Here is a 55658-nt window from a genome sequence, read left to right as displayed (position 1 = left end):
GATTGGCCTTGTTGAAGTCGCTCCACAGCGCCGAGGCACCGGTCGGATAGATCTCGAAGCCGTCGGATGAGAGGGCCTGCAGTTTCGGGCCGACGTCGGTGACCGCGGCAACCATCTCGTCGGTGTTCGCGTTCGCGCCGGCCAGCAGGATGCCGGTGTGGCCGTCGCGGCTGACCGACTGGCCCGGCACGGGTGCGACGATCGCGCCGAATCGGCTGTCGGCCTGCAGGATTCCGGTGAGATCCCCCACCAGGCGTTGCGCCTGCGGACTGTCCATGGTCGCGGTGTCCGAATGGATCACCACCTGCACCGCCGCGGCCGAGTTGCCGCCGAAGTGCTCTTGCGCGAGTTCGCGGACACGCACGGACTCTGATCCATTGGCCTGCCAGCCCGCCCCCGCGAGCGAGTCGAACACCGTGGGCGCGGCCGCGCCGAGGGCGACGGACAGGATCAACCAGAAGCCGAACACCCAGCGGGCGTGATCGGCCATGCGGGCCCCGAGGCGGCCCAGCAGACCGCCGGGGGCGGTCGTGATCGGAGAAGCGTCGGCGACGCCGACTGTGGTACTTCGCATCTGACTTCCTTCCATACCCCCTGGGGTATGTCACGACTATACCCCCAGGGGTATCAAAGGCAAGTGTGGGTGCCGATCGGCAACTCGCGAGCACACCGGGCGAACCCGCGCTACGGCCATGCGATCGGCGTCCGACCCGCGGCTCCGGACTAGGCTTCGCAGCTGTGGCGGTAGTGGAAGGCGCGCGGCGCAGAGTCATCGATATCGGACGCCGGGCCCTGGGCCTGGACGTTCCCGCCGCCGATCACACCGTCGCCGTCCTGCACGGAGTCGACGCCGACCGGCCCGGCCTGGACCGGCGCGAAACCCTGCAATTGATGCGGATCCGGCTGCTCGGCGCGACCGGGGCCGTGATCATGGCGGTGTCCGCGCTGGGTGTCGGAGCCCAACCGGTGCACCAGAATCCGATCTCCGGCATGCGGGTGCTCGGGTTCTTCGCACGGGCCGGCACCTCGACGCTGGCCATGTGCATGATCGGCACCATCCTGGTGATCATGGCGTGGCTGCTGCTGGGCCGCTTCGCCGTCGGCGGGTGGGGCGGGGATCCACGCCACCGGCTCAGCCGCTCGCAGATGGATCGGACGCTGCTGCTGTGGATCATTCCGCTCAGCGTCGCGCCGCCCATGTTCAGCAACGACGTCTATTCGTACCTGGCACAGAGCGAAATCGCGGCCCGGGGCATGGACCCTTATTCGGTCGGCCCGGTGGCCGGGCTCGGGCTCAACAATGTGCTCACCAACAATGTCCCCACCATCTGGCGGGACACCTCCGCGCCCTACGGGCCGCTGTTCCTGTGGATGGGACGCGGCATCGCGCAGATCACCGGCGACAACATCCTTCTCGGGGTGTGGCTGCATCGGTTGCTGGCCTTGGCGGGCGTGGCATTGATGGTATGGGCGCTGCCGCGGCTGTCGCGACGCTGCGGAATCGCGGGGGTGAGCGCGCTGTGGCTGGGCGCGGCCAACCCGCTGGTGCTGTTCCACCTGGTGGGCGGGGTGCACAATGACGCGCTCATGCTCGGGCTGATGCTGGCGGGAATGGAATTCTGCCTGCGCGCCATCGACGATTGCCCGCAGTTCAATCAAAGGGCTTGGGCGCTGCTGGTTTTCGGTGCCGTGCTGATCACGCTGTCCTCGTCGGTGAAGATCATCTCCCTGGTGAGCCTCGGATTCGTGGGCATGGCGCTGGCGCGGCGGTGGGGAGGCGGGCTCAAACCGGTACTCGTCGCCGGCGGTGTACTCGGTGTCATCGCCGTCGTCACGACACTGTCGGTGAGCTATGCCAGCGGACTCGGATTCGGCTGGGTCAATACGGTCGGCACCGCCACCTCCGTGCGCAGTTACCTGTCGCTGCCGACCGCCGTCGGGATCATCACCGGATTCGGCGGCGTGCTGCTCGGGCTCGGCGACCACACCACCGCCCTGCTCGACATCACCCGGCCCATCGCGGAGCTCGTGGCGGCCTTCGTGACCATCCGCATGCTCATCGCCGTCTGGACCGGGCGCTTGAATGCCATCGGCGCGCTGGGGGTTTCGCTCGGCGCGATCGTGCTGCTGTTCCCAGTGGTGCAACCCTGGTACCTGCTGTGGGCGATCGTGCCCCTCGCCGCGTGGGCCAACCGGCCCGCGTTCCGGGTGCCGGCGGTGGTGCTGTCGGTCGTGGTGTCGGTGATGGTCATGCCGCGCGGCGCGGACTTCTATGTCTTCCAGATCGTCGAATCCGCCATCGCCACCGTGATCGTGGGCCTGTCGCTGATCTTCCTCACCCGAAATGTGCTGCCGTGGCGCAATCAGCCGGGGGTGTCGGCTCGGTCACAGCAGCCCACGCCTTACGGTGTCTCATCGTGACCGCAGCTTCCGGACCGGCCGTACGCGTCGACGGCGTCGTGAAACGCTACGGCGAGACCACCGCGGTCGACGGCATCAGCTTCGATATCGAACGCGCACAGGTGCTGGCCCTGCTCGGACCCAATGGCGCCGGCAAGACCACCACCACCGAGATGTGCGAAGGCTTCGTGACTCCCGACGCCGGGACCGTGCGGGTGCTGGGCCTGGACCCGATCGCCGACTCCGATCAGCTCCGACCGCGCATCGGCGTGATGCTGCAGGGCGGTGGCGCGTATCCGGGGTCCAAGGCCGGGGAGATGCTCGACCTCGTCGCCTCCTATTCGGCGAATCCGCTGGACCCGACCTGGCTGCTGGACACGCTCGGACTGAAAGACGCTCGGCGGACGCCGTATCGGCGGCTCTCGGGCGGGCAGCAGCAGCGGCTCGCGCTGGCATGCGCGCTGGTCGGGCGGCCGGAGATCGTGTTCCTCGACGAGCCGACGGCCGGATTGGACGCACAGGCACGGCATCTGGTGTGGGAACTCATCGACGCGCTGCGCCGCGACGGGGTCAGCGTACTGCTGACGACGCACATGATGGACGAGGCCGAGCAGCTGGCCGATCAGCTGGTGATCATCGACCACGGGCAGGTCGTCGCGCAGGGCACGCCCGCCGAGGTCACCTCGCACGGGGCCGAAGGGCGGCTGGCGTTCACCGCACCACCCAAACTCGACCTGTCGCTACTGGAAGCCGCACTGCCGGAAGGGTTCACCCCGCGCGAGACCGCGCCGGGGTCGTACCTGCTGCAGGGCGACATCACCCCGCAGGTGCTGGCGACCATGACCGCGTGGTGCGCGCGAATCGACGTGCTGCCCACCGACATTCGCATCGACCAGCGCCGGCTGGAAGACGTGTTCCTCGAACTGACCGGGCGGGAGCTCCGCGGATGACCGAGACCGTGAACCGATTCGCGGCGGGCACCTTCTCCCCCGCGCCGCAGCCGACCACACGCGCCAAGATGCTGGCGGCGCAGACGCGCATGGAGCTGATCCTGTTGCTGCGCAACGGGGAACAGCTGCTGCTGACCATGTTCATTCCGATCACGCTGCTGATCGGGCTGACCCTGCTACCGATGAGCGGGCTCGGCGAGCACCGGGTCGACCGGGTGGTGCCCGCGGTGATGATGGTGGCGATCATGTCGACCGCGTTCACCGGGCAGGCCATCGCCGTCGGCTTCGATCGGCGGTACGGGGCATTGAAGCGGCTCGGGGCGACGCCGCTGCCGCGGTGGGGCATCGTCGCGGGCAAGTGCTCGGCGGTGCTGATCGTGGTGGTGCTGCAGTCGATCCTGCTGGGGGCCATCGGGTTCGCGCTCGGCTGGCGGCCGTCGCTGACCGGGCTGCTGCTCGGCGCGGTGGTGATCGCGCTCGGGACCGCGACCTTCGCGGCACTGGGGCTGCTGCTGGGCGGGACGCTCAAGGCCGAGGTGGTGCTGGCGCTCGCCAACATTCTGTGGTTCGTCATGCTCGGGACCGCGAGCCTGGTGTTCATGTCCGACGACCTGCCGCACGCGGTGAGCCTGATCGCGCGGATCATTCCGTCCGGGGCGCTGTCGGAGTGCCTGGAGCAGGCGATGCGCACCAGCATCGACTGGTACGGGCTCGCGGTGCTGGCCGGCTGGGGCGGGCTCGCGGGGTGGCTGGCCACCCGGTTCTTCAAGTTCGATTGAGGCCGTCCGGGCGGCGGTCACCTCGAAAGTTCGCGCCCGCCCGGGTGTTTAACGACACGTTGTAGTAGGGCCGGTGACGGGGCGAAATGCGGCCCCGCTACCATCGGTGCGTGCTGTCTCGCGCCTTCCAGCGACTTGCCGACCTGTTCCCGATGCCTTCCCTGCGGGTGCAGCGACTGCTCGCCTTCCTGGTCATCCTGTCCCAGGCCGGAATCTCGGTGACCGGCGCGGTCGTCCGCGTCACCGCCTCGGGCCTGGGCTGCCCCACCTGGCCGCAGTGCTTCCCCGGCAGCTTCGTGCCGACCGCGGTGGCCGAGGTGCCGGTGCTGCACCAGGTGGTCGAATTCAGCAACCGCATGCTCACTTTCGTGGTGTCGCTGGCCGCGGCGGCCATCGTGCTCGCGGTCACCCGGGCGCGGCGGCGGCGCGAAGTCCAGGTGTACGCCTGGCTGATGCCCGGCGGCACCGTACTACAGGCCGTGATCGGCGGTATCACCGTGCGCACCGGGCTGCTGTGGTGGACGGTCGCGGTGCACCTGCTGGCATCCATGCTGATGGTGTGGCTGGCGACGCTGCTGTGGGCCAAGGTCGGGGAACCCGACGACGGCATCGACACGGTTCAGGTTCCCAAGCCGCTGCGGCTGCTGACCGCCCTGTCCGGTCTGGCCCTCACCGGAACGCTGATCGCGGGCACCCTGGTCACCGGCGCGGGTCCGCACGCGGGTGACAAGAGCGTCGAGAAGCCGGTCGAACGCCTGCAGGTCGAGATCGTCACCCTGGTCCACCTGCACGCCGAACTCCTGGTCGCCTACCTGGCCCTGCTCGTCGGCCTCGCCTGCGGTCTGGCCGCGGTCGGCATGAACAAGACCATCCGCAACCGCCTCATCCTGGTGATCGCCCTGGTCTGCTCCCAGGCCCTGGTCGGCATCGTCCAGTACTTCACCCACGTGCCCGCCGCCCTGGTCGCCGTCCACGTCGGCGGGGCCGCCGCCTGCACCGCCGCCACCGCCGCCCTCTGGGCCGCCATGCGCACCCGCGAACCCCTCCCCACCTCGGCCCCGGCGCCCGTGGACAAGGCCGCCGCCTGAATCGGCCGGCGGCTCCGCACCGCCGTCGACCGCACCCGGCAGGATGTCCTGTGTGCCCGAGCTACTCGACGACGCCCACCTGGAACAGACTGCGGTAGTGGCGAACTCCACCATGAACCGCGACCGCCGACTGCCCGCCTACCGTCGCGAACTCGGCTTCGACCCCGTTGCCTGGCTGGCGGCCCGTCCGGCACCCCAGCGCTGGCTGGATGTCGGATGCGGCAGCGCCCACGCCCTGTTCGAGGCGGACGAAACGCTGTCCGGTCACGCCCGGATCATCGGGCTCGACCTGGTGGGCTATTTTTGTGGGCCGCCGCGAGCGGGCATCGACCTCGTCACCGGTTCGGTATTGGCCTGGCATCCCGACGAACCCGTGGATCTGATCACCAGCGTCCACGCCCTGCACTACGTGGGCGACAAACTCACTGCTCTCACCCGCATGTCCTCCTGGCTCACCCCCGACGGCCTGTTCGCCGCGAACTTCGACGCCACCTCGATCCGTGACACCGGCGGCGCTCCACTCGGTAGACGTGTGACAACCGCCTTGCGTCACAACGGATTCACCTACACGGCGCGAAGTCACCGCCTCACCCGCAGCGGCCGAGCCCTCCCCCGGTGGGAATTCACCTACGCCGGCGCCGATGCCCACGCCGGCCCGAACTACACCGGCCAAGACGCCGTCGCCTCTCATTATCGGCTCTGACGGTGATCTCGCTCCCGCAGGACGGGACAGCGGGTTTTCCCTGACCAGCGCTACGCCTCAGGAATGAGCTCGGGTGAGCGCTGCGGGTGATGCCCGGATCGCGGCTCGGAGCTACCATCCGGTTATTGACCTCCGCGAGTTGCGGAGCCGGCTGCGCAGCAGCGCATTCCGGCCGAGCGCTCGCGGCCACTACGCCAGAAGGGGAGCATATGAGGCTCGTTCGCCGGATCGCCGCTGCGGTCGCGGTCGCCGGAGTGGTCTGCGCAGTGGGGGCCTGCGGTAATGATGCGGCGCGACCGCCGGGAGGGCCGTTGTCGGCCGATGCGCGTGCGGAGGTCGGGCGCGCCCTGGACGCTGCCGTGGCGGCGGGAGTTCCCGGGGTGCAGGTGGTCGTGACCGAGCACGACCGGGAGTGGGGTGCGACCTCGGGTGTCGGTGACGTCGCTACCGGCGCGGCCTTTCCGCAGGGCGCGCATGTGCGAGTCGGCAGCAATACCAAGCCGTTCGTCGCGACCGTCATGATGCAGCTCGTCGCGGAGGGTGCGGTGGATGTGGGCGCGCCTGTCGAGCGTTACCTGCCCGGCGTCGTTCAGGGTGCGGGCATCGATGGCAACCGGATCACGGTCCGGAATCTCATGCAGCACACCAGCGGTCTGCCCGAGTATCTGGAACTACCCGAGCTGCAAGGTGATTCGCCCGATCTGCTGACGATGCACTTCGACACGGCGGACCTGGTCCGTCGCGCCATGACCCTGCCCGCGCACTTCGAGCCGGGCGCGAAAGCCGAATACAGCAATACCAATTACCTCATCGTCGGCATGATCGTGGAACGCGTGACCGGGCACCCGGTGGGCGAGGAAGTCACGCACCGCGTCATCGACCGGCTGGGGCTGCGCGACACCTACTACCCGGCCGCCGGCGACACCGACCTCCGCAGTCCCCATCCGCAGGGCTACGAGGCGGTCGACGGGAAGCCGACCGATGTCACCCGTTTCGATCCGTCGTGGGCGGGAAGTGCCGGCGCGCTGATCTCCACCGGCTCCGATGCGAATCGGTTCTTCAGTGCGCTCCTCACCGGGAACCTGCTGCCCCCGGCCCAGGTGGCCGCCATGCGGACCGATCCGAAACCGCTGACCAACCGCCCGGGTTACTCGTACGGCCTCGGATTGACCACCGCCACCGCACCGTGTGGCATCCAGGTGTGGGGGCACGGCGGTTCCATCCCTGGCTTCCGAACCTTCAACGCCGTCACCCCGGACGGCCGCGCGGTCACCCTCATCGCCAATCTCCGGCCCTCGGATCCCACCGTCACCGCTGCCCTCCAGAAGGCGTTCGACACCGCGCTCTGCGCAGCCGACTGAGCCCCGGGCCGATCGGCCGCGCGCCGCACAGCGTCAGACCTGCACCCAGGATTGCAGGGAATTTTCTAGCGCGGGGCGGACTACCGTGGCGAGGGCGAGACCGGGGCCGGGCCGGTCTCAGGCGGGGAGGAACTGCCATAGGGCGTTTCGCACCGAACCCTGCTCATGACCGGCCTGCAATTCCAGCAGGGCGGCTTCGGCGACCAAGCCGACCCACAACCGGGCGCCTGCCTCCGGGTCCGGCCAGCCCAGGACCTTGAAATCGGGTTCGATCAGCGCGGCGTTGTGGGTGTTGCGAGCCGTCACCTCGTCCACGATCAGAGGTTCGGCCCGGGCTTCGAGGAGCAGGGCCTTGACGCCGCGGTCGCGCAGACAGGCGTCGAGGTAGGCGGTGGATCCGGCCAGGAGACGGTCCCGGCCCGGGGCGAGGCCGGAGGTGGCGGAGTCGATCACGGCCTGCAGGCGCTCGTGGAATTCGCGATGCAGGGCCAGCAGGTAGTTGGCGCGGGTGCCGAAATGATGGAAGAACGTGCCTTTCGAGACGCCGAGCTCGGCCACCAGGACGTTCACGCTGACACCGCCGAGTCCCAGCCGCTCGGCCAGCAGCAGGCCGCTGCCGACGAGCGCGGCGCGAGTGCGCGCGGCGGAATCCTCCCGCAGATTCATCAGATTCAACCCTCACCGGGGGCGGCTCCGGCTCGCCCTGTGTTGCGCGACAGGCGATTCGGCGTCCCCCTTGCGTGTGTTTCGGACCGATTGTATGGTCACATCATACTTGACCGACCGACTGGTCAGTGAACGACCGGTCGGTCACCACAATCGAATGAAGGGTTGTTGCGTATGCACATCATGCGCACGTCGGCCGGACGACTGGCCTACGAAGACATCGGCACCGGGCCCACCGTGGTCCTGCTGCACGCCACCCTGCACGACCACCACGACTTCGATCCGATCCTCCCGGCATTGGCCGCGGAGCATCGGGTGATCGCCATCGATTGGCCGGGACACGGCGCGTCCGAACCGAATTCGACCATCGCCGCCGCCGGGATCGCCGACACGCTCGCCGAGGTGGTCACAACACTGGAGCTGGATCCGGCGGTGTTCATCGGCAGTTCGGTTGGCGGATTCGCGGCCGCTCGCCTGGCGTTGGAGCAGCCGGCGCGCGTCGCCGGGCTCGTCCTCGTCAACACCGGCGGCTTCGTCCGGCAGACGCCGCTGACCCGGGCCTACTGCAACCTCTACGGCTCCGCTCTGGTGGCCCGCCGCTGGCTCCCGCACAGCATCCGCAACTACATGAAACCCGCGACCCCGCACGACGAGGCCGTCGTAGAGCGCGCGATCCGCATGGCGGGCACCGAGATCGGCCGCGCCACCTACTCCGCCCTGTGGCACAGCTTCAACGATCCCCGCTACGACCTCACCGGCCGCGCAACCGAAATCGCGGCACCGACCCTGATCGTGTGGGGCCGCCGCGACCCGGTCCTCCCGCTCCGCTACGGCAGGAAGGTTCACGCCCTGATCCCCGGCTCCGAGCTCCAGGTCCTCCCCGCCGGCCACCTGCCCTTCTCCTCCGCCCCCGATCAGTTCCTGGACGTCGTCCGCCCATTCATCGAATCCGCATACGCGACACCGGGAGCCAGCCCGTCACCGAGATGAAGTGCGGCACCCATCAAGTTCAGGGAGCTCTCAGCGCGGAATTTTGTCCAGGTAGCCGCAATGAGAACTCCCTCGAGCCTGCTGGGGTCTGCTGGTGCGGCATCGATGATCCGATTGGTGGATTCGGTCGGCAGGGAGAGTTCGCCGCGAGCAGCGTGAATGCAGCGCTCGAGGGCTTCGCGGGCCAGAACTCCGGCCGTCGTCCAGTCGGACACCGTGAAACGCCAGCGCCATGAGCCATGAGCCATGAGCCATGAGCCATGACAGCCTGCGCCTGTTCGCCGAACTCGACCGCCACCTCCAGGCCACCATGGTCTGGCGCCGCGAAACCCTCGACGCCGTCATCGGCTCCTCCGCATTCCTCTCCGAATGCGGCGTCGGGGCCTCGGAGGCGAGCTCGGAGAGCTCATGGGTGAGCAGCGGAGTCGCACAGTCGAATTCGGGAATGGCAGTCGGCTGACCCAGCCGCGAGATCGGGCACGGACGGCGGAAGTGCTGAATACTTCGACGGATGGGTGCGCTCTCGCTGTTCAACACACCGGCACTGCATCGACTGCGGGATTGCGAGCGGGTCCTGGTCGCTGGAGCTGGGGGCGGGTTCGACGTGCTCAGTGGCCTACCGGTGGCGTTCGCGCTGCAGGAGCAGGGCAAGTCGGTAGTGCTGGCGAATCTCACGTTCACACCGGTCACGCGGACCACGGCCCGGCAGGTCGCGCCCGGGCTGTTCGAAATCGATGCGGAGACCGAGGGCGCGGACGCGTACTTTCCGGAGAAGCACCTCGCGGTGTGGTTGCGCAACCACGGCTTTCCGGATCGGGTGTTCCTGATTCGCAAAGGTGGGCCCGCCGATGTCCGGGCGGCCTACGCATGGTTGGCTCGCGAACTCCGGCTGGACGGGGTGGTGTTGGTCGATGGGGGTACGGATCTCCTGATGACCGGTGATGAAGCCGGATTGGGTACACCGGTCGAGGATGTGACCAGCCTGTTGGCAGCGCAGGCGCTCGGCCTGCCCGTCAAGCTGGCCGTCTGTGTCGGGTTCGGCGTCGATGCCCACCATGGCGTCTGCCACGCGCATTTCCTGGAAAACGTTGCCGCACTTGCTGGACTCGGCGCATATCACGGCGTCTTCGCTCTCACACCAGGCATCGCGGCCGTCGATGCCTGGCTGGCGGCCGTCGACTGGGTTCAGCAGCACACCCCGGGTAAGGAGAGCATCGTCTGCGCGTCGATCACCGACGCCGCCCGCGGCGAATTCGGTGATCACCACTCCCTGGCCCACACCCGCGCCAAGGGTGCCGAACTCTTCGTCAATCCCCTCATGTCGATGGTCTGGGGATTCGACCTGGACACCGTCGCCGAGCGGGTGCTCTACCGCGACGACATCGCCCACGCCACAACACCATTCGAAGTTGCCGCAGCAATCGAAGCATTCCGCGACCGCACACCCTTGCGGCCTCGCCGAACAATCCCCGTCTGACGATCGACATCCCGGTTCACCAGACAGCCGATCGGTCTATGACGGTCAGGCTATCGCCTCGTAGAGCCAATGGCGGGCGCTCGAATCGAGACGTGTGCCCACGATGGCCGACACTCGAGCGAGATCGTGCGATGCGATTCGAGTTGCCGAGGACGAAGAACTCCTTCTCCTGCGGGAAGTCGTCGGTCCACGGGAGGTCGTCGAGGTCGAATCCGCCGAAGCCGTGGGCGTACCGTTCGGCGTCACAGAAGCGCAGGATCAGGTTCTGCTGCCACGGTGTGCGGGCCGGCGCGGAGCCGGCCAGCGCCAGCACATCGCAGAACACATCGGTGCCGCCATTGGTCATGTAGACATCCGCGCCCGAGGCCCGCGCGCTGAAGGTGTTGCCCACGGTCCAGACCCTAACGCGTGGTGGAATATCGCTGGGCCACACCGTGGCACGGATGATCTGATGTCAGGATGGCTGGTTCGCGAATCACGGTATGCACTCCCCCGTGCGATGCCTCCGACGTGGAAGCGGCCCTCGCGGACGCGCTGGCGCCATTCGAACTCGGGTTCACGCCGGGCAAGGCTGATATCGCCGAGGGCTGTGACCTCAGTGCCGACTATCTGGCGGCACCGCCGGCTGACACGCTGCCGCTGAACCTGCCCTGCCATGCAGAACAGTGACGGTGTGCCGATCGTGGAAGCGGATTGGGCGGAACCTGATTCGCTGCTGGGGATGATCCAGCGTGGGCGGGGTGCAGCGTATGCGGCGGCGCTGGGTCAGCGAGAGTTGGCTGCGGAGTACGTGATCGGCTGCATCGTGGATGATCCGCGGTGGGACCATCAGGTCGAGCAGCGAGGGTGGCTCTACGCGACGCTGGTCGCCGAATTGGGGATGGATCTGCGACTTTTGCGTGCCGCGTACGCGCGGCCGGTCGATGCGAGCGGCGATTCGGATGCATGGCTCGCGGTCCGGGTGTTCGAGCTGCTCGCGCGCCGCGGGGTGCTGGGCACCGTGGCCGAGTTGCGGCGCTATCTGCGGACAGGTCGCGACTTCGATTTGGCATTCGGCACCCTCGTGCCGTTCTTCGAGCATCCGGAGGCCGAGGGGCTGCTCGAGGAGGCGCTCGGGGCGGCCGATGACGAGCAGCTTCGCCGGGCGATCGAGTGGGGTCAGGATTCCTCCGCAGGACCCTGGCCGGTGTGGCGGCGCGCCAGCGCACGGATCGACAGGGTGATTTCCGATGTGGAGCGGAAGCGGGCACGCCCGCCGACGGGGCCGTCCGGGCCGGCGACGCGAGATGCTGCCGAGCGCGAAAGGATCCTTCGGGTTGCCGCGGAATCCGGTCTTGTTCAAGAGATTTCACCGGCCGGGATCACGGATGAGCACTGGGAAGGGGTGCTCTGGGACGTTGCACCCGCGGTGGTCGCGGAGGGGGCTGCCACGCCGGCTGTGCGGGTCGCGGTGCGTCGGCAGTTGGGGCGGCTGCGGTCACCTCGGGCGTTGGTGTGGGCGCGGGCGCACGCAGACCTGGACAGCTCGATCGGTGGCGCAGCGCTGTCACTGCTCACAGATATCGGCGAAAAATCAGATGCGCCAAGGTTGTTCGACTATCTGGAGGCCGCCCATGGCGGCGGCAACGATTACATCTATGACCAGTGCAGTCTGGTCGATGTTCTGGCCCGGCTCGACTATGTGCCCGCTGTCCCTGTCGTCGAGGCAATCTTCGACTCCACTGTCTATTCCTATCTCAGGATCCGGTGTGCCGAGGCGCTGAGCCGCCTCTCGGCCGAATTCCCGCGTGGCCGGGCCGTCGAATGTCTCACGGATTGTGAAGAACGGACTCGCGAAATCGCGATTGGGCACGTGGATATCTCGGTGCGCGCGGTGCGGGAACGGCTGGGCCTGATCGCTGCCGATCCGATGGAGGCGGACGACAACCGCCGGGTCGCGGCGACAAGGATTTCATAAGAGACCCGCTGGGTGCGGTGGATAACTTCGTCTCATCCAATCAGCCATTCGGGCGGTGGAATTCAGACGGAGGTCAGGCATCATGTGGAACGTTCCCAACGGCGGGCGTGGTCTGGTGGCGAAGGCAGCGGCACCGGTGGCCGCTGCCGCGGTCGGGGTGGCGGCCATCGTGCTGGCCGCGGCACCGGCCCAGGCTCAGGCCAATTATCCGAATTCGTGCATCGTGGTGCAGAACCACGCCGGCCGCACCACCACGGTGACCATGAACTACCCCGCGGGCTACAACGGGTCCTGGACGATCTACCCGGACGACCTGAGCCTGCTGCTGTACAACGGTGAGCCGGCGCAGTCGCCGACGGGTGATTTCAACATTCAGAAGGACTCGGACCTGCAGGCGGTGTGGAACTACGACCCCAACCGCGACACCAACCGCGGCTGCAACGGCTCCTGGGTCGTCACGCTGAACTGACCAGGGTCAGCGCCGATCGGCGATGACAAGGTGACCGCCGGCGCGGACCGAAGTGCGTTTGCCCTCGATTCCCGCCTCGACCGCGACCGATTGCAGGTCGCGGTCGGCGGTGACGGAGAAGCCGCGCTCGGCGAGCACTGCGGCCATCGCCTCGGGGGTCCAGCTCGAACGCTGCGGTTCACCGGCCATGGGATTGGTGCGGCCGGAGACGGACAGCAACAGCTCCATGGCCTTGCGGCCGTAGTGGTGCGCCCGATTGGGGGTCGGGTAGGTGATGATCAGGCGGCTGCCGGGGGCACTGCGCTTCGCCACCTCGGTGACGGTCTCGGCGACCTCGGCGGGCGTCAGGTAGGGGACGACGCCCTCCCAGATCCAGGTGGTGGGCCCGGTCTCGTCGTGGCCGGCCGTGGTGAGGGCGGCCCCGAGGGAGTCCCTACCGAAATCGACCGGGACGAAATGGACGTCTGCCAGGGCTTCCCGCTCCCCCAGCCGTTCCCGCTTCTCGGTCTGGGACGCCGGATGATCCACCTCGAACACGGCGACTCCCGCCAGTTCGGGCATGCGCCAGGCGCGCGCGTCCAGCCCCGCGCCCAGAATCACCAGCTGCGGATGCGCACTCTCCCGCACCGCCTCGTCGATGGCGACCGTGCGGGCCGCCAGCACTTCCGAAGTGGCGGAGAGCAATTCGTACTCCATCCGCGCGCCGAACCCCTTCGGCACCACGCCCGCGCGCACGAGATCGACCAGTTCGTGTTCGCCGTCGACCAATAGTTCGACCGCGACCGGGTCGGAGAACCGCCCGACGCCCATTCGCCCGTCCGCCACGGCGCGGCCCTGGCAGACCAGGACCGCTGTCCGGCTCGCTGCACGCTCGGTCACCGGTTCATTATCGGCGCTGCTGCCATGGTTCGACCGCCGCCGGGTCGATCCGGGATTCGCGCCAGAGCGGGCTGTCGACGAAGTGATTGTCGAAACGCTCCTGGGTGCGCAGGATTTCGAGCGGATCGCCGTCGCCGCGGCGGAGCCGCTCACCCATCCGGAAGTATTCGAAGCGTTCGATGCCGGGCGTGAACACGATCAACACATCGGCCGCCGAATCGGCGGGGGCGGCCCAGGCGTGCACCATGGCGGGCGGAACCAGCAGGAAATCCCCCTCGCGCATGGTGAGGATCTCTTCCCCGGCCAGTACCCGCAGCGTGCCACCCAGCAGAAAGAACAGCTCTGCGGAGCTGGTGTGGAAGTGCGGCGGTGGGCCATCGGTTCCGCGGGGCAGGACCGCGCGGTTGGCGCTGAGCTTTCCGCCGGTCATATCGTGGTCGGCATACAGGTGCACGCCCAGGCCCGGCAGCTGTTCGGCCTCGCCGGCCCGGATGAACAGGGCACGGTCCGCGCCGGAGGGTGTGGTGGTCATGGTCGGTCTCCTCGGCCCCGGGGACCCTCCCCGGACGACAACACAGAGACACGGTGACCGCGAACAGTGACATGGGCGCGGGTTTCGGTGACGCGGAACACGATCCGGGCCGCCATGTCACAGTTTCCGGGCCGCCCGGCTCTTCGGTGGCGAGAGAAGGGAGATGAATCATGACGGCACAGCCACCGCACGCGGCCTCCGACGAGGTCACCGCGCGCTTTCTCGATTACCGCGAACTGCTGTTCGCGGTCGGATACAACATGCTCGGCAGCGTCGCCGATACCGAAGACGTGCTCCAGGAGGCCTGGCTGGCGTGGGCAGCGCGGCACCGTGACCCCGCCGCGGCACCGGTCGACAATGCCCGCGCCTACCTGATCCGGGTGGTCGCCAATCACGCCCTGGCGCGGCGCACCGAGATCGGCAAACGACGCGAAACCTACGTCGGCCCTTGGCTTCCCGAACCGCTGGTCACCACCGAGGACGAGGTGTCCGGCGTCGTGGAACGCAAGGAATCGCTGTCCATGGCGGTCCTCGTGGTCCTGGAAACCCTGTCTCCGCTGGAGCGCGCGGTCTTCGTCCTGCACGATGTGTTCGGCTTCGGCCACCCCGAGATCGCGGCCATGCTCGACCGCTCCCCCACCGCGGTCCGCCAGCTCGCCTCCCGCGCCCGCAAGCACATCCACGAGCGCCGGCCTCGCCGGCGAGATCAGCACTTCCAGGCCGGGCTGAGCGAGCGCCTGGCCGAGGCTACGCTGCGCGGTGACCTCGCCACCATGCTCGAGGTCCTCGCCCCCGATGTCACCCTGTGGACCGACAGCGGCGGCGCGGGCCGGGCCCAGAGCCTGGAACCCGTCCACGGCCGCGACCGGGTCGCCGCGGTCTTCATGGCCGTGGCCGCCGACCTCCCCGCCGGGCACCTAGCCATTCGCTACCGCTGGGTGGCCGAAGACCCCTGCGTCCTGGTGTTCTCCGACGAGAGCCCCCTGGCTGCCGTCGTCGTCGACCTGGACCCGGCCGGTACCCGAATCCAGACGATCTACTCGATCACCAACCCGCACAAGCTATCCCGCATCACCTGATGGCACGCCGGACAGCCGCCGCAACGGGGGCACGCAAACGGGCACGGTGAGCATGGACCCGGCAATGCGGGCGCTCCCGGACGCAGGCCGCAGGGGTCCCGGTGCACAGCCGAGCAAGGGACCGGACTGCGTCGAGCTGCTCGATCACGAACCCGCGCAGGCTTTTCCGGATCAGCTCGGTGCGGCCGGGGCGGATCGGCCGGGTCGCACTGCGGCTGTCACGACGACCGTGGCGTAGGAGGCGGTGAAAGCGCCGCCGAGGGCGTCGATGGCCGCGCCGATGCCGTCGAGGACGGCGGCGAGGGTGTCGGGTGGGGCCTGGGTGAGGGTGCCGTGAGTGGGGATCTGGTCGAGCCATTCATCGCGGGTGTAGGTGTGGCGCCAATCGAACTGCCACTGCTCGGGGTCGGTGAAGGCTCCGGATTCGCGGATTCCCTTGGCCACCGTGTCGAGTATCGGCTGGTAGATCTCGAGGGCGGGGCGGTCCGCGACCCGCGCGACGGGTGTGTCCGGCAGCAGGCGGCGATAGACCGCGGCGAAGGCCGCGGCCGCGTCGGGCGGCAGCTGGGCGAGGGGCCAGAAGGCGGCGAGCCGGCCGCCGGGGCGCAGGATCTGCGCCGCCCGGGCCGTGCCCTGCACCGGATCGACCCAGTGCCAAGCGGTTCCGGCTATCACCGCGTCGAAGGTGCGGCCTGCCGGATCCCACTCCTCGAAGGTGCCGACCTCCACGTCGACACCGGTTTCGCGAGCGAAGTCGGCCATGCGGGCATCGGGTTCGACGCCGAGCACCGTGCAGCCGGAATCGCGGAACTGCCTGGTCGCAATACCGGTTCCACAGCCGACGTCGAGGACGTCCTTGCCGGGGCTTGCCGCGAGGATGCGCTCGATCATGGCGGCGGGATACGCCGGGCGGGTGCGGTCATAGCGGGCGGCGTCGATACCGAACGACTCCGCGATGTGCCGGGCTCGATGGGGGCTCTGGTCTGCGGGTTCGGGGCCCGAGGGCGGTAGAGTGACCATGCGCCCACTCTAAGTGGGCACTTGCCCACTCCGCAAATGGATTGGGTCCGGCCGACATGAAGGAGTGCGGGGTGCCCACCGGGGTGGCCATTCGGGATGCACGGGAGCAGTTGTTCGACGCGGCCGAGCGGATTCTGTTGCGGGACGGGCCGAGCGGGCTGACGAGCCGGTCCGTCACCGCCGAGGCCGGGTGCGCGAAAGGCGTGCTGCACCGGCATTTCGCCGATTTCGACGGGTTCCTCGCCGAGCTGGTCGAGGACAGGATCGTCCGGGTGGAGCGGCTCGGCGCCGCACTGCGCGACCGGGCCGGGGAGGCCACGGTGCCGGGCAATCTCACGGAGGCGCTGACCGCCGTGTTCGAGACGGTGGCGGTGGCCATCGTCAGCCTGGTCACCTATCGGGACGAGCTGCGCGCCCGGCTGCGGCAGCGCCGGCCGGTCGGTGTCCCCGTCCTGACCGAGGCCACCGAGCTGATCGCCGGATACCTCGCCGCCGAGGTCGACACCGGCCGCCTCGCGGCCACCTGCGACACCGATCTACTCGCTCGCACGCTGATCGGATCGGGACACCTGCTCTTCGCCGACCGCACCGCGGCCCGGCCCGAGACCGAGGCCGTGCACGCCATGGTGACCGCGATCCTGGGTGGAGCGCTGACGTCCTGAAACACCGAGACGCGGACGAGTGAGAGTCTCACTGCGAGACCACCCTTGACACCGTCGGGGCCGCCGGGAAATTTGACCCCTGCAGTTCAGGTCACCCGTACGAAAGGTCTCCCACCGCAGTGAGCATCGACCACACGACCCTGTCCCCCGCCGAGGTCGTCACCGCCCTGTGCGCCGAATGGCGCACCGGCACACCGGAATCCATCGCCGAGTTCTTCACCGAGGACGCCGTCTACCACAACATTCCGATGCAGCCGTTCGTCGGCAAGGACGCGATCCTGGAGTTCCTGCGCGGCTTCATCGGCGCGTTCGGCGGCATCGACTTCACCATCCATCACCAGGCCGTCACCGGCACTGTCGTGCTCAACGAGCGCACCGACCGATTCACCCTCGGCGACAACCACATCGAACTGCCGGTGGCCGGGGTGTTCGAGGTCCGCGACGGCCGGATCGCCGCGTGGCGCGACTACTTCGACATGGCCCCGTTCACCGCCATGCAGCAGGGCGCATAGGGTTCAGAAGCTCTGCCAGGAGGGCTTGTTCGCCACCGCGAACCGGTAGTAGTCGGCGGCCTTCAGGCGCGCCGCCGCGTCCGGGTCCACGATGACCGTGACGTGCGGGTGCATCTGCAGGATCGACGCCGGGCAGAACGCGGAGAGCGGGCCCTCCACCGCGGCGGCGACCGCCTCGGCCTTGCCCGCGCCGGTGGCGATCATGAGCAGATGGCCGGCGTCGCCGATGGTTCCGAGGCCCTGGGTGAGGACGTGGGTGGGCACCTGCTCCAGGTCGTCGTCGAAGAAGCGGGCATTGTCCTCGCGGGTCGTCGGGGTCAGGGTCTTGACCCGGGTGCGCGAGCGCAGCGAGGAGCCCGGCTCGTTGAAGCCGATGTGCCCGTTCGCGCCGATGCCCAGGATCTGCACGGCGATGGGCCCGTTCTCGGCGATGGCGCGTTCGTAGGCGGCCGCGGCCGCCGGGATGTCGGCGGCATTGCCATCGGGGCTGTGGACGTCGGCATCGGCGAAGTCGACGTGCGAGGTGAACTCGTCACGGATGAACTGCCGGTAGGACTGCGGATGTCCCGGCGGCAGGCCGATGTACTCGTCGAGCAGGAACGCCTGCACGCCCGCGAAACTCAGTCCCTCCTCGCGATACTGCCGGATGAGCTCCCGGTAGGCGCCCAGCGGTGAGGAGCCCGTGGCCAGCCCGATGGCGCGGGCGCCGCGGCGCACGTGGTCGGCCATGATGCGGCCGGCCAGCACACCGGCCTCGGCCGCGTTGTCGGTGATCACAAGTTCCATTGCGCTCCATCCTTGTACACGGTCACGGGGTTGAGGTGGTGGTCGGCGACCAGGACGTCGGCGCGCATGCCCGGAGCCAGCGCGCCGATGTCGTCGGCCATGCCGAGCAGGCGGGCCGGGGTGGCGCACGCGGCGGTGGCCGCCGCGGTGAGCTCGACGCCCGCGTGGAAGACGGTGCGGCGCAGCACTTCCGCGGCGGTGGCGGTGCCGCCGGCGATGGCGCCCTCCCCGTCCGGGTCGTAGATGCGCGAGATGCCTTCCCGCACCACGACATCCAGGCTGCCGAGCTGGTAGCGCCCGTCGGGTTGCCCGGCGGCGGCCATGGCGTCGGTGATGAGGGCCAGATTGTCGGGACCGATGGTGTCGAAGACCATGCGCACGGTGCCGTCGGCCAGGTGCACGCCGTCGCCGATGACCTCGGCCACCACATCCCCGCGTCCCGCCGCGGCCATGGCGGCGGTGAGGAAGTTGGCGTCGCGGTGCGCCAGCTCGGGCATGGCATTGAACAGGTGGGTGATGGACACCCGCCCGCCGCGGCGCATGGCGTGCACGGACTGCGCGTAGTCGGCGACGGTGTGTCCCAGGGAGAGAATCACATTCGCGTCGGCGAGCACGTCCGCGAGGGCGTCGAAGTTCGCCGTTTCCGGGGCCACGGTCACCGACACGACGCGGCCGCCCGCGTAGTCGAGGAGCCGCTCCAGCAAGGCCGGATCACCGGCGATGATCCGATCGGGATCGTGGGCGCCGCGCCGCTGCTCGCTGATGAACGGGCCTTCGAGGTGGATGCCCGCCAGCAGGCCGTCGTCGATGGCCTTGCCGAGCACGTCGATACGGTCGCGCAGTTCTGCCTCGGTGGCGGAGACGAGGGAGGCGACCAGCGTGGTGGTGCCGCGGCGGCGATGGAAGTTCGCGGCAGCGGCCACGCCCTCGGGATCGGTTTCCGGGAAGCCGAATCCGCCGCCGCCGTGACAGTGCACGTCGATCAGCCCCGGCAGGATGGTCGGCGGCTCGTCCGGCAGGTCCGGCAGGTCACCGCCGAATCCCGTTGCCGGGCCCACATAGTCGAGGCGTGCCCCGTCGAACGACACCACCCCGTCGGCGAGCTCGCGCGCCTCGGTGAGGGTGACGACCCGGCCGCGCAGGGTGGTCGTCACGTATCTCGCCCCAATGCCCGGCGCGCGGCCTGGTGCGCGTCGTCGGCGGTGCGGGCCGACAGCACCGCTGCCGCCGCCGCTCTGCACTGCTCCAGGGTGACCTCGCCGAGCTGGGCCCGGACGCCCGCGATCGAGCGGGGCGCCATGGACAGTGTCTCGACGCCGAGACCCACCAGCACACAGGCGAATTCGGGATTCGACGCGGATTCGCCGCAGACGCCGACCTTCACGCCGCGCTTGCGCGCCCCGGTCACCGTCATGGCGACGGTCGCGGCCAGCGCGGGCTGCCACGGATTGTGCAGCGCCGCCAGCGACGATGCCATGCGGTCCGCGCCGAACAGGTACTGCGACAGGTCGTTGGTGCCGATGGAGAAGAAGTCCACCTCCGCGCCGAGCTGCTCCGAACACAGTGCGGCGGCGGGGATTTCGACCATGATGCCGCAGGTGCCGATCCCGGCGTCGCGGGCGCGGGCGGCGAAGTACCCCGCCTCCTCCGCGGTGGCGACCATCGGTGCCATCACCTGTACCGGCGTGCCGGTCTGCCTGGCCGCGGTGTCGATGGCCGTGAGCTGGTCGAGCAGTGTCCCCTCATCGACTCTGCTCAATCGCAGGCCGCGCACGCCCAGCGCCGGGTTCTCCTCATCGGGCAGGTCGAGGAACGGCAGCGGCTTGTCGGATCCGGCATCGAGGGTGCGGACCGTGACGGACCGGTCGCCCATGACTCGGAAGATCTCGGCGTACTGCTCGGTCTGCTCGGCCACCGTCGGGGCCGACTTGCGGTCCAGGAAAAGGAATTCGGTCCGGAACAGGCCGACACCCTCGGCGCCGAGTTCGACCGCCAGTCGCGCATCGGCCGCGGAGCCGACATTGGCCAGCAGCGGTACGGCGTGCCCGTCGGCGGTCCGGCCCGGACCGGTCGGCGCGGCCGCCTGCCGGGCGCGCAGCGCGAGCACTTCCTCGCGACGCGCCGCGGTCGGCTCGACCTCGACCACGCCGGCCGTGCCGTCCAGCACGACTTCGGTGTCCTCGGCGATCCCGGCCGCGTCCGGTGCGGCGACCACGGCCGGAATACCCAGCGCCTTGGCCAGAATGGCGGTGTGCGAGGTCGGCCCGCCCGCCACCGTGAGCAGCCCGATGACCCGCTCCGGGTCCAGCGTCGCGGTATCGGCGGGCGCCAGATCCTGTGCGGCGAGCACGAAAGGCCTTGCACTGTCCGGGATCCCGGGCGGATCCACCCCGAGCAACTCGGCCACCACCCGCTGGCCCACGTCCCGCAGATCCGAGGCCCGTTCGGCCATCATGCCGCCGAGCGCGGCCAGCTGCGCGCCGAAATGCGCCACCGCCTCGGTCACCGAGTGCGCGGTCGGCGTCCCGCCCCGGATCTCGGCACGCACCTGATCCAGCAGTGCCGGATCCGCGGCCAGCGCCGAGGTCATGAACAGGATGTCCGCCGCCGGGCCCTGCGCGTCGAGGGCCTGCGCGGAATACCGGCCGGCGACCGTCTCGAAAGCGGCCTCCGCGCGGGCGATTTCGGCCTCGACGTCGCTCCCGGGCGCGTCGTCCCGGCTGGTGACCGGCGCGGGCGCCAGCCACTTCACCGATCCGACGGCGATCCCGGGAGCGGCGGCGACACCGCGCACCTCACGCGTCAAGATCTGTCTCCAGCATCGCGACCAGCGTATCGAGGGCCGCGTCGGCGCCGTCCTCGGCGTGCAGGGTGACGGTGTCGCCCTGCTTGACGCCCAGGGTCATCACCTGCAGCAGGCTGTTGGCGGCGACGGGGTCCTTGTCGCCGACCGAGATCTGGACGGGGACACCGGCTTCCCCGGCGGCCTTGGCGAACAGGGCAGCAGGACGGGCGTGCAGTCCGGTCTCGGACGCGACTACGGCGGTGCGGGTGATCATGCTGCGATGTTCTCCTTCTCGAACTCGGACTCGTCCGGTTCCCGGCCGGGTGTCGGCAGGTTCCAGCGCTTGATGATGAAGCTGAAGGTGACGTAGTACAGGGCCGCGTAGCCGAGTCCGATCGGAATCAGCAGCAGCGGGTGGGTGGCCTTGCCGAAGTTCAGCAGATAGTCGATGGCACCGGCCGAGAAGGTGAACCCGTCGTGGATCCCGAGCGCATTGGTGAGCGCCAGCGAGGTGCCGGTGAAGAACGCGTGGATCACCAGCAGCGGCCAGGCCACGAAGATGAACGAGAACTCCAGCGGCTCGGTGATGCCGGTCAGGAACGCGGTCAGACCGGTGGACAGCATGATGCCGCCGATCATCTTGCGGTGCTCGGGGCGGGCGTGGCGCCAGATGGCGATGGCCGCGGCGGGCAGGCCGAACATCATGATCGGGAAGAAGCCGGTCATGAAGGTGCCGGCCGAGGGGTCGCCGGCCAGGAAGCGCGGGATGTCGCCGTGCGCGCCGTGGTAGTCGCCGATGACGAACCAGACCACCGAGTTGATGATGTGGTGCAGGCCCAGCGGCAGCAGCATGCGGTTGGCGAAGCCGAAGATGCCGCCGCCCGCGACCGAGTTGTCGGCGACGGTGGTGCCCAGCCAGGTCAGCGCGGAATTGAAGGCGGGGTAGATGAAGGACATGAGCACACCGATCACGACGGCCGCGCACGCGGTCAGGATCGGCACCAGCCGACGCCCGGAGAAGAAGCCCAGGTAGTCGGGCAGCTGGGTGCGGTGGAAGCGCTGCCACAGCGTGGCCGCGGTCAGGCCCATCACGATGCCGCCGAGGACGCCGAAGTTGACGAGCTGTGCGGCCGGGGCCTTTGCGACGTCGACGACCGGGCAGTTCCAGTGCGCCGCCCGAAACAGCCAGCCCAGGACCGGGCCGCAGCTGCCGTCCAGCACCACCGGCGACATGGCCTTGAGGACACCGGTGAAGGCGAGGTAGCCGACCACCGCCGCGAGCGCGGTGGAACCGTCGGCCTTCTTCGCCCAGCCGATGGCGATGCCGACCGCGAACAGCAGCGGCAGGTTGTCGATGAGGGTGCCGCCCGCACCGGCGAGTACGGCGGCGGCGGACCGCATCGGCGAGAACCGGCCGAGCATGTCGTCCTGTCCTAGCCGGAGCAACAGTCCGGCAGCGGGTAGCGTGGCGATCGGCAGCATCAAGCTGCGGCCGAGCTTCTGCAGTCCGGATAGATCGAGCTTCTTGCGGGAGCTCTCGACGGCATCGGCCATGGATGGTCCTCAGTCTGTGAATGGAGTCACGCGTACTGTTCACGATCAGCTAGCGTCACTGGTTATAACCAGACATATACTGGTTATAACCAGCTTTGTCTACTCGACACGCACGGAGGAAAAATGTCGAAAGTGGATCAGATCATCGCCGGACTCGGTGGCGCGGGCAACATTGTCGAGGTGGAGGGTTGCATCACCCGCCTGCGCTGCGAAGTGAAGGATGCGAACCTGGTCGACGAGAAGGCACTGAAGGCCGCCGGCGCGCACGGCGTCGTCAAGATGGGTGACGCGGTTCAGGTCGTGGTCGGGCCGAGCGCCGACGCCCTGGCCGAAGACATCAACGACTTGATCTGACCGCCATGAGCACCGAGATTCTCGCGCCGCTCGACGGCCGCGCCATGCCCCTGTCCGAGGTCCCCGATCCGGTCTTCTCGGCCGAGATGGTGGGCGCGGGCGTGGCCATCGAACCCCTCGACACCGATGCCGCCACCACCGTGGTCGCCCCCGTCACCGGATCGCTCGTGAAGCTGCACCCGCACGCCGCGGTCATCGTCACCGACGACGGCACCGGCGTACTGCTGCACGTCGGCATCGACACCGTCGGCAAGCCGGACCTCTTCGAGGTGAAGGCCGCCGAGGGCGATCGGGTCACCGCGGGTGATCCGCTGATCACCTTCTCCCCCAACGCCGTTCGCCGCCTCGGCCTGAGCGCGGCCGTGCCGGTGGTGGTCATGGACAGCAGCCCGGGATCGGCCCTGAACGCGCTCACCGGCCCGGTCACCACGGGCTCGGTGCTGTTCTCCATGTGAGACGGGAAAGACTCCGCACCAGACCGGAAAAGAATTGAGCCGCTGCCCGATCGGGCGGCGGCTCATTCATTGCCGGTAGGCCGGTCAGCTGTCCTCGGCCGAGACGGTCATGTAGACCTGGTACCGATCGGCCCGGTACCAGGACTGCGCGTGCTCCACGGCCCGGTCGCGCGAATACGAGATCCGATCGAAAGCCAGTAGCGGCGAACCGGTTTCGGTGCCCAGCCAGCCCGCGTGCCGCTCGTCGGCGGCCACCGCGCGCACGCTCTGCTCGGCGCGGTCGATCGGGCAGTCGTACTCGCGGGAGAACAGCGCGTAGAGCGACTGCGTCAGTTCGCGATCCAGCAGTTCCGGCAGCAGATCGGCGCGGTACCAGCCGTCGTCGATGGACATGGGCAGCCCGTCGGCCAGCCGCAGCCGAACCAGGTGGTACGCCTTGGTGTTCGCGGTCAGCCCGAGCGCCGTCGCCGAGGCCGGGGGCGGCACCGCATGATCGGTGTGCAGCACCACCGTGCTCGGGGTGCGGCCCAGCCGGCGCATGTCGTCGGTGAACGAGGCCATGTGCAGCCGGGAACGGGCCACCCGCTCGGCCACGAAGGTGCCCTTGCCGGGGACGCGCGTGATGACGCCCTCGGATTCGAGCTGACCCAGTACCTCGCGCACGGTCATGCGGCTGACCCGGTAGTCGTCGCACAACTGGCGTTCGCTGGGCAGCATCTCACCGGGACGCAGATTCGCGCACAGGGTGGTGAGCGCCGAACGCAGTTGCGCTTGCTTGGTCACGCGCCCTGACACGTCGATCCGGTCCTTTCCGCCCCCGCCGGCTGCGGGCGCGGTCACTTCTCGTTGCGCGCCTTGGGGAATCGCTTCTGGTGTGCGACCCAGCCTGCCATCTTGGCCCAGTGGCCCTTCGCCGGGGTGACCTTGGAAATGAGCTCGCGGTCCCACTCCTCGGTCTCGGACAGGCCGTTCACGGTCTCCACGAGGGACTTGGCGGCCGCCATGGACCCGACGACGCGGTCGCCCAGAACGCCGTCGGCGCCGACCAGGGTGATGCGGACGCCGACGCGGCCGATGGGCTGCAGTACCGCGGTCGCGGAACCGCCGTGCTCGGCGACGAATCCCTTCACGGAATCCACGACGGACGGCGACAGCTTCTCGGATGCCGGGGCGGTGGTAGCGCTCATGCGCTGCAGTTTACCCACCGGTAATTCAGCGTCCATGAACCGCCGCACATCTCACACTCCGCGAGCCGCCGCGCACCGCGTGGCCGCGGCGATGTAAGACTGATTCCATGCGCGCCATCCAGGTTTCCGAGCACGGGGGTCCCGAAGTCCTGCGGTACGTGGAGGTGCCGGACCCGCAGGCCGGGCCCGGGCAGTTGCTGGTGCGGACGCAGGCGAGCGGAATCAACTTCATCGACACCTACATTCGGACCGGGCGGTACCCGCAGGCGGTGCCCTACATTCCGGGATCCGAGGGCAGCGGTGTGGTCACCGCGGTCGGGCCCGACGTCACCGAGTTCCGGGCCGGGGATCGGGTGGCGTGGGCGGCCGCGCCGGCCAGTTACGCCGAGCAGGTGGTCGTGCCTGCGGCCGTGGCGATTCCGGTGCCGGACGGGGTGGATGCGGCGGTGGCGGCGTCGGCGCTGTTGCAGGGCATGACGGCGCACTATCTGATCGAGTCGATCTACAAGCCCGAGCCGGGCGAGAGCGTGCTGGTGCACGCCGGAGCCGGTGGTGTCGGGCTGATCCTGACGCAGTTGCTGGCGGCGCGCGGGGTCCGGGTGATCACCACGGTGTCGACCGACGACAAGGAGAAGCTGTCGCGGGACGCCGGGGCGGCCGAGGTGCTGCGCTATGAGGAGGACATCGCGGCGCGGGCGCGGGAGCTGACCGACGGGGCGGGCGTGGCCGCCACCTATGACGGCGTGGGCGCCTCCACCTTCGAGTCCAGCTTGGCCGCCACCCGGATTCGCGGCATGGTGGCGCTGTTCGGCGCGGCCAGCGGGCCGGTGCCGCCGTTCGATCTGCAGCGGCTCAATCCGCTGGGCTCGCTGTTCGTGACCCGTCCCACGCTGGCGCACTACACCCGGGATCGGGCCGAATTGCTGTGGCGCGCAGGCGACATCATGAACGCCATCGCCGACGGCACGCTGCACATCCGGATCGGCGGCAGCTATCCGCTGGCGCAGGCCGAGCAGGCGCACCGGGATCTGGAGGGACGCCGGACCACCGGTTCGATCGTGTTGGTGCCCTGAGGTTTTCGTCAGTCGAGATCGCGGCCGGTGAGGCCGCGGTAGACGAATCGGGTGAGGGCGTCCACGGCCTGCTCGTCGGTGAGCGCCAGGCCGCCCTCCTCCACCGCCTGCAACAGGCCGGTGGCCGAGACGAACATCATCGCCAGGCTGGCGTCGGCGGAGCCGGGTAGGCGCAGGCCGGCGGGGACGAAACCGTCGAGGTGGTCGGCCACCTCGTCGCGCTGCTCGGTGGCGAAACGCGCTGCGATGTGGGCGAAGTCGTCACTGACCAGGGCCGCCTGCTGGACGGCGCGCAGGACCGGCCAGTTCGTGCGGGCGAAGGACCAGTAGCTCGCGATGTGGTAGCGCACCGACTCCGGGTCGGTGAAGTCGGCGGTGTGCGCCGGGTCCTCGGCGGAGGTATCGCTCTCGTCGGCAAGGTCTTTCAGCAGCGACTGGAGCAGCTCCTCCTTGCTCGCGAAGTGGTTGTAGAACGAGCCCGCGGCCCGGCCGGCGGCCGCGGTGATGTCGGTGATCTTGGTATTGAGGTAGCCGCGGTCGGCGAACAACTGCCGGGCGGCGTGCTTGAGCGCCTGTTCGGTCTCGGCCGACTTCTCACTGCGGCGGGCTGCCACCATCCACCTCCTTGACAGCGGAAGGTACCACCCACAATACTGAATTCGAATTCAGTGAATTTTGATTCAGCATTGGAGTTGCCATGAATCCGCAGGTCCTCGTCGCGGGAGCCGGGCCGACCGGGCTCGCCCTCGCCATCGATCTGGCGCGTCGCGGCATCGGGGTCCGCATTGTCGACAGGGCCGGGGAGTTCTTCGCCGGGTCGCGCGGGGACGGGCTGCAGCCGCGCACCCTCGAGGTGTTCGACGATCTCGGGGTGCTCGACGCGGTGCTCGCACAGGGCGCGCCGCAGGCGCCGCTGCTGGTGCACCTGGACGGACAGTTCGTGATGGAGCGGCGAATGAGCGCCCGGCGGGAGCCCACATCCGCGGTGCCGCACCCGAATCCGTGGGTGCTGGCCCAGGCCGACACCGAGCGGGTGCTGCGCGAGCGGCTGGCCGAGTTCGGGGTACGCGTCGAAACCGCCACGGCCGTGGTCGATTTCAGTGCCGACGCGGACGGGGTGACCGTGCTCCTCGAGCACGCGGGTGCGACCGAGACCGTGCGCGCCGGCTATCTGGTCGGTGCGGACGGCGGGCGCAGCATCGTGCGCAAGACGCTGGGGATTCCGTTCGAGGGCACCACCGACGAGTCGATCCGCATGCTGCTCGGGGACGTGTGCGCGGATGCGCTCGATCACTCGGTCGGGTACTGGTTCGCCGACTCCTCCTCCCCCATGGACGGCATCGCGCTGATGCCGCTGCCGGGTGGGCGGAAGTTCCAGTTCGCGACCGGCCTGAACACCGAGTCCGGTACCGAGCTGGCGGACCTGCAGGACCATCTCACGCGGCGTTCCCGCCGTGACGACATCATCCTCAGCGACCTGACCTGGTCGACGGTGTGGCGGCCGAATGTCCGTCTCGCACAGCGGTATCGGGCCGGCCGGGTGTTCCTGGCCGGGGACGCCGCGCACGTGCATCCGCCGACCGGCGGGCAGGGACTCAACACCGGTGTGCAGGACGCCTACAACCTCGGCTGGAAACTCGAAGCCGCGCTACGTCATCCGGGGCCCGCGAGTGAGGCGCTGCTGGAGAGCTACGAGTCAGAGCGCCGCACCGTGGCCGCACGAATCCTCGGGTTGAGCAGTGAACTGCTCGACAAGACCGTGAAGGGCGATCCGGATGCCATGGATCGCGAAGGCACTCACCAGCTCGACATCAGCTATCGGGAAACCGGCGACGACGCGGCGGGGCTCCGGGCCGGTGATCGCGCCCCCGACGCACCCCTGGTCGATGCCAACGGAAAGACCGTGCGGCTGTTCGACCTGTTCCGCGGTCCCCACGCCACGCTGTTGCTGTTCGGCCCGGACACGACGGCCGATCAGGCCGGATCCCCAGCGATGGACGTGCGTACCGTGCGCGTGGTCCGGCCGGAATCCGCCTCCGGCAATGGTGAATTCACCGACGCCGCGGGGGACGCGCAGCGGGCCTACGACGCGGCCGGCGGCAGCTGGGTGCTCGTCCGTCCCGACGGCTATGTCGGATCCCGTAGCACGCCTACCGAACGGTAACTGCCGGAGTTCGCATTCCGGGCGTATCGGGGCGAAAGCCCCTGGGATCCCGAGTCCCGGGCCGACCGTGCAGAATGATCATGCTGCCGCGCAAGACGATTCGCTGAGACCGTACATTTTCGGCCACACGAGGGTGCCGCGACCCCGTAAGGTGGTCGCGGCGAGGGTTCGGGCGGCCGGCAGGTAGAGGCGCATCGGTCAGAGGTGGTTCTGGGATGTTGGTGAAGGTCCGTAACGACGACCCGTCGCGGCTGTCGAGCACCGAACGCACCGTGGTGAACTGGCTCAAATCCTGGAGCGGACCGCACGCCGTGCCCGGGATCGCGGTCGTGCAGTGCCAGGACGCCGATGTGGTGGTGTGGACGCCGCAGACCTGCGTGGTGGTCGGCGTGCACGGGTTCACCGAGCGGGTGACCGGGACCCTGGCGTGCGCGCAGGATCAGCCGTGGACCGTGGACGGCAAGCCCGCACCCATCGACGGGGACGCCGATCCGCTGGAGCGGGTGCGCCGCCAGACCGTGGACCTCGCCGGGCAATTGCGATCCGCACCCGGACGCGAGCATGTACCGGTCAGCGGGCTGGTGCTGCTGGTGCCGCAGCTGGGCAGTCGCGTGAAGCTGGAGAAGGGCGCGCTGCCCACCGGTATCGACGTGCTGATCGGCGACGGGCCGTCGTCGCTGCGCGCCTATTTCACCACGCTGGCCGAGGGCGCCCCGGCGTCGTGGGATGCGGGACAGGTCGGGCAGGCGCTGGGGGCGCTCGGGTTCGCCGCCGCAGCAACCTATTCCGATCTGGTGTCGGAGGGATTCCCGGTGCCGGACTCGGCACGGGACGCTCCCCTGCCGTTCGCGAACCGGCCGACCGAGGTGATGGTGCCGTCGGTCCCGTCGGTGCCCGTCCATTCCGGCGAGAGCGGTCCCGGCCCGACCGAGCCGGGACCCGCTGCCGAATCTGCGAGCGGTGGTGATCGTCCTGTCGTACCGCAGGATCCGGCGCGCCGCACCGGCGAAGGCAGTGCCGCCGCGGCCGCGATCGCGGGCGCTACCTCGGCGACAGCGGCCGAGCGGGCCTACCGCGCGCTGACGGGCAGGTCCGACCCGAAGGCGCCGAGCCGGGGCACGCCACCGCCTCCGACACCGATCCCGGGCGCGGCCCCGGCCGGGCGGCCGACGCAGCCCGCGCCGACCCAGCCCCTGCCCGCACCGCCCGGTGCGCCGCAGTTCGGGCAACCGCCGCAGCCGCGTCAACCCGCGCCGCCGGGTTTCGGGCCGGGCCCCCAATCCTGGCCGCAGCCCGGTCCTTCCGGTCCGTCGCAGGAGCGCGAGAGGTTCCCGCTGTGGAACGAGCGTCAGGCCACGAGCGGGACCGGGCAGAAGCGTCGCAAGGATCTGCCGATCATCGGCGGCCTGGTGCTGGCGGTGATCATCCTGGTGATCGCCATCGCCTGCACGGGCCGGTCCACGCCGACGCCCAGCAAACAGCAGCCGCCGCACTCCACGGTCGTCCAGGCGACCACCTCGACGCATTCGGTGGACCCGACGCTGCCGTCGACGACCATCGCGCCCGCCTGTTTCCCGTTGCAGCCCTGCAACTGACCGCTCCCCCCGCGCCGGAATCCGGTGCGGGGCTAGGGAAGCCGGAAGGTCTCCACCCCGGCCGTGGTGCCGAGGATGAGCACGCCGTTTCCAACAGCAGGGGTGGCGAAGTGCGGAACCGGCCCGGTTCCGTACTGGGCGAGCACATTTCCGGTGGCCGGGTCGAGGGCGTAGAGCGTGCCGGCGTGCCAATCGGTCGCCCAGACGCGCCCGGCGGCGACCACCGGCGGGCCGTTCGCAGGAGCGGTGGTGCGCCACAGCACCGTGGCAGCGCCCGGGGCGGTCACGCGAATCGCCATGGTGCCGTTGGCACACGGCAGGTAGGCCACCTCATCCGCGACCGCGGCCGGGCCGAAGGCGCGGCAACCGGTGAAAGCGGGTGCGGCCGAGGAGATTCCGCCCAGGTGCGCGGGATCGAGAACGTAGCCGTCGCCGGATTTCCCGGCCATGACCAGGCGGCCCTGGACCAGCACCGGGTTCATGCTGCCCAGATCGTGGTCGGCGGCGTTGTCCTGGGCCCAGCCCGCGGGGGCGAAGAAGTCGGTGCGGCGCAGGTCGGGGGTCAGGGCGATGACCGAATCGGTGTCGTCGTAGGCGTCTCCCGGTTCGGCGTCGCCATTGCCGACCGAGTAGTACAGGAGCCCATCGGCCTCGGCCGCCGCACCGGGTGCCCAGATGCCGCCCCGGCCGCTCGTCGAGGCCCGGTACCACCCGACCGCGCTGGTCGAAACATCCACGGCGGCAACCGCTCCCGTGTAGGTGCCGCAGTCGCCGTAGTTACCGCCGAAGGCAGCGTAGACGCGGCCGTCGCGCACCGTCAGGGCGGGACGTTGCAGCGTGGCGGGCGGATCGCTGAACGGCGGGTCGACGGGAACGCGGAGGGTGATCGCGCCGGTGCCGGAATCGAGGCCGTAGAGGGTCTTGTGCGCGCCCGCGGATTCGGCGACGACGTAAAGGCGGTGTGCCGCATCGTCGTACGCCGGCCGGCCGGTGATGCCGACCGGGTCGATGTCACCGCACGGGAGGTCCGAGCCCGCGACCGGGTCGGCGAGGTGGGTGCGCCACCGGACGTCGCCGTTGGCGATCGCGTAGACCGAATCGTTCTCGGTGGCGGCGAAGACCGTGTCTCCGGCCACGATCGGCTGACCGTAGACGGCGCCGTCGAGGGTCATGGTGGTGCCCGCCGGGGGTGCGGTGGTCGCCGGGGGCTTCGTGGCCGATCCGCCACACGCGGTCGCCGACAGGAGCACTCCGCAGAGCCCGAGCGCTGTCATGGTGTTCCGAATTCCGTGCGCCATCATTACCGCTCATTCGTCGGCCCGGCTGTACTCCGCCATCGTGACACACCACCGCGGAGCCACCGATGAATTCCGCCGCGCGGTACCGTCCCTACCGATATGACAGAACACATCCTCGAAACACCCGAAGCCGATCTCGCCTACGACCTACTGGGACCCGCGCCGTCCGCGAGCGCGCACCGTCCGCTCATGATGATCGGCCAGCCCATGACCGCCGACGGATTCGCCACGCTGGCTTCGTATTTTCCGGAGCGGACCGTGATCACCTACGATCCGCGCGGGCTCGGCCGCAGCGTCCGCAAGGACGGGCGCACCGACAATTCGCCGACCGTCCAGGCCGAGGATGTGCACGCGCTGATCACCGCGCTCGGTGTGGGCCCGGTGGACCTGTTCGCCAGCAGTGGCGGTGCGGTCACCGCGCTGGCCCTGGTCACCGCGCATCCGGACGATGTGGCCACACTGGTGGCGCACGAGCCGCCGATGATTCCGGTGCTGCCCGACGCGGCGGCCGCGGAGCGCGCCCGCGCCGCGGTCCGCGACGCGTACCAGGCCAAGGGATCCTTCGCGGGCATGGCGGCGTTCATCGCCTGGACCTCGTGGCAGGGCGAGCTCACCGACGCCTACTTCGCCCAGCCGCCGGCCGATCCGGCCATGTTCGGCATGCCCACCATCGACGACGGCACCCGCGACGACCCGCTGCTGTCGGAGGCATCCTGGGCGGTGACCGACTATGCCCCCGATGTCGCGGCGCTGCAGGCGGCGAGCACACGGGTGCTGATCGCCGTGGGCGAGGAGTCCAAGGGCGTCTTCACCGGCCGCACCGCCGAGGCCACCGCGGCCATCCTGGGCAGCAGCCCGGTCGTGTTCCCCAGTCACCACGGCGGATTCACCGGTACCGACGGCGGCTACCCGGGGCAGCCGGAGGCCTTCGCCGACCGACTGCGCGAGGTCCTCGACGAGAGCTGAGGGGCTCAGGCATAGTCCGGTAGCGGATATTCGCCCTGCTTGCCGATCAGGTGGGTGAGCAGGGCGCGCGCCGGGTGCAACGGTCGCGACACCAGCACCCGCATCAGGATCTGCATGATCGCGACGCCGCGGCGGGTTTCGGGATGGCGGAGCCGCACCGATTTCTCGGTGCCCTTCTGCACCTCGGTCACCAGTGGCCGCAGAATCTGCTCGTATCGATCGAAGGCCCGCTCGAAATCCGCAGGCGCGCTCAGGAGTTCACCCGCGAGCAGGTACGCGCCGATCAGCGCGAGCGCGGTGCCCATACCGGTCATCGGCGATCCGCAGTACGCCGCGTCGCCGAGCAGCACCACCCGACCCTGCGACCAGCGCGGCATCCGGACCCGGGTCACCTCGTCGAAGTAGAAGTCGGGCGCCGCGGGCATGGCGTCCAGAATCGCCGGAATCACCCAGCCGTAGCCGGTCAGCCGTTCGCGAATCAGGTGCTGCTGCACCGTGATATCTCCGCGCAGGGCAGGATCGGCGGGTACCCGGGTCGAGAAGATGGCCATCGAGGTCGCCGGATCCGGATCGGGTCGCAGTGCGACCATGCTGCCCGGCACGGGCAGCACCCCGACCCAACCGGTTTCCAGACCGGTGCCCGGCGGCGTCGGAATAGTGAAGAAGGCGATGTAGGCCCCGAGGTACTCGGAGTACCGCTCCTCCGGGCCGAACACCCGTTCCCGCAGGGCCGAATGCAGTCCGTCCGCGCCGATCACCACATCGAACTCGTCCGTCGCGCCGGAGGCGAACCGGACCTTCACCCCGTCGCCGTCCTGCTCCAGCTCCTCGACCCATTCCCCGTACCGATAGTCGAGTACCCCGGATTCCGCAGGCCGACCGGCGATCTCGTCGAGCAGCACCTGATTGAGCTCGCCGCGGGCGATCTCGATATCGGCGACGAGCCCCTCGCCGCCGAACATCTCCGCCGGCATCCGGGACCGCTGCTGGCCCGCCTCGTCGACGAACACCATCCCCCGCTCGTCGAGCTGCCGCTTGCGGATCCCGGGCATCAGCCCCATCCGCTCGGCCACCTTGCGGCTGGGCCCGCGCAGGTCGACGGCCTGCCCACCCGGCCGCGGGACCGGCGCCCGCTCCACGACGGTGACGGCCGTCCCGCCCCGTAACAACTGCAACGCGACCGCGTTCCCCGCGATCCCGCCGCCACACACCAGAATTCGAACCGGCCGAGACATGCCGAACCCTCCCTCGTAATTCGGTGAAGCCGACGTTCCAGGAGTCGAGCCATGTCAGTGTTCCAGCGAATTCCGAATCGGATCAATCGATTATCCGCCGCTCAACTCGCCACACCGGCACCGGCCACCCCCTCGGGCGTGCCTGTCTCCGCAGAGCTGCGACCGGTCTTCGGGCGACCCCCGATGTCCGGGACCGGGTGGGATGATCGACTCGAAAAGCGAAGGGCTGCTAACGGTTACATGCCCAGCGAGTTGCCTGGAAAGCCATCCGTGCGGTCGCCCGTCGCCCCGGTCGGCGGGCGACCTCGGGGGTCAGCGGCCGGGGCGCGGGCCGATGATGGAGGCGCGCTCCATGATCCGCACCTGCGGCCAGTAGTCGCTGGCGGCATAGTGCTGGACGGCACGGTTGTCCCAGAAGGCGACCGTGTGGGGCTCCCAGTGCAGGCGGACCTGGTGTTCGGGGGCGTCGGCGGTGCGGCACAGGCGATCGATGAGGGCGCGGCTCTCGTCGAGGTCGAGGCCGTGGATGTGGTCGGCGAAAACGCGGTTGACGTAGAGGTGTTTGCGACCGGTGACCGCGTGCGTGCAGACCACGGGGTGGCGGACCGCCGGATGCTCCGCACGCATCTTCTCCCGCTGTTCGTCGTTGAGCGTGTGGCCGAAGGCGCGAGTGAAATCATGGACGGCGTCGAGGGTTTCGATGCGTGCGCGGGTCTCGGCGTCGAGTGCGTCGTAGGCGGCGTACATGTCGGCGAACAGGGTGTCGCCGCCGATCGCGGGAACCGAGATCGCGTGCAGGACAGCGCCCATCGAGGGCTGCTCGCGCCAGGTGACGTCGTGATGCCAGGCATTCTCGAATCCGCTGACCTGAGCGCTCTTCTCGAACCGGACCAGCTCGGGGCAGTCGGTGTTGGAGGGGATGAAGGGGTGGACCTCGAGCTCGCCGAAGCGGCGCGCGAAGGCCACGTGCTGCTGCGGGGTGAGCGGCTGGTCGCGGAAGAACAGCACCTTGTACTCGTGCAGCGCCCGCCGCACCTCGGCGATCACCGCGTCCGGTTGCTCGCGGGTCAGATCGACGCCGGAGATCTCGGCGCCCAGCGTGGCGCCCACCGGGCGGGCGTCGAAACTCTGCCAGCGCAGCCCGGCCAGCCGGTCGCGTTCGGCGGCGAGGTGGGTGAACGGGCCCGACCACACCGGATATCCAGGGAGCTGAACGGTTCGGGGTGCGATATCGGCGGCGGGGTCTTTGTCGGCGATCACAGTCATGACGGTCTTCCTTCGCTGATCGAATGAACTGTAGTCAATTGACTACACCTGATGTGCGCTACTGTAGTCGCATGACTACACCTGCCGCAAGGACTTCGCCGGACGAAGGCGGTCCGCTCGGACGCGACGCCGTCGTCTCGGCCGTGCTCACCCACGCCGCCGACCTGTTCGCCGAGCGCGGCCCGGCCGCGACCTCCATCCGCGATATCGCCGACCGGGCCGGGGTCAACCACGGATTGGTCTTCCGCCACCTCGGGGCCAAGGACAAGGTGGTGACGGCCGTGCTCGATCACCTGGCCACCGAAACCGCGGCACTCGCCGCGGCGGGCGCGCTCTCAGCGGACGACCCGCGCCTGCGCCGGCACTGGAGTGTGCTGGCCCGTGCGATCCTCGACGGCTACCCGGTCGGGCAGATGCAGAGCCGGTTCCCGGTCATCGAATCCCTGATCGATCAGGCTCGGACGCAGCACGCCGACGACCGGGACGCCGCCATGGCCGTCGCGAATGTGGCCGCGTTCATGCTCGGCTGGCAGCTGTTCGAACCGTTCCTGCGCAATGCCGCCGGACTCGACGACATGCCGACCGAGCAACTGCGACGAGCCGTCGGCACCGAGGCGGCGGCGATCCTGCGCGGTCCACTCCCCCGCCCCGGCACCGGAAGTGAATGAGCCGGTGCGCGAACAGCTCCTGCGCGCCCGGGCCTATTGCCTGGTGAACCAGAGGTGGGTGACGGCCCTGGTGCTGATCAGGTCCGACAGGCGGTAGCCGGGCAGGGTGCCGAGATCCTGGAACAGCCGTTCGCCGGACCCGAGCAGGATCGGGACCTGCACCACGTGCAGCTCGTCGATCAGGCCCGCTGCCAGGAACTGGCGGATGGTGCCCGCGCCACCGCCCAGGCGGACATCCTGACCTCCGGCCGCCTCGCAAGCCTGCTTCAGGACGGCTTCGGGGGTGTCGGAGACGAAGTGGAAGGTGGTGCCGCCCTGCATCGGAAGCGCAGGGCGGGGGTGATGGGTCATGACGAAGGTGTCGTGGTGATACGGCGGGTTGTCGCCCCACCAGCCGGTCCAGGAGTGGTCGGGCCAGTCACCGCGGATCGGGCCGAACATATTGCGGCCCATGATGGTGGCCCCGATACCGTGGTCTCCCGCGGCGAGGAGATCGTTGTCCGCGCCGAGGTCGCCGCCGCTCTCGCCGATCATCTCGCGGCCGTATCGGGTCCGGAAGACCCAGTCGTGCAGGCGTGCTCCGTCGATCCCCAGCGGGGCGTCGGGGCCCTGCTCGGGTCCGGCGGCGAAACCGTCCAGGGAGACGGCGAAATTGTGGACGCGAAGTTTCGGCATGACGCGGTCCTCTCGGGTGAGTGGGCGGCGGTTCCGCCCCTACCCTGTCATCGAACGGCCGGGAGCCGAATCGACACGCGCGTCGGGATCAGCCGAAGAGGGTGTGGCCGATGGTGTGCCAGCCGAGCACCGAGTCGACGGCCAGGCCGCAGAACACAACCGCCAGATAGTTGTTGGACTGCAGGAACAGGCGCAGGGGCTTGACCGATTCGCCCTTGCGCACACCGGAGTACAGCTGGTGGGCCATGAGCAGGAACCAGGCGCCGGCCACCAGCGCGACGGCAGCGTAGATCACACCGGCGGCGGGGACCAGGGCGAAGGTGGCCAGGACGGTCAGCCAGGTGTAGATGACGATCTGCTTGGTGACCGTCTGCTCGGTGGCGACGACCGGGAGCATCGGCACGCCCGCGGCCTTGTAGTCCTCCTTGTACCGCATGGCGAGCGCCCAGGTGTGCGGCGGCGTCCAGAAGAAGATCACCAGGAACAGCACGATGGCGGGCCAGCCGATGTTTCCGGTCGCCGCGGACCAGCCGACCAGGGCGGGCATGCAGCCGGCGGCCCCGCCCCACACCACGTTCTGCGAGGTCCGGCGCTTGAGGCCGAGGGTGTAGACGAAGACGTAGAACAGGATGGTCGCCACGACCAGAGCGCCCGAGAGCAGATTGGCCTGCCACCACAGCCAGGCGAAGGAGGCCAGGCCGAGGGTGACGCCGAAGACGAAGGCATTGCGGGTGGGCACGGCCTCGCGGGCCAGCGGACGCTTGGAGGTCCGCTTCATCACCTTGTCGATGTCGGCGTCGGCGACGCAGTTGAGGGTGTTGGCGCTGGCGGCGCCCATCCAGCCGCCGAACAGGGTGACCAGGATGAGCCGGATGTCGACGTGGCCGCGGTCGGCCAGCAGCATGGTGGGAATCGTTGCGACGAGCAGCAATTCGATGACCCGGGGCTTGGTCAGCGCGATGTAGGCGAGCACCCGCCTGGCCGCCGCCGACAGCGGGCCGCTGCCCGTGACACGGTCGGCGAGCACCGCCCCGGAGGAGCCGTGAGCGCCACCCGGCTGTTGCCCAATCCCCACTGTTTCTCCTCGCACGCCGTGCATTATCCGATCCGGTCTGGAACTAGCAGCGCGCTCTGCCGATCTCCAGACACAGCCCAGTGCGGCGCGGCCACTACTACAGAGCATGGTAGACCCACGGCGACCATGCTCCCGACCAGGTCCACCCCGGCGCGGCCCGAGACCGGTTCGCGATGCGTACACCGGGTAGTCACGAACAGGTCCGGGAAACGCCACGAACCAGAGACGCGGCGGGCAGTGATTGCGGGTTCCCGTATGACCACGAAACGCCGCCCTTTAGGGTGGTTGTAGATCGGTGCGGCCGCGTCGCACCCGGATCGAACGCAGCGAATCCCCCGCCGCCCACAACCGCATCGTTGACGAGAAGGTCAGGAGAACCTCGGTCGTGTCAGTCACAGACGACATCCGCGCGCTCACTCAGCCGAACCACCCCACCGACTGGACCGATCTGGATACCAGAGCCGTCGATACGGCACGGGTCCTCGCCGCCGATGCGGTCCAGAACACCGGCAACGGCCATCCGGGCACCGCGATGAGCCTGGCCCCGCTGGCCTACACGCTGTTCCAGCGTGTGATGCGGCTGGATCCGAGTGATCCGGCCTGGGCGGGCCGCGACCGTTTCGTGCTCTCCTGCGGTCACTCCAGCCTCACCCTGTACATCCAGCTGTACCTGGCGGGCATGGGTCTCGAGCTGACCGATCTCGAGCACCTGCGCAAGTGGGGTTCGCTGACCCCGGGTCACCCGGAGTACCGCCACACCGACCACGTCGAGATCACCACCGGCCCGCTGGGACAGGGCCTGGCGTCGGCGGTCGGCATGGCGATGGCGGCGCGGCGCGAGCGCGGGCTGTTCGATCCCGAAGCGGCACAGGGCAAGTCGCCGTTCGACCACTTCATCTACGTGGTGGCCTCCGACGGTGACATGGAGGAGGGCGTCACCTCCGAGGCGTCCTCGCTGGCGGGCACCCAGCAGCTGGGCAACCTGATCGTCTTCTACGACGACAACAAGATCTCCATCGAGGACGACACCCGCATCGCCTTCACCGAGGACACCGCCGCGCGCTACCGCGCCTACGGCTGGCACGTGCAGACCGTCGAGGGCGGCGAGGACGTGATCGGCATCGAGGCGGCCGTCGCCGCGGCGCAGGCCGTGACCGACAAGCCGTCGATCATCCTGCTGCGCACGATCATCGGCTACCCGGCCCCGAACAAGATGAACACCGGCTCCGCGCACGGCGCCGCGCTGGGCGCCGACGAGGTCGCGGCCACCAAGAAGATCCTGGGCTTCGACCCGGAGAAGAGCTTCGATGTGGACGGCGCGGTCATCGCGCACTCGCGCGGCAATGTCGCCGACCGCGCCAAGGCCGTGCGTGCCGTCTGGCAGGAGCAGTTCGACGCCTGGGCCGTCGCCAACCCGGAGAACAAGGCACTGTTCGACCGCCTGCAGGAGCGTCGTCTGCCCGAGGGCTGGGCCGAGACCCTGCCGACCTACGAGGCGGACCCGAAGGGCATGGCCACCCGCAAGGCTTCCGGCAAGGTGCTCGCCGCGCTGGCGCCGGTGCTGCCGGAGCTGTGGGGCGGTTCGGCCGACCTGGCCGAGTCCAACAACACCACCATGCCGGGTGTGCCGTCGTTCGGCCCGGAGTCCATCTCCACCGGTGCGTGGAAGGCCAACCCGTACGGCCGCACCCTGCACTTCGGTGTGCGTGAGCACGCGATGGGTTCGATCCTGAACGGCATCGCGCTGCACGGACCGACCCGTCCGTACGGTGGCACCTTCCTGGTGTTCTCCGATTACATGCGCCCGGCCGTGCGCCTGGGCGCGCTCATGCGCACCCCGGTCACCTACGTGTGGACCCACGACTCCATCGGCCTCGGCGAGGACGGCCCGACCCACCAGCCGATCGAGCACCTCGCCGCGCTGCGCGCCATCCCGGGCCTGAACGTGGTCCGCCCCGGCGACGCCAACGAGACCACCTACGCCTGGCGCACCATCCTGGAACGCGATAGCGCCGAACGGCATTCGCACTTCCTGGTCTCCGAGCCGCCGCACCAGGACGGCCCGTCCGCGCTGGCGCTGACCCGCCAGGACCTGCCGATCCAGGAGGGCACCAGCTACGAGGGCGTCCGCAAGGGCGGCTACATCCTGGCCGAATCCTCCACCGCCGCACCGCAGGTAATCCTGATCGCCACCGGTTCGGAACTGCAGCTCGCCGTCGAGGCGCGCGCTACGCTCGAGGCACAGGGCGTCGGCACCCGCGTGGTGTCCATGCCGTGTGTGGAGTGGTTCGACGCGCAGGAGCAGTCCTACCGCGATGAGGTCCTGCCGCCGTCGGTGCGGGCCCGCGTCTCGGTGGAGGCCGGTATCGCCATGCCATGGCACCGATTCACCGGTGACGCCGGTGAGAACGTGTCCATCGAGCACTTCGGTGCCTCGGCCGACTACAAGACGTTGTTCCGCGAGTTCGGCATCACCGCCGATGCCGTCGTCGCCGCTGCCACCCGCTCGCTTGCCAAGGTGAAGGGATAGTCCTCATGACCCAGAACGCGAACACCGCGGCCCTGTCGGCCGCCGGGGTTTCGGTGTGGCTGGACGACCTGTCGCGTGATCGCATCAAGTCCGGAAATCTCCAGGGCCTGATCGACTCTCGCAATGTCGTCGGTGTCACCACCAACCCGACCATTTTCCAGGGCGCGCTCTCCAAGGGCCACGCCTACGACGAGCAGGTCACCGAGCTCGCCGCCCGCGGGGCCGATGTGGATTCGGCCATCCGCACCATCACCACCGATGATGTGCGGGCCGCCTGCGACGTGTTCGCCGAGGTCTTCGCCGCGAGCAACGGCGTCGACGGCCGGGTTTCGATCGAGGTCGACCCGCGCCTGGCCTTCGACACGGATGGCACGGTGGCCCAGGCCATCGAGCTGTGGAAGATCGTGGACCGGCCCAACCTGTTCATCAAGATTCCTGCCACCGAGGCCGGCCTCCCGGCCATCACCCGGGTGATCTCCGAGGGCATCAGCGTGAACGTGACGCTGATCTTCTCGGTGCAGCGCTACATCTCCGTGATGGGCGCCTACCTCGACGGTCTGCGCAATGCCGCGACCGCCGGGCACGACATCGCCAAGATCCAGTCCGTCGCCTCGTTCTTCGTCTCCCGCGTGGACACCGAGATCGACAAGCGGCTGGAAGCCATCGGCACCCCGGAGGCGCTGGCGTTGCGCGGCAAGGCCGGAATCGCCAACGCGCAGTTGGCCTATGCGGCCTACCAGGATGTGTTCGACGGCGGCAAGCACACCGACGTCTACGCCAAGCTGGCGTCGGCGGGCGGCAACAAGCAACGCGCGCTGTGGGCGTCGACCGGTGTGAAGAACCCGGAATACCCGGACACCATGTACGTCACCGACCTGGTCGCCCCCTACACGGTGAACACGCTCCCGGAGAAGACCCTCGAGGCGGTCGCCGACCACGCCGAGATCGTGCCGAACGCGGCCGTCGGCAAGGCGGCCGAGGCGCAGGCGATCTTCGATCAGCTGGTCGCGGCCGGTATCGATCTGGACGACGTGTTCGGTGTTCTCGAGACCGAGGGCGTCGACAAGTTCGTCGCCTCCTGGCAGGACCTGCTCGCGGCCACCACCGAAAAACTGCAGGTCGCGGGAGGAAACTGACGGTGGCAGGCGCGGCGACGACGGTCGCGACGCCGAACCCGCTGCGCGATTCACGCGACAGCCGGGTTCCGCGCATCGCTGGACCGTGCAACGTGGTGATATTCGGCGCAACCGGTGACCTGTCGCGCCGCAAAGTGCTGCCGGCCATCTACGACCTGGCGAACCGGGGGCTGCTGCCCCCGGGCTTCTCGCTGGTCGGCTTCGCACGCCGGGACTGGACCGATGAGGACTTCGCGAACCTGGTTCACGAGTCGGTGTCCTCCTCGGCGCGCACTCCCTTCCGGGAGGAGGTGTGGCAGCAGCTGAAGGCGGGTCTGCGTTTCGTTCGCGGCACGTTCGAGGACGACGCGGCCTTCCACAAGCTGGCCACCACCCTCAAGGATTTGGATCGGGATCGCGGGACGGGCGGCAATACCGCCTTCTACCTGTCGATCCCGCCCAGTGACTTCCCGATCGTGCTCGAACAACTGTCGAAGAACGGACTGGCCAAGCCCTCGGATTCGCCTGCGGGACAGCCCGATCCGTGGCGACGGGTGGTGATCGAGAAGCCCTTCGGGCACGACCTGAAGAGCGCCCAGGAGCTCAATGCCCTGGTGAACACGGTGTTCCCGGAGCGTTCGGTGTTCCGCATCGACCACTACCTGGGCAAGGAGACGGTGCAGAACATTCTGGCGCTGCGCTTCGCCAACCAGCTGTGGGATCCCATCTGGAACGCCAACTATGTGGACCATGTGCAGATCACCATGGCCGAGGACATCGGCCTGGGTGGTCGCGCCGGCTACTACGACGGCATCGGCGCGGCCCGCGACGTCATCCAGAACCACCTGCTGCAGCTGCTGGCGCTGACGGCCATGGAAGAGCCGGTGAGCTTCCAGCCCAAGCAGCTGCAGATCGAGAAGATCAAGGTGCTCTCGGCGACGAAACTCGTCGAGCCGCTGGACGAGACGACGGCGCGCGGCCAGTACACCGCGGGCTGGCAGGGCAGTGAGCCGGTGGTGGGCCTGCTGCAGGAGGAAGGTTTCGACCCCAACTCCCGCACCGAGACCTACGCGGCCATCACCCTGGCCGTGGAGACCCGCCGCTGGGCGGGTGTGCCGTTCTATCTGCGCACCGGAAAACGGCTGGGCCGCCGCGTCACCGAGATCGCGGTGGTGTTCAAGCGGGCCCCGCACCTGCCGTTCGACCAGACCATGACCGAGGAGCTCGGGCAGAACGCGCTGGTCATCCGGGTGCAGCCGGATGAGGGCATCACCATGCGATTCGGGTCCAAGGTGCCCGGGTCGTCGATGGAGGTGCGTGACGTGAACATGGACTTCAGCTACGGCGAGGCGTTCACCGAGGACTCCCCCGAGGCCTACGAGCGGCTGATCCTGGACGTGCTGCTCGGGGTGCCGTCGCTGTTCCCGGTCAACGAGGAGGTCGAATTGTCCTGGCGCATCCTCGATCCCGCGCTCGCGCACTGGGCCGAGACCGGCAAGCCCGACCCGTACGAGGCGGGCGGCTGGGGCCCGGAATCCGCCGACGAGATGCTCGCGCGCAGCGGGCGGGAATGGCGGCGGCCGTGATCATCGACATGCCCGATACCGACACCCGCGAGGTGTCGAAACGTCTTGTGCAGCTGCGGGAATCCAATGGCGTGGTGACCATGGGGCGGGTGCTCACCCTGGTGGTGTGCACGCTGGACAGTTCCGAGGCCGAGGACGCCATCGACGCCGCCAACGACGCCAGCCGGGAGCACCCGTGCCGGGTGATAGTGCTGGCGCGCGGTGACCGCATGGCTCCGACCCGGCTGGATGCGCAGATCCGCGTCGGCGGTGACGCCGGGGCGGCCGAGGTGATAGTGCTTCGGCTGCAAGGGGATCTGGTGCCGCACGAGTCGAGTGTGGTGATCCCGTTCCTGCTGCCCGACACCCCCGTAGTGGCGTGGTGGCCGCGGGGCGCGCCGGAGTTCCCGTCCAAGGATTCGGTGGGCCGCCTGGCGACCCGCCGCATCACCGACGCGACCTTCGCCTCGGATCCGCAGGAGACCATCAAGGGCCGGGGGCAGTCCTACGCGCCCGGCGACACCGATCTGGCGTGGAGCCGGGTCACCTACTGGCGGGCGCTGCTGGCGGCGGCGCTGGACGAGGCTCCGTTCGAACCCGTTGAGTCCGTGACGATTTCGGGCCTGCAGGAAGAGCCGGCGCTCGACATGCTGGCGGGCTGGCTGGCCGCGCGGCTGGACTGCCCGGTATTGCGGCGCACCGGCGAGCTCAAAGTGGAAATGCACCGGCCCACGGTGTCGATCTCCATTGCGCGTCCACAGCACGGCCGCACCGCGACGCTCTCCCGGACCGGGGAACCCGACCAGCGTTTCGCGCTGGCCCGTCGCGAGACCAAGGACTGCCTGGCCGAGGAACTGCGCCACCTCGACGCGGACGACATCTACGCCGAGGCCCTCACCGGAATCGAAAGGGTGACCTATGAGTAAGCCCGCCGTCGAAACCTTCGCCACCACCGACGAACTCGTCCAGGCCGCGGCCGCGAAGTTCGTCGCCCAGGTGGTGGAGGCGCAGCGTCTGCGCGGCTCCGCCTCGGTGGTCCTGACCGGTGGCGGCACCGGTATCGCCCTGCTGGAATGGGTCCGCAAGGTCCCCGGCGACATCGACTGGTCCAAACTCGACGTCTTCTGGGGCGACGAGCGTTTCGTCCCCACCGGCGACGCCGAACGCAACGAACTCCAGGCCCGCCAGGCCCTGCTGGACCACGTCCCGGTCGACCCGGCCCGCGTCCACCCCACCGAGACCTCCAGCGGCGACTACCCCGACCCGCTCGAGGCCGCCGGCGAGTACTCGGCCACCGTCCACGCCCACCTGGCCGAACACGGCGCCTTCGACCTGCACCTGCTGGGCATGGGCGGTGAGGGCCACATCAATTCGCTGTTCCCCCACACCGCCGCCACCCGCGAGGAACACGAACTGGTTGTGGCCGAAACCCATTCGCCCAAGCCACCCGCGGTCCGCATCACCCTGACCCTCCCCGCCATCCGCAAGTCCCGTCACGTGATGCTCATCGTCTCCGGCGAAGCCAAGGCCGCCGCAGTGGCCGCCGCGCTGAACGGAGCGTCCCCCCTGGACATTCCGGCCGCCGGCGCGATCGGCACCGAATCCACCACCTGGCTCCTCGACGAGACCGCTGCCACCGACCTTTCCCACTGAACTCGGCCCTGCACAGGGTGGAGCCAACCGAACGCCACCCGGTTTCTCGTGTCGTCGAGTCGTGACGACCGGGTCGGCTGACACCCTCAGGGAACGTCGGCGGTTCCGTCCGCATGCTCCGACAGTGCCGGTTCGGCGGGCGGGCGGTCCGTGGAGCCGTCCACGTCGGCGAGCCGCAGGACCGTCTCGAAACCCGTTGCGAGGCAGTCGGTCAGCAGGGCGGGGTCGGGAACGGCAGCGGTGTCGGTGTTGATGCCTACGCAGCAGATGCCGGCATGGGTGGTGAGGGTGATGTTGAAGGCGGTGCCGATGGTGGGGCCGAAGGCGTACATGCGGTCTATGCGGGCGCCGGCGAAGTAGAGGGGGACCGGGGAGCCGGGCACGTCGGAGGCGACGAAATCGATGTGCTTGAGCATGCCGGTGACGAACGTGACGGGGAGGCGGTTCAGGGCAGCCGCGATCGCGCCGGAGAGTGGGATGGCGGGTTCCTGGCGCTCACCGGCGACGGCGGTGTCGAGGGTGCGCATCAGGTCGGCGGTTTCGGGGATACCGAGCGGGAGTGCGAAGCGGAGCAGCGTGATTCGGTTACCGCCGAGCGGGTCGTCGGGGCGGCGCAGGCTGACGGGCATGGTCAGGCGCAGATGGTCGACACCGGTGCCGAGACGGCCGTGATAGGTACGCAGGCCGATCAGCACCGCGGTGAGGAAGGCATCATTCATGGTGCAGTCGGCGGCGTGGGCGGCGCGGTGCAGGTGATCGGCTGGGATGTCCAGCACCATAAGGTGGCGGCCGAGGCCGCGCCCGGTCATCACCGGGGACAGGGTCGCGGTCACCGGGCTGACCAACCGGGCCACCGAGGCCGCCAGGTTCACACCGTCGCGCACGGCGCGTACCGGGTTCGACAGCGCGCGCCGGGCGAGAGCCGGCACGCCGAACAGTCCCGCACGGGCCAGCGCGACGCCGACGCTCCAGTTCCAGGTCGCGATATCGCGGAGCCCGCCGCCGGGCCCGGCCGGAATCTCGGGCAGCGCCCCGCGGTCGGAGCCGGCCCGGTCGAAGTCGAGGATCTCCGTGGCCAAGCGGATTCCGCCGATGCCGTCGGTGAGGCTGTGATGCAGGGTCAGCACCACCGCGCTTCCCCCGCCGGACATGCCGTTCAGCAGGGTCATCCGCCACAGCGGGCGGATCGGATCGAAGGCTGTCATCGCCTCGGTGTCCGCGAACTCGAGCACGGTGGCCAGATCCGCCGGCCGAACCAGCGCCGCCCGGCGCAGGTGCCAGTGCACGTCGAAGTGCGGGTCGTCGGCCCAGCGCGGCGGTGCCAGCCCGAACGGCACCGGCACCGGCCGCTGCCGTAGTTTGGGCACCACCCGGGTGCTGCGATCGACGATGCGCACCAGGCGATCCCACTCGGGCTCGGTGTCCAGCAGCAGCACTGTGACGATTGTCGAGCGGAGCACCGGGTCCTGTTCCATGCTCCACGTGAACAGATCCGACTGCGACATGTGAGTTTCCCGTGGCCCCATCGCCGATCACCTCGAACGCCTTGCCTCGCGTACCGCGCGGCATCCGGTTCTCATCTGAGGACGCTATCGCGGGTCCCGGCGAGCAAATAGGGTCCATGGCCGACGACCGCATGGGCTAAAGACACCTGGCCCACGGACCACGACACCACCCGGCTTCCGGGGCTGGCCACTGGCTCGAGTCGTGCGTGAGTCGACGCCCCGGGTTCGGAATCGGGTAGTTCACTACTCGCGAGCTCGGGGCCGGATCAGCCTAGCGTCGGGCGCAGGCGTCGAAAGGTTCGGCGTATGAAGGGGAAGCGATGATCGACATCATCACGTTGCGCGGCACCGGGGAGCAGCGGAACGGCGACGGGACGCCCGCGGGCATGCTGCACGATGTCACCAAACTGCTGGATACGGATAAGTTCAGCTGCTTCGAGCCGGATTGGCCCGCGTCCATCGGGCCGGATCCGGATACGTGGGGGCCGTCGCTGGATACCTCGGTGCGCCTGGGGGTGGCGGCGGGGGTCGAGGCGTTGCAGGATTCGCCGAATCTGTGTGGGCTGATGAGTTATTCGCTGGGTGGGATCGTGGCGAGCACGATTCTGCAAGGCGTGCGAGCGGGTATCTACACCAATGTCGACGGGTCGCCGTTGGAGATCGCGTTCGTGGTGAATATCGCCAATCCGATGCGGCGGGCGGGGCAGTCGGTCGGGAATCTGTGCCCGGCGACGACGTACGGGCTGCATGGGCAGCGGGGGGCGTGGCCGCTGGGGATGGATGTGCGGGAGTACGCGAATCCCGGCGATATCATCACCGCCTCCCCCGCCGATTCGCCGCTGCGGGCCATCGATACCGCGATTTCGCCGTTCTCGCTGGTCGAGGGGGCGCGGATCGGGAATCTGACGCCGGTGATCTTCCATGAGCTGCTGGAGTTCCTGATGCAGAATCCGGTGGCGAACCTGAATCGGTACGAGGCGGCGGTGCGGGGGCTGATCGGGTATCTGACGCCGTGGCCGGACGGGCAGCACGTGCTGTATTCCGGGCACAATATGCCGGGCACGGGCATGCTGTGGACAACGCATGCGGCGGAGTACCTCAACGCGAACTTCTGAGACGTCTCAGCCGAGAGTTGGCGTCGAATTGCCGGGCTCCGGTGAGATTGCCGGTTCTCAGTGCGAATCACCCTGTGCCGGTGCAGTTTCCCGCCAGATATCGGGTGGCACCACGATACGGGAGCGGCCGTGGCGGTCGAGGATGCGGCCGAGCAGTTTCTCGTGCCGCAGGGTGATGGTGCGTTCGGTCACGACGAGCTCGGGATGCAGTGTGGCGATCTGGTTTTCGAAGCGGGTGACCTCGGCGACCGAGTGCAGTCCGGCCTGCAGCACCAGATTGTGAGTGCCGCTGACGGCGGCGCAGTTGCGGGTCTGCGGGAGCCGGATGAGCCCGTAGCCGATCTCGGGCAGTGCGGCGGTGGGCGCGGTCGCCCAGAAGGTGACCGCGACCGGCCAGCCGCCCAGCGGGCGGGCGAAATCGCAGCGGAAGCTGAGCAGTCCGAGCCGGGTGAGCTCGTCGATGCGTCGTTTGACGGTGGAGGCGCTGGTATCGAGGGCGGCGGCGAGGACGCTGTGCGCGGCGCGGCCGTCGCGCGCCAGTGCGCCGATGAGGGCCCGGTCCAGCGGGGTGACGCGGCGGCCGCGATCGGCCCCGGCCGGGGCGGGCGGGGTGCGCAGCTGGTCGCGCTGGCCGGGGGCGAGGGCGTCGATGCGCCAGCTGCCGCCCTCGGCGAACCAGTGGGTCACGATGCGGGTGCGCACGGCCGCGATGTGCGGGACGGCGGGCAGCACGTCGAGGGTGTAGCGCGACATCTGCCCGAAATCGCCGGTGGCGACGGTGGCGAGAATGCGGTTGCTGCCGCCCGCGCGTTCCAGGGTGAGCATGTGCGGGTGCGCGGCCAGGGTGGCGACCACCGCGTCGGTCTGCCCTGCGGCGCAATCGATGTCGACGAAGGCGGCGCACAGCAGATCGAACACCGCCGGGCCGGGTGAGACGCTGATCCAGGCCTCGCCGCGGTCACTGAGCCGTTGCCAGCGGCGGGCCACGGTCACCGGGTCCACGCCGAGCACCCGCCCCAGGTCGGTCCACGACGCGCGGGGCCGCAGCTGCAGGGCGTGGATGAGCGCGAGCTCCTCCTCGGTCAGCTGCCTGACGTCATCCTGCACGGTCCGCCACTTCCTGCTCGTATCCTGCGATTCATCCGTGCCCGATGCCCAGTCTCGCACAATCGCAGTGTCGCTTTCGGCAGAGACGGAACTGGAGAGTGCGTCGTGGCATTCGGTGATTTTCAGAACGAGATCTACTTCAACGGGTTGCGCGGGGTGGTGCCGGCGCTGCCGGTGAGCTTCGCGGAGCTGGCCGAGCGGGCGCAGGCGGCGCTGCCGCCGTCGGTGTGGTCGTATGTGGCGGGCGGCGCGGGCGACGAGCGCACCCAGCGGGCCAATGTGGCGGCGTTCGATCGGTGGGGCGTGATTCCGCGCATGTTCGTGGGCGCCAAGCAGCGCGACCTGTCGGTGGAATTGTTCGGAAGCACCTGGCCCGCACCGGTTTTCATGGTGCCGGTGGGTGTGATCGGCCTGTGCGCGCAGGACGGGCACGGTGATCTGGCGACCGCGCGGGCCGCGGCGCGCACCGGCGTCCCCATGGTGGCGTCCACGCTGAGCGTGGATCCGATGGAGGACGTGGCGGCCGAATTCGGTGAGACCCCCGGCTTTTTCCAGCTCTACACGCCCACCGACCGGGATCTCGCCGCCAGCCTGGTGGAGCGGGCCGAGCGGGCGGGCTTCAAGGGCATCGTGGTCACCCTCGACACCTGGGTGACCGGCTGGCGGCCGCGCGATCTGTCCACCGGTAATTTCCCGCAGCTGCGCGGGCACTGCCTGGCCAACTATTTCACCGATCCGGTGTTCCGGGCGAGCCTGGCGCAGTCGCCGGAGCAGGATCCGCAGTCGGCCGTCCTGCGCTGGATCCAGGTCTTCGGCAATCCGCTGACCTGGGCGGATCTGCCGTGGCTGCGCTCGCTGACCAAGCTGCCGCTGATCGTGAAGGGCATCTGCCACCCCGAGGACGCGCGTCGCGCCCGGGATCTGGGCGTGGACGGCATCTACTGCTCCAATCACGGTGGCCGCCAGGCCAATGGCGGGCTCCCGGCGCTGGACATGCTGCCCGAGGTGGTGGCCGCCGCCGAGGGGCTGCCGGTGCTGTTCGATTCCGGGGTGCGCTCGGGCGCGGACATCATCAAGGCGCTGGCGCTCGGCGCGTCCGCGGTCGGCATCGGCCGCCCCTACGCCTACGGGCTGGCGCTGGGCGGCGCGGACGGCATCGTGCACGTGCTGCGCACGCTGCTCGCGGAGGCGGATCTGATCATGGCGGTGGACGGGTATCCGGCGCTGAAGGATCTGACGCCCGAGGCGCTGCGCGCGGTCTCGGTCTAGCTCGTCACTGCTCGATGCGGCGGAAGGGGTGGGCCGATTCGAGGGCGTAGCCGAGTTCGAGCAGGGTGCGCTCGTCGCCGTGGAGGGCGGAGAACATCATCCCGATGGGGAGACCGGACTCGGATGCGCCCATCGGGAGCGAAAGGGCCGGGGCCCCGGTCACATTCGCGAACGGCGTGTAGGTGACATAGTCCAGCAGGCGGCGAAACACCTCGTCGAAGGGCTGACCGGGGCTCAGGTAGCCCAGGCGGGGTGTGAGGCTCGCCAGCACCGGGGACACCACGAGTTCGACGTCGCGGAAGGAGGCCGCATAGGCGCGGCGGAGGCGCGAAAGCCGGTACAGCACAGCGGGTGAGCGCAGGGCGGAGCCGCGGAAACGGGCGGCCAGGCCGCGGGTGAAGGGGTCGAGGCGGGCGGGGTCGAAGGACCGGCCGAAGCTCAGTTTGCCGGTGTGGCTGCCCAGGAAGGCCAGCATCGCCCAGTAGGTGGCGAAATCCTCGGCGAAGCCCCGGTCCACCGGGTAAGGGATGGGCCGCACCTCGTGGCCGAGGCCCTCCAGCAGCGTGACGGTCTCTTCGAGGACCGTGCGAATCTGCGGGTCCAGGGTTGCCCCGGTGATCGGATCGCTGAGGAGGCCGATACGCAGCCGCCGCTGGGCGGGCCCCTCGACGAGCCCGATCGGCGGCAGCGCGGGATTGCGCCAGAAGCGTTCGGCCGCCGCGAAATAGATGGCGGTATCGCGGACCGTGCGGGTGAGCACGCCCTCGGAGACCAGGTTGATCGGCATGGAACGCGCCTGCGGGCCGTCGATGTGACGGCCACGCGTCGGTTTCAGGCCGACCAGCCCGCAGCAGGCGGCAGGAATCCGAATGGAACCGCCACCGTCATTGCCGTGCGCGATCGGCACCGCACCCGCCGCGACGAGGGCGGCCGAACCACCCGACGAGGCGCCCGAGGAGAACCCCGTGTCCCAGGGATTGGGGGTCGGTTCGGCATCGACGAATTCGGTGGTGGCGTTCAACCCGAACTCGGGCAGGGTGCTCTTCCCGAGCACGGTCAGACCGGTGCCCAGAAACTGTTTCGCGAAGGGTCCGTGCGCCTTCGCCGGCCGGGCCCGCCAGGCCGCACTCCCGTGCTGGGTCGGCAGCCCGGCCACATCGGTGTTGTCCTTCACGAAGGCCGGCACGCCGTACAGCAGCGCCTCCCGGTCCCCCGAGATCAGCGGCGGATCCGCCTCCACCACAACCGCGTGCAACACCGGATCCACCTGCGCCACCCGCTCCCGGGCCGCCTTGGCGACCTCGGCCGCACTCAACTCACCGCTGCGGATCAGCGCGGCGATGGCCACCCCATCATGCTCGCCGAGCGCGTCATCGCCGAAAGCGTGAACTCGAACTGCCATGAACCGGGCCTCCTGATCGACAACACCCGATATCTGCCCGACGGTACGCCCCTCACTGGACACACGAACAGCAGGATCCTCGAATCGACCGGTGACCGGGCCTGGTGTCCCGGGCCACCGGTCCAGTCGGGTTACGCCGGGAGGCCGAGGCTCTTCAGGGCGTCGGTGAGGAAGGTGTTGACCGCGTCGGGGCGCTCGAGCTGGACCAGGTGGCCCGCGGCCGGGACCTCGACGACCTCGCGGAGGTCGGGGACGTTGGCGCGCAGGGTGGCCAGGGGGTCGCGGCCGCTGAAGCCCTCCATGTCGGGGTCGTTCTGGCCGTAGAGGAAGAAGGTGGGGACTTCGACCTTGGCGTCGGCGTAGGCGGCGGTGAGTTCCCAGTTGCGGTCGAGGTTGCGGTACCAGTTGAGGCCGCCGGTGAAGCCGGTGCGCTCGAAATCCTGGACCAGGGTGTCGAATTCGGCTTCTGAGAGCCACGGCCAGGGCAGGGCGGGCGCCTGCGGGAGGACGTCGAGGTAGCCGAGGCCGGGCGGGTTCTTCCAGGTGTCGAGGTAGTGGTAGTCGCCGGAGAGCGAGTAGTAGACACGGGCCAGGAAGCCGCGCGGGTCCGCGGCGAGTTCGGCGTCGGCGATGCCGGGGGTCTGGAAGTAGGACAGGTGCAGGAAGTGGCGTTCGGCCGCCTTCGTCCAGAAGGCCGACGGGGCGCGCGGCGGGCGCGGGGCGAACGGGTTGTTCAGGACCATGGCGGCGGCCACCCGCTCGGGGGCGCGCAGGCTCAGCTCCCACACCAGCTGCGCACCGAAGTCGAGGCCGACGAAGACCGCCCGCTCCGCGCCGATGTCGTCGAGCAGGGCCATGAGGTCGCCGATGACGGCGGCATTGGTGTACGCCTCCGGGTCGGCGGGCGCCTCGGTGCGGCCGTATCCGCGCAGGTCGGGGGCGAGGGTACGGTAGCCGGCCGCGGCGACGGCGTCGAGCTGGTGGTGCCACATGAACCAGGTGTGCGGAAACCCGTGACAGAAGACGACCGGGAAGCCCTCGCCCTGATCCGCGACGTGCATGCGGACCTCCCCGGTGTCGATCGTCCGATGTGTCAGTTCCACTCCGCCTCCAATTTCTAGAACACGTTCCTATTTCAAGGTAATGTCCAGAGGTCGTGAGCGAAATACCCAAGATTCTCGCCGGAAAGGTCGCGGTGGTGACCGGCGCCAGCCGCGGCATCGGCAAGGGCATCGCCCTGGAGCTGGGCGCGGCCGGGGCGACCGTGTACGTCACCGGGCGCACCGTCACGTCCGGGCACCTGCCGGGCACCGTGGCCGGGACCGCCGCCGAGATCGACGCCCTGGGCGGGATCGGGGTGCCGGTGGTCTGCGATCACCGCGACGACGCGGCCGTGGAGAAACTGTTCGCGCAGGTCCGCGAGGAGCAGGGCCGGCTCGACGTGCTGGTCAACAATGTCTACAACTCCCCCGCGTCGGCGCGCTGGATCGGCCGCAAGTTCTGGGAGGTGCCGCCCAGGGCGTGGGACGAGGGCTTCGATATCGGCGTCCGATCCCATTACGTGGCAAGCGTTTTCGCCGCGCCGCTGCTCATCGAGTCACAGGGCCTGATCGTGAGCGTGTCCTCCCCCGGCGCGATCCGCCAGATGCACAACGCGGTCTACGGCGTCGGCAAGGCCGCCGTGGACCGGCTCACCGCCGACATGGCGCACGACCTCGACGGCACCGGCGCGACCGCGGTCTCGATCTGGCCGGGCATCGTGAACACCGAACTGCTGCAAATGGTTCCGGCCGACGCGCAGGGCCGCCGCCTGGTCACCCTGCCCGGCGAGGGCACCTTCGATCTCGACCAGGCCGAGACCCCGCACTTCGCCGGCCGCGCCGTGGTCGCGCTGGCCACGGATCCGGATCGCCTGGCGCGCACCGGAAAAGCCTGGAAGGTCGCCGACCTGGCCGAGGCCTACGGCTTCACCGACCTCGACGGCCGCGTCCCGCGCGCCGACTAGACATCACGAATTACGTTCCCGAAGAACAGGAGTGGACAACCCCATGCGACGCGTTTTCGTCGTCGGCGTGAACATGACGCCGTTCGTCAAGATCGGTTCCCGCGAGTGGACCTACCCGGAGATGGTCGCCGAGGCCGTCAACGGCGCGCTGAAGGACGCGGGCGTCACCTACGACCAGGTGCAGCGCGCCGCGGTCGGCTACGTCTTCCAGCCCTCGGCCGCCGGCCAGCGCGCCCTCTACGACATCGGCCTGACCGGCATCCCGATCGTCAATGTGAACAACAACTGCGCCACCGGTTCCACCGCGCTCATGTTCGCCCGCGAGTGGGTGGCCGCCGGCATCACCGATGTGGCCCTGGCCGTCGGCTTCGAGCAGATGACCAAGGAGGCCATGGCCGGCCCGGCCACCAAGCCCAAGGTCACCACCGTCGACGCGCACCTGAAGGTGAACAAGGAGCACTTCGAGTTCTCCGCCGCGCCGATCACCACCCAGTTCTTCGGCAATGCCGCCATCGAGCACATGAAGCGCTACGGCACCACCCCCGAGCAGCTGGCGGCGGTCGCGGTCAAGAACCACGAGCACTCGACCCGGAACCCGCTGGCGCAGTTCCAGGATGCCTACACCCTCGAACAGGTCCTCGGCGACAAGCCGGTGCACGGCCCGCTGACCCGCTCGCAGTGCTCGCCCATGTCCGACGGCGCGGCCGCCGCGGTCGTGGTGAGCGAGGAGTTCGTCAGGGCCAACGGCCTCGAGGGACAGGCCATCGAGATCCTGGCCCAGGAGCTGGCCACCGACGACGGCACCTCCTTCTCCACCGGTTCCATGATCGACGTGGTGGGCGCGCCCATGACCCGGGCGGCGGCCTCGAAGGTGTTCTCCCGCGCCGGAATCGGCGTCGCCGACGTCGACGTCATCGAGCTGCACGACTGCTTCTCCATCAACGAGCTCATCACCTACGAGGCGCTGGGCCTGTGCGGGGAAGGCGAGTCGGGCGCGCTGATCGAGTCCGGCGCCACCACCTACGGCGGCACCTGGGTGGTCAACCCGTCGGGCGGCCTGATCTCCAAGGGCCACCCGCTCGGCGCGACCGGCCTGGCCCAGTGCACCGAATTGAGCTGGCAGCTGCGCGGACTCGCGGGCGAGCGGCAGGTCGCCGGCGCGCGCACCGCGCTGGCGCACAATCTGGGCCTGGGCGGCGCGGTGGTCGTCACCCTGTACGCGGCCCACACGGCGTGACCATCGGACGGAGTTGAGAATCCCATGACCACACTCGATCCCGACACCCTGCTGCGGCTGCCGGTGCACAACGGCCACGCCCTGGTGGCCGGGCTGAAGCGGCACCGCAACCGCCCGGTGCTCACCCTCGGCGACCACGTCCTCACCGGCGGTGAGGTACTCGACGGCATGAGCCGCTACATCGACGCCTTCGCCGAGCACGGCGTCACCACCGGCACCCCGGTCGGCGTGCTCGCGCTGAACCGGCCCGAGGTGCTGTTCACCATCGGCGCGGGCCAGATCGTGGGCTCGCGGCGCACCGCCCTGCACCCCATCGGCGGCCTGGACGATCACGCGTATGTGCTTGCCGACGCGGGCATTTCGACGCTCATCCTGGATCCGGTGCCCGCATTCGTCCAGCGCGCACGGGAACTGGTCGACATGGTGCCGACACTGACCAAGATCCTGGTGCTGGGCCCGGTGCCCGAACTGCTCGCCGATGTCGGCGTGGATCTGCTGGCGACCGCCGACAAGTACGAGCCGCGTCCGGTGGAGGCGGTGGAGCTGCTGCCCTCCGACGTCATCTCCATCAGCTACACCGGCGGCACCACCGGCAAGCCCAAGGGCGTGATCGGCACCGCGCTGACCATGAACACCATGACGCAGATCCAGCTCTCGGAGTGGGAGTGGCCCAAGCGTCCCAAGTTCCTGATCTGCACGCCGCTCTCGCACGCGGGCGCGGCGTTCTTCCTGCCGGTCGTGCTGCTGGGCGGGCAGTGTGTGGTGCTGCCGCGCTTCGATGCCGGAGAAGTGCTGCGCGCCATCGAGGAACACAAGATCTCGGCGACCATGCTGGTGCCGTCCATGCTGTACGCGCTGCTCGATCACCCGGATTCCAAGACCCGCGACCTGTCCTCGCTGGAGACGGTGTACTACGGGGCCTCGGCCATCGACCCGAATCGGTTGCAGGAGGCCATCGATCGCTTCGGGCCGATCTTCGCCCAGTACTTCGGGCAGTCCGAGGCGCCGATGGCGATCAGCTACCTGGGCAAGGACGAGCACGACAAGGCGCGGCTCACCTCGTGCGGGCGGCCCTCGGTCGCGGTCCGGGTGGCGCTGCTGGACGGCGAGGACAAGCCGGTTCCGCAGGGTGAGGTCGGCGAGATCTGTGTCTCCGGGCCGCTGCTCGCCGCCGGCTACCTGAATCTGCCGGAGGTCACGGCCGAGACGTTCAAGAACGGCTGGCTGCGCACCGGCGATCTGGCCCGCCAGGACGAGGACGGATTCCTGTTCATCGTCGGGCGTTCCAAGGACATGGTCGTCACCGGCGGGTTCAATGTGTTCCCGCGCGAGGTGGAAGACGTTGTCTCCGAACACCCGAAGGTGGTCACCGTCGCGGTGGTCGGTGTGCCGGACGCGCATTGGGGCGAGGCCGTGACCGCGGTGCTGGTCCTCGACCCCGCCACCGCGGCCGATCCGGCCGCGATCGAGGTGGTCACCGCCGAGATCCAGGCCGCGGTCAAGCAGCGCAAGGGTTCGGTGCAGGTGCCCAAGCACGTGGTGGTGATCGAGGAGCTGCCGCTGACCGGGCTCGGCAAGCCGGACAAGAAGGCGATCCGCGTGCTGGCTCAGGAGCGCCTGGGCATCGCCTGATTTCCCCAAGGGCGCTCGGCTAGGCGAACTTCCGGGTTCGGATCAGCCGGGCGCCCCGGCGGGCGCTGTCGATGCCCGCCTCCACCACGGCCCGGGTCACGAAGTGCCCCAGGGCCGTTGCCACGAACATGGCCGCGATCAGCACCGGTGCCCAGTTCCAGCTCAGCGCCAGCATCATGCGATCGAAGGTGCCGCGCGGCTGCACCACCGGCTCCCAGCTGTTCAATCGCACCCAGCGGCCCAGGAAAACGCCTACCGCGCACAGCAAATGGATCGCGAGCGTCGCCGGGGTGCGCCACGCGCCCAGCCCGCGCGCCTCCAGGAAGCGGCCCAGCTCGGCCAGCACCAGGTAGTAGGCGACGAAACCGGAGGCGATGAACGCGCCGTAGACCGGCAGGATCGTCGTCACCACCGGGCCGTTGCCGGCCGCGCGGATGTCGTCGCGCAGGTGCACCAGATCGGTCACCACATAGGGCGCATTGGGCAGGAACAGCACCAACAGCACCGATCCGCCCCACCACACCGGCGAAATCGGTAGTCGCCGTTCGTCATCGCGCGCGCCCCGGAACACCAGGAGCGCCAAAGCCACCGGGATCCAGGCCAATACGGTGTTCCACACCATCCAGAACAGATTCCGGTCCAGCACCCCCGCAAGGCTCGGCGCGACCGTCTTCACCGGGTCCATTCGTTCATGATGCCGATCTCGGCGCGGCGCGTCATGCGAGTTGGCAACACCCTTTGGCAACACTCCTGCCACCGACCCGTCCGCGCTGTCCGCGACAGGCTGGTCGACAGGTGGCGACCAGCTGTTTTACGATCGTATTATGCGGCCGTGGGATATGAGATTCCCGAGTGGGCCCTCG

At 69.2% G+C, this 55658-nt stretch carries 57 protein-coding genes (2 of these 57 only partly in view); 33 read left to right on the top strand and 24 right to left on the bottom strand.

Going from position 1 to position 55658, the window contains the following annotated elements:
• Positions 1 to 574, bottom strand: partial view of an MMPL family transporter gene (locus ACFXHE_RS26915; RefSeq protein WP_379387233.1) — the 5' portion only. 1580 nt of this gene lie to the left of the window's left edge; the window shows 574 of its 2154 coding nt (coding positions 1-574); the start codon lies at positions 572 to 574; its stop codon lies beyond the left edge, outside the window.
• Positions 575 to 738: 164 nt separating this feature from the next.
• Here ACFXHE_RS26915 and mptB point away from each other — a divergent pair, with 164 nt between their 5' ends.
• The 6 genes from mptB to ACFXHE_RS26885 all read left to right on the top strand — a co-directional run bounded on the left by mptB (position 739) and on the right by ACFXHE_RS26885 (position 7281).
• A complete protein-coding gene (gene mptB, locus ACFXHE_RS26910) occupies positions 739 to 2421 on the top strand; it encodes a polyprenol phosphomannose-dependent alpha 1,6 mannosyltransferase MptB (protein ID WP_379387232.1) in 1683 nt (560 codons plus the stop codon).
• The gene (locus tag ACFXHE_RS26905; protein ID WP_379387231.1) at positions 2418 to 3350 is read left to right on the top strand and encodes an ABC transporter ATP-binding protein; all 933 of its coding nucleotides are present in this window, start codon (positions 2418 to 2420) and stop codon (positions 3348 to 3350) included. The genes mptB and ACFXHE_RS26905 overlap by 4 nt, the downstream gene beginning before the upstream one ends.
• A complete protein-coding gene (locus ACFXHE_RS26900; RefSeq protein ID WP_379387230.1) occupies positions 3347 to 4129 on the top strand; it encodes an ABC transporter permease in 783 nt (260 codons plus the stop codon). The genes ACFXHE_RS26905 and ACFXHE_RS26900 overlap by 4 nt, the downstream gene beginning before the upstream one ends.
• A gap of 110 nt (positions 4130 to 4239) precedes the next feature.
• A complete protein-coding gene (locus tag ACFXHE_RS26895) occupies positions 4240 to 5217 on the top strand; it encodes a heme A synthase (protein WP_379387229.1) in 978 nt (325 codons plus the stop codon).
• A 52-nt stretch (positions 5218 to 5269) separates the two neighbouring features.
• A complete protein-coding gene (locus ACFXHE_RS26890) occupies positions 5270 to 5920 on the top strand; it encodes a class I SAM-dependent methyltransferase (protein WP_379387228.1) in 651 nt (216 codons plus the stop codon).
• 209 nt (positions 5921 to 6129) lie between these two features.
• Positions 6130 to 7281, top strand: a complete 1152-nt coding sequence (locus tag ACFXHE_RS26885; RefSeq protein WP_379387227.1) for a serine hydrolase domain-containing protein — start codon at positions 6130 to 6132, stop codon at positions 7279 to 7281.
• Between the two features lie 117 nt (positions 7282 to 7398).
• Here ACFXHE_RS26885 and ACFXHE_RS26880 read toward each other — a convergent pair whose 3' ends face one another.
• A complete protein-coding gene (locus ACFXHE_RS26880) occupies positions 7399 to 7947 on the bottom strand; it encodes a TetR/AcrR family transcriptional regulator (protein ID WP_379387226.1) in 549 nt (182 codons plus the stop codon).
• Positions 7948 to 8121: 174 nt separating this feature from the next.
• On the opposite strand from ACFXHE_RS26880, the gene ACFXHE_RS26875 reads away from it, so the two are divergent.
• From ACFXHE_RS26875 to ACFXHE_RS26865, 3 genes are all read left to right on the top strand, one after another.
• A complete protein-coding gene (locus tag ACFXHE_RS26875) occupies positions 8122 to 8937 on the top strand; it encodes an alpha/beta fold hydrolase (RefSeq protein WP_379387225.1) in 816 nt (271 codons plus the stop codon).
• 253 nt (positions 8938 to 9190) lie between these two features.
• A complete protein-coding gene (locus ACFXHE_RS26870) occupies positions 9191 to 9397 on the top strand; it encodes a hypothetical protein (RefSeq protein ID WP_379387224.1) in 207 nt (68 codons plus the stop codon).
• A gap of 51 nt (positions 9398 to 9448) precedes the next feature.
• Positions 9449 to 10414, top strand: coding sequence for a DUF1152 domain-containing protein (locus ACFXHE_RS26865; protein ID WP_379387223.1), 966 nt, complete (start codon positions 9449 to 9451; stop codon positions 10412 to 10414).
• Positions 10415 to 10430: 16 nt separating this feature from the next.
• On the opposite strand, the gene ACFXHE_RS26860 is transcribed toward ACFXHE_RS26865, so the two are convergent.
• The gene (locus ACFXHE_RS26860) at positions 10431 to 10805 is read right to left on the bottom strand and encodes a hypothetical protein (protein WP_379387222.1); all 375 of its coding nucleotides are present in this window, start codon (positions 10803 to 10805) and stop codon (positions 10431 to 10433) included.
• Between the two features lie 119 nt (positions 10806 to 10924).
• Between ACFXHE_RS26860 and ACFXHE_RS26855 the strand changes: the two genes are divergently transcribed.
• From ACFXHE_RS26855 to ACFXHE_RS26845, 3 genes are all read left to right on the top strand, one after another.
• Entirely contained in the window at positions 10925 to 11083 is a 159-nt protein-coding gene (locus tag ACFXHE_RS26855; RefSeq protein WP_379387221.1) for a hypothetical protein, read from the top strand.
• Positions 11070 to 12371 carry a hypothetical protein gene (locus tag ACFXHE_RS26850; RefSeq protein WP_379387220.1) on the top strand — a complete coding sequence of 434 codons (1302 nt, stop codon included), beginning with the start codon at positions 11070 to 11072 and terminating at the stop codon, positions 12369 to 12371. The genes ACFXHE_RS26855 and ACFXHE_RS26850 overlap by 14 nt, the downstream gene beginning before the upstream one ends.
• A gap of 82 nt (positions 12372 to 12453) precedes the next feature.
• Positions 12454 to 12840: a hypothetical protein gene (locus ACFXHE_RS26845; protein ID WP_379387219.1), complete on the top strand. Its 387-nt coding sequence runs from the start codon at positions 12454 to 12456 to the stop codon at positions 12838 to 12840.
• 6 nt (positions 12841 to 12846) lie between these two features.
• On the opposite strand, the gene ACFXHE_RS26840 is transcribed toward ACFXHE_RS26845, so the two are convergent.
• Positions 12847 to 13719: a class I SAM-dependent methyltransferase gene (locus ACFXHE_RS26840; RefSeq protein WP_379387218.1), complete on the bottom strand. Its 873-nt coding sequence runs from the start codon at positions 13717 to 13719 to the stop codon at positions 12847 to 12849.
• A 7-nt stretch (positions 13720 to 13726) separates the two neighbouring features.
• A complete protein-coding gene (locus ACFXHE_RS26835) occupies positions 13727 to 14251 on the bottom strand; it encodes a cupin domain-containing protein (protein WP_379387217.1) in 525 nt (174 codons plus the stop codon).
• A gap of 170 nt (positions 14252 to 14421) precedes the next feature.
• Here ACFXHE_RS26835 and ACFXHE_RS26830 point away from each other — a divergent pair, with 170 nt between their 5' ends.
• Positions 14422 to 15330: a sigma-70 family RNA polymerase sigma factor gene (locus tag ACFXHE_RS26830; protein ID WP_379387216.1), complete on the top strand. Its 909-nt coding sequence runs from the start codon at positions 14422 to 14424 to the stop codon at positions 15328 to 15330.
• A 171-nt stretch (positions 15331 to 15501) separates the two neighbouring features.
• Here ACFXHE_RS26830 and ACFXHE_RS26825 read toward each other — a convergent pair whose 3' ends face one another.
• On the bottom strand, positions 15502 to 16350 hold the full coding sequence (locus ACFXHE_RS26825; protein WP_379387215.1) for a class I SAM-dependent methyltransferase: 849 nt from the start codon (positions 16348 to 16350) through the stop codon (positions 15502 to 15504).
• Positions 16351 to 16421: 71 nt separating this feature from the next.
• Between ACFXHE_RS26825 and ACFXHE_RS26820 the strand changes: the two genes are divergently transcribed.
• Positions 16422 to 17012: a TetR/AcrR family transcriptional regulator gene (locus ACFXHE_RS26820; protein WP_379387214.1), complete on the top strand. Its 591-nt coding sequence runs from the start codon at positions 16422 to 16424 to the stop codon at positions 17010 to 17012.
• 140 nt (positions 17013 to 17152) lie between these two features.
• Entirely contained in the window at positions 17153 to 17524 is a 372-nt protein-coding gene (locus ACFXHE_RS26815) for a limonene-1,2-epoxide hydrolase family protein (protein ID WP_379387253.1), read from the top strand.
• Positions 17525 to 17527: 3 nt separating this feature from the next.
• On the opposite strand, the gene nagB is transcribed toward ACFXHE_RS26815, so the two are convergent.
• Genes nagB through ACFXHE_RS26790 form a run of 5 tightly spaced genes read right to left on the bottom strand, consistent with a single transcriptional unit; the run spans position 17528 to position 22649 of the window.
• Positions 17528 to 18310: a glucosamine-6-phosphate deaminase gene (nagB, locus tag ACFXHE_RS26810; protein WP_379387213.1), complete on the bottom strand. Its 783-nt coding sequence runs from the start codon at positions 18308 to 18310 to the stop codon at positions 17528 to 17530.
• Entirely contained in the window at positions 18298 to 19464 is a 1167-nt protein-coding gene (locus ACFXHE_RS26805) for an N-acetylglucosamine-6-phosphate deacetylase (RefSeq protein WP_379387212.1), read from the bottom strand. The genes nagB and ACFXHE_RS26805 overlap by 13 nt, the downstream gene beginning before the upstream one ends.
• The gene (ptsP, locus tag ACFXHE_RS26800; RefSeq protein ID WP_379387211.1) at positions 19461 to 21116 is read right to left on the bottom strand and encodes a phosphoenolpyruvate--protein phosphotransferase; all 1656 of its coding nucleotides are present in this window, start codon (positions 21114 to 21116) and stop codon (positions 19461 to 19463) included. Before ptsP ends, ACFXHE_RS26805 begins: the two co-directional genes overlap by 4 nt.
• Positions 21106 to 21369: an HPr family phosphocarrier protein gene (locus tag ACFXHE_RS26795; protein WP_364612775.1), complete on the bottom strand. Its 264-nt coding sequence runs from the start codon at positions 21367 to 21369 to the stop codon at positions 21106 to 21108. The genes ptsP and ACFXHE_RS26795 overlap by 11 nt, the downstream gene beginning before the upstream one ends.
• Positions 21366 to 22649: a PTS transporter subunit EIIC gene (locus ACFXHE_RS26790; RefSeq protein WP_379387210.1), complete on the bottom strand. Its 1284-nt coding sequence runs from the start codon at positions 22647 to 22649 to the stop codon at positions 21366 to 21368. The genes ACFXHE_RS26795 and ACFXHE_RS26790 overlap by 4 nt, the downstream gene beginning before the upstream one ends.
• 123 nt (positions 22650 to 22772) lie before the next feature.
• Here ACFXHE_RS26790 and ACFXHE_RS26785 point away from each other — a divergent pair, with 123 nt between their 5' ends.
• Both ACFXHE_RS26785 and ACFXHE_RS26780 read left to right on the top strand, forming a co-directional pair.
• Complete coding sequence (locus ACFXHE_RS26785) at positions 22773 to 23003, top strand: glucose PTS transporter subunit EIIB (protein WP_379387209.1); 231 nt, start codon at positions 22773 to 22775, stop codon at positions 23001 to 23003.
• Positions 23004 to 23008: 5 nt separating this feature from the next.
• Positions 23009 to 23458: a PTS glucose transporter subunit IIA gene (locus ACFXHE_RS26780; RefSeq protein WP_379387208.1), complete on the top strand. Its 450-nt coding sequence runs from the start codon at positions 23009 to 23011 to the stop codon at positions 23456 to 23458.
• Between the two features lie 84 nt (positions 23459 to 23542).
• Here the strand turns inward: ACFXHE_RS26780 and ACFXHE_RS26775 are convergent, their stop codons facing one another.
• Together ACFXHE_RS26775 and ACFXHE_RS26770 are read right to left on the bottom strand one after the other, a co-directional pair.
• The gene (locus tag ACFXHE_RS26775) at positions 23543 to 24241 is read right to left on the bottom strand and encodes a GntR family transcriptional regulator (protein WP_379387207.1); all 699 of its coding nucleotides are present in this window, start codon (positions 24239 to 24241) and stop codon (positions 23543 to 23545) included.
• A 53-nt stretch (positions 24242 to 24294) separates the two neighbouring features.
• The gene (locus ACFXHE_RS26770) at positions 24295 to 24645 is read right to left on the bottom strand and encodes a hypothetical protein (protein WP_379387206.1); all 351 of its coding nucleotides are present in this window, start codon (positions 24643 to 24645) and stop codon (positions 24295 to 24297) included.
• A gap of 107 nt (positions 24646 to 24752) precedes the next feature.
• Between ACFXHE_RS26770 and ACFXHE_RS26765 the strand changes: the two genes are divergently transcribed.
• Positions 24753 to 25718, top strand: a complete 966-nt coding sequence (locus ACFXHE_RS26765) for a quinone oxidoreductase family protein (protein ID WP_379387205.1) — start codon at positions 24753 to 24755, stop codon at positions 25716 to 25718.
• Positions 25719 to 25726: 8 nt separating this feature from the next.
• Here the strand turns inward: ACFXHE_RS26765 and ACFXHE_RS26760 are convergent, their stop codons facing one another.
• Positions 25727 to 26335 carry a TetR/AcrR family transcriptional regulator gene (locus tag ACFXHE_RS26760; RefSeq protein ID WP_379387204.1) on the bottom strand — a complete coding sequence of 203 codons (609 nt, stop codon included), beginning with the start codon at positions 26333 to 26335 and terminating at the stop codon, positions 25727 to 25729.
• An 80-nt stretch (positions 26336 to 26415) separates the two neighbouring features.
• Here ACFXHE_RS26760 and ACFXHE_RS26755 point away from each other — a divergent pair, with 80 nt between their 5' ends.
• Positions 26416 to 27882, top strand: a complete 1467-nt coding sequence (locus ACFXHE_RS26755) for an FAD-dependent monooxygenase (protein ID WP_379387203.1) — start codon at positions 26416 to 26418, stop codon at positions 27880 to 27882.
• 215 nt (positions 27883 to 28097) lie between these two features.
• Complete coding sequence (locus ACFXHE_RS26750; RefSeq protein ID WP_379387202.1) at positions 28098 to 29477, top strand: hypothetical protein; 1380 nt, start codon at positions 28098 to 28100, stop codon at positions 29475 to 29477.
• 32 nt (positions 29478 to 29509) lie between these two features.
• Here ACFXHE_RS26750 and ACFXHE_RS26745 read toward each other — a convergent pair whose 3' ends face one another.
• Entirely contained in the window at positions 29510 to 30751 is a 1242-nt protein-coding gene (locus tag ACFXHE_RS26745) for a PQQ-binding-like beta-propeller repeat protein (RefSeq protein ID WP_379387201.1), read from the bottom strand.
• 123 nt (positions 30752 to 30874) lie between these two features.
• Here ACFXHE_RS26745 and ACFXHE_RS26740 point away from each other — a divergent pair, with 123 nt between their 5' ends.
• Positions 30875 to 31741 carry an alpha/beta fold hydrolase gene (locus ACFXHE_RS26740; protein WP_379387200.1) on the top strand — a complete coding sequence of 289 codons (867 nt, stop codon included), beginning with the start codon at positions 30875 to 30877 and terminating at the stop codon, positions 31739 to 31741.
• Positions 31742 to 31746: 5 nt separating this feature from the next.
• Here the strand turns inward: ACFXHE_RS26740 and ACFXHE_RS26735 are convergent, their stop codons facing one another.
• Together ACFXHE_RS26735 and ACFXHE_RS26730 are read right to left on the bottom strand one after the other, a co-directional pair.
• Entirely contained in the window at positions 31747 to 32976 is a 1230-nt protein-coding gene (locus ACFXHE_RS26735) for an FAD-dependent monooxygenase (protein ID WP_379387199.1), read from the bottom strand.
• Between the two features lie 312 nt (positions 32977 to 33288).
• Positions 33289 to 34242, bottom strand: coding sequence for a TauD/TfdA dioxygenase family protein (locus ACFXHE_RS26730; protein ID WP_379387198.1), 954 nt, complete (start codon positions 34240 to 34242; stop codon positions 33289 to 33291).
• A 71-nt stretch (positions 34243 to 34313) separates the two neighbouring features.
• Between ACFXHE_RS26730 and ACFXHE_RS26725 the strand changes: the two genes are divergently transcribed.
• Positions 34314 to 34910 (top strand): helix-turn-helix domain-containing protein, encoded by a 597-nt coding sequence (locus ACFXHE_RS26725; protein WP_379387197.1) that lies wholly within the window; start codon positions 34314 to 34316, stop codon positions 34908 to 34910.
• Between the two features lie 33 nt (positions 34911 to 34943).
• Here the strand turns inward: ACFXHE_RS26725 and ACFXHE_RS26720 are convergent, their stop codons facing one another.
• Together ACFXHE_RS26720 and ACFXHE_RS26715 are read right to left on the bottom strand one after the other, a co-directional pair.
• The gene (locus ACFXHE_RS26720) at positions 34944 to 35585 is read right to left on the bottom strand and encodes a dihydrofolate reductase family protein (RefSeq protein ID WP_379387196.1); all 642 of its coding nucleotides are present in this window, start codon (positions 35583 to 35585) and stop codon (positions 34944 to 34946) included.
• An 88-nt stretch (positions 35586 to 35673) separates the two neighbouring features.
• Entirely contained in the window at positions 35674 to 36660 is a 987-nt protein-coding gene (locus tag ACFXHE_RS26715; RefSeq protein WP_379387195.1) for a heme o synthase, read from the bottom strand.
• Positions 36661 to 37045: 385 nt separating this feature from the next.
• On the opposite strand from ACFXHE_RS26715, the gene tkt reads away from it, so the two are divergent.
• From tkt to pgl, 5 genes are read left to right on the top strand one after another with little or no spacing between them, the layout of a single operon-like run.
• Complete coding sequence (tkt, locus tag ACFXHE_RS26710) at positions 37046 to 39190, top strand: transketolase (RefSeq protein WP_379387194.1); 2145 nt, start codon at positions 37046 to 37048, stop codon at positions 39188 to 39190.
• Positions 39191 to 39195: 5 nt separating this feature from the next.
• The gene (gene tal / locus ACFXHE_RS26705; protein WP_379387193.1) at positions 39196 to 40326 is read left to right on the top strand and encodes a transaldolase; all 1131 of its coding nucleotides are present in this window, start codon (positions 39196 to 39198) and stop codon (positions 40324 to 40326) included.
• Positions 40327 to 40328: 2 nt separating this feature from the next.
• Positions 40329 to 41891, top strand: a complete 1563-nt coding sequence (gene zwf / locus ACFXHE_RS26700; RefSeq protein ID WP_379387192.1) for a glucose-6-phosphate dehydrogenase — start codon at positions 40329 to 40331, stop codon at positions 41889 to 41891.
• Positions 41888 to 42796 (top strand): glucose-6-phosphate dehydrogenase assembly protein OpcA, encoded by a 909-nt coding sequence (opcA, locus tag ACFXHE_RS26695; protein WP_379387191.1) that lies wholly within the window; start codon positions 41888 to 41890, stop codon positions 42794 to 42796. Before zwf ends, opcA begins: the two co-directional genes overlap by 4 nt.
• On the top strand, positions 42789 to 43523 hold the full coding sequence (pgl, locus tag ACFXHE_RS26690) for a 6-phosphogluconolactonase (RefSeq protein WP_379387190.1): 735 nt from the start codon (positions 42789 to 42791) through the stop codon (positions 43521 to 43523). Before opcA ends, pgl begins: the two co-directional genes overlap by 8 nt.
• A gap of 86 nt (positions 43524 to 43609) precedes the next feature.
• Here the strand turns inward: pgl and ACFXHE_RS26685 are convergent, their stop codons facing one another.
• The gene (locus ACFXHE_RS26685) at positions 43610 to 45028 is read right to left on the bottom strand and encodes a wax ester/triacylglycerol synthase domain-containing protein (RefSeq protein WP_379387189.1); all 1419 of its coding nucleotides are present in this window, start codon (positions 45026 to 45028) and stop codon (positions 43610 to 43612) included.
• A 320-nt stretch (positions 45029 to 45348) separates the two neighbouring features.
• Here ACFXHE_RS26685 and ACFXHE_RS26680 point away from each other — a divergent pair, with 320 nt between their 5' ends.
• Positions 45349 to 46143: a hypothetical protein gene (locus tag ACFXHE_RS26680; RefSeq protein WP_379387188.1), complete on the top strand. Its 795-nt coding sequence runs from the start codon at positions 45349 to 45351 to the stop codon at positions 46141 to 46143.
• A 57-nt stretch (positions 46144 to 46200) separates the two neighbouring features.
• Here the strand turns inward: ACFXHE_RS26680 and ACFXHE_RS26675 are convergent, their stop codons facing one another.
• On the bottom strand, positions 46201 to 47250 hold the full coding sequence (locus ACFXHE_RS26675; RefSeq protein ID WP_379387187.1) for an Lrp/AsnC family transcriptional regulator: 1050 nt from the start codon (positions 47248 to 47250) through the stop codon (positions 46201 to 46203).
• Between the two features lie 105 nt (positions 47251 to 47355).
• Between ACFXHE_RS26675 and ACFXHE_RS26670 the strand changes: the two genes are divergently transcribed.
• Positions 47356 to 48519 carry a lactate 2-monooxygenase gene (locus ACFXHE_RS26670; RefSeq protein WP_379387186.1) on the top strand — a complete coding sequence of 388 codons (1164 nt, stop codon included), beginning with the start codon at positions 47356 to 47358 and terminating at the stop codon, positions 48517 to 48519.
• A 4-nt stretch (positions 48520 to 48523) separates the two neighbouring features.
• Here the strand turns inward: ACFXHE_RS26670 and ACFXHE_RS26665 are convergent, their stop codons facing one another.
• Positions 48524 to 49921, bottom strand: a complete 1398-nt coding sequence (locus tag ACFXHE_RS26665; protein WP_379387185.1) for an amidase — start codon at positions 49919 to 49921, stop codon at positions 48524 to 48526.
• A 131-nt stretch (positions 49922 to 50052) separates the two neighbouring features.
• Positions 50053 to 51024, bottom strand: coding sequence for an alpha/beta fold hydrolase (locus tag ACFXHE_RS26660; RefSeq protein WP_379387184.1), 972 nt, complete (start codon positions 51022 to 51024; stop codon positions 50053 to 50055).
• A 53-nt stretch (positions 51025 to 51077) separates the two neighbouring features.
• Here ACFXHE_RS26660 and ACFXHE_RS26655 point away from each other — a divergent pair, with 53 nt between their 5' ends.
• Genes ACFXHE_RS26655 through fadD8 form a run of 3 tightly spaced genes read left to right on the top strand, consistent with a single transcriptional unit; the run spans position 51078 to position 54795 of the window.
• Entirely contained in the window at positions 51078 to 51926 is an 849-nt protein-coding gene (locus tag ACFXHE_RS26655; protein WP_379387183.1) for an SDR family NAD(P)-dependent oxidoreductase, read from the top strand.
• Positions 51927 to 51969: 43 nt separating this feature from the next.
• Positions 51970 to 53163 carry a Nonspecific lipid-transfer protein gene (locus tag ACFXHE_RS26650; protein WP_379387182.1) on the top strand — a complete coding sequence of 398 codons (1194 nt, stop codon included), beginning with the start codon at positions 51970 to 51972 and terminating at the stop codon, positions 53161 to 53163.
• Between the two features lie 24 nt (positions 53164 to 53187).
• Positions 53188 to 54795: a fatty-acid--CoA ligase FadD8 gene (gene fadD8, locus ACFXHE_RS26645; protein ID WP_379387181.1), complete on the top strand. Its 1608-nt coding sequence runs from the start codon at positions 53188 to 53190 to the stop codon at positions 54793 to 54795.
• A 19-nt stretch (positions 54796 to 54814) separates the two neighbouring features.
• Here the strand turns inward: fadD8 and ACFXHE_RS26640 are convergent, their stop codons facing one another.
• A complete protein-coding gene (locus ACFXHE_RS26640) occupies positions 54815 to 55480 on the bottom strand; it encodes a DUF1361 domain-containing protein (protein ID WP_379387180.1) in 666 nt (221 codons plus the stop codon).
• Between the two features lie 147 nt (positions 55481 to 55627).
• Between ACFXHE_RS26640 and ACFXHE_RS26635 the strand changes: the two genes are divergently transcribed.
• Positions 55628 to 55658, top strand: the beginning of a protein-coding gene (locus tag ACFXHE_RS26635) for a hypothetical protein (RefSeq protein WP_354846545.1). The gene runs 257 nt beyond the window's last position; 31 of the gene's 288 nt are visible here — the first part of the coding sequence; it begins with the start codon at positions 55628 to 55630; its stop codon lies beyond the right edge, outside the window.

Source organism: Nocardia sp. NPDC059229, from assembly GCF_042754165.1.
GTDB lineage: Bacteria > Actinomycetota > Actinomycetes > Mycobacteriales > Mycobacteriaceae > Nocardia.
This window is presented reverse-complemented; position numbering and strand designations above follow the sequence as displayed.

Bases quoted from the DNA above. Each gene is read 5' to 3' on its own strand.
- ACFXHE_RS26900 (WP_379387230.1), top strand. From the start codon at position 3,347: ATGACCGAGACCGTGAACCGATTCGCGGCGGGCACCTTCTCCCCCGCG.
- ACFXHE_RS26885 (WP_379387227.1), top strand. From the start codon at position 6,130: ATGAGGCTCGTTCGCCGGATCGCCGCTGCGGTCGCGGTCGCCGGAGTG.
- ACFXHE_RS26880 (WP_379387226.1), bottom strand. From the start codon at position 7,947: ATGAATCTGCGGGAGGATTCCGCCGCGCGCACTCGCGCCGCGCTCGTC.
- ACFXHE_RS26875 (WP_379387225.1), top strand. From the start codon at position 8,122: ATGCACATCATGCGCACGTCGGCCGGACGACTGGCCTACGAAGACATC.
- ACFXHE_RS26870 (WP_379387224.1), top strand. From the start codon at position 9,191: ATGAGCCATGACAGCCTGCGCCTGTTCGCCGAACTCGACCGCCACCTC.
- ACFXHE_RS26865 (WP_379387223.1), top strand. From the start codon at position 9,449: ATGGGTGCGCTCTCGCTGTTCAACACACCGGCACTGCATCGACTGCGG.
- ACFXHE_RS26850 (WP_379387220.1), top strand. From the start codon at position 11,070: ATGCAGAACAGTGACGGTGTGCCGATCGTGGAAGCGGATTGGGCGGAA.
- ACFXHE_RS26845 (WP_379387219.1), top strand. From the start codon at position 12,454: ATGTGGAACGTTCCCAACGGCGGGCGTGGTCTGGTGGCGAAGGCAGCG.
- ACFXHE_RS26835 (WP_379387217.1), bottom strand. From the start codon at position 14,251: ATGACCACCACACCCTCCGGCGCGGACCGTGCCCTGTTCATCCGGGCC.
- ACFXHE_RS26830 (WP_379387216.1), top strand. From the start codon at position 14,422: ATGACGGCACAGCCACCGCACGCGGCCTCCGACGAGGTCACCGCGCGC.
- ACFXHE_RS26825 (WP_379387215.1), bottom strand. From the start codon at position 16,350: ATGGTCACTCTACCGCCCTCGGGCCCCGAACCCGCAGACCAGAGCCCC.
- nagB (WP_379387213.1), bottom strand. From the start codon at position 18,310: ATGGAACTTGTGATCACCGACAACGCGGCCGAGGCCGGTGTGCTGGCC.
- ACFXHE_RS26795 (WP_364612775.1), bottom strand. From the start codon at position 21,369: ATGATCACCCGCACCGCCGTAGTCGCGTCCGAGACCGGACTGCACGCC.
- ACFXHE_RS26790 (WP_379387210.1), bottom strand. From the start codon at position 22,649: ATGGCCGATGCCGTCGAGAGCTCCCGCAAGAAGCTCGATCTATCCGGA.
- ACFXHE_RS26785 (WP_379387209.1), top strand. From the start codon at position 22,773: ATGTCGAAAGTGGATCAGATCATCGCCGGACTCGGTGGCGCGGGCAAC.
- ACFXHE_RS26780 (WP_379387208.1), top strand. From the start codon at position 23,009: ATGAGCACCGAGATTCTCGCGCCGCTCGACGGCCGCGCCATGCCCCTG.
- ACFXHE_RS26770 (WP_379387206.1), bottom strand. From the start codon at position 24,645: ATGAGCGCTACCACCGCCCCGGCATCCGAGAAGCTGTCGCCGTCCGTC.
- ACFXHE_RS26765 (WP_379387205.1), top strand. From the start codon at position 24,753: ATGCGCGCCATCCAGGTTTCCGAGCACGGGGGTCCCGAAGTCCTGCGG.
- ACFXHE_RS26760 (WP_379387204.1), bottom strand. From the start codon at position 26,335: ATGGTGGCAGCCCGCCGCAGTGAGAAGTCGGCCGAGACCGAACAGGCG.
- ACFXHE_RS26755 (WP_379387203.1), top strand. From the start codon at position 26,416: ATGAATCCGCAGGTCCTCGTCGCGGGAGCCGGGCCGACCGGGCTCGCC.
- ACFXHE_RS26750 (WP_379387202.1), top strand. From the start codon at position 28,098: ATGTTGGTGAAGGTCCGTAACGACGACCCGTCGCGGCTGTCGAGCACC.
- ACFXHE_RS26745 (WP_379387201.1), bottom strand. From the start codon at position 30,751: ATGACAGCGCTCGGGCTCTGCGGAGTGCTCCTGTCGGCGACCGCGTGT.
- ACFXHE_RS26740 (WP_379387200.1), top strand. From the start codon at position 30,875: ATGACAGAACACATCCTCGAAACACCCGAAGCCGATCTCGCCTACGAC.
- ACFXHE_RS26735 (WP_379387199.1), bottom strand. From the start codon at position 32,976: ATGTCTCGGCCGGTTCGAATTCTGGTGTGTGGCGGCGGGATCGCGGGG.
- ACFXHE_RS26730 (WP_379387198.1), bottom strand. From the start codon at position 34,242: ATGACTGTGATCGCCGACAAAGACCCCGCCGCCGATATCGCACCCCGA.
- ACFXHE_RS26725 (WP_379387197.1), top strand. From the start codon at position 34,314: ATGACTACACCTGCCGCAAGGACTTCGCCGGACGAAGGCGGTCCGCTC.
- ACFXHE_RS26720 (WP_379387196.1), bottom strand. From the start codon at position 35,585: ATGCCGAAACTTCGCGTCCACAATTTCGCCGTCTCCCTGGACGGTTTC.
- tal (WP_379387193.1), top strand. From the start codon at position 39,196: ATGACCCAGAACGCGAACACCGCGGCCCTGTCGGCCGCCGGGGTTTCG.
- pgl (WP_379387190.1), top strand. From the start codon at position 42,789: ATGAGTAAGCCCGCCGTCGAAACCTTCGCCACCACCGACGAACTCGTC.
- ACFXHE_RS26685 (WP_379387189.1), bottom strand. From the start codon at position 45,028: ATGTCGCAGTCGGATCTGTTCACGTGGAGCATGGAACAGGACCCGGTG.
- ACFXHE_RS26680 (WP_379387188.1), top strand. From the start codon at position 45,349: ATGATCGACATCATCACGTTGCGCGGCACCGGGGAGCAGCGGAACGGC.
- ACFXHE_RS26665 (WP_379387185.1), bottom strand. From the start codon at position 49,921: ATGGCAGTTCGAGTTCACGCTTTCGGCGATGACGCGCTCGGCGAGCAT.
- ACFXHE_RS26650 (WP_379387182.1), top strand. From the start codon at position 51,970: ATGCGACGCGTTTTCGTCGTCGGCGTGAACATGACGCCGTTCGTCAAG.
- fadD8 (WP_379387181.1), top strand. From the start codon at position 53,188: ATGACCACACTCGATCCCGACACCCTGCTGCGGCTGCCGGTGCACAAC.
- ACFXHE_RS26640 (WP_379387180.1), bottom strand. From the start codon at position 55,480: ATGGACCCGGTGAAGACGGTCGCGCCGAGCCTTGCGGGGGTGCTGGAC.